This is a genomic window from Maricaulis virginensis (assembly GCF_027922185.1).
Taxonomy (GTDB): Bacteria; Pseudomonadota; Alphaproteobacteria; order Caulobacterales; family Maricaulaceae; genus Maricaulis; species Maricaulis virginensis.
Window position 1 is genome coordinate 1 of record NZ_BSFE01000005.1, and the last position, 57671, is coordinate 57671.

Consider the following 57671-nt stretch of genomic DNA (forward strand, 5'->3'; position numbering starts at 1 on the left):
TGTGAACGTTCATCCGGGCTCTCCTCGATGGCTGATCGTTTCGCAACAACCAGCTTCAGGGCTTCAGCCCGGATGAACAACCTCATGAGAAATCACAGCTAGCGGTTGGGGCCGGTGTGATTGGGGACGCCGAAACCGGACGGTGTCTCGGGGCGCACCGGGCTGCGGTCGGCGGCACCGATATGATCGACGCCATCTTGAGTGCGGCGAGCCTGGTCATCCCATTCGGCGTCGCTCGTGCAGACGCGTTCGAAGCGGCGCGTCCCGGTTACCTGAATGCGGCGGCAGGTATATTCGGTGCCTTCTTCAGTAACGCCCTGATCGGCCAGAGCGACATTGTCGTCGGAGGTCGTCGCGCAGGCGCTGAGAAGAATCAGTCCGGCCAAGCTAACGGTACCGGTCATCCATGCACGTTTCATTGTCAGTATCCCTTCCATCTCGGGAGAACCGGGTTTGAAACCTGCTCTGATCCCCCAATACCATCGTCAGCCGAACAAATCTGGCCTTGAAAACTGTAACCTGACAACCGTCTAGATTGCAAACGCGCCGGAGCGCGCTGCAGGGAATACGTCTGCGCGGTGTGCGAGGCCGGGCGTGCCCGATTGCCGATCAGAAAGTATCCGTTTCGCTAGGCCGGCCGCTGTCGCAGCGACACTGGCATTTGCCAGTGTTCTCCTCTTGATTTTATCCCACCACTCAGTCAAAACCCCCGCTCCCCGTGCGGAGAGGTGCCGGAGTGGTCGAACGGGGCGGTCTCGAAAACCGTTGTGCCTTTACGGGTACCGAGGGTTCGAATCCCTCCCTCTCCGCCAGCTTTCCCTGTTCTCACGTATGTTGAACGCCCTGGCGCCGGCCGCGGCCCGGTCTTGGCGCATCGGCCTCAGCGGCACTTGTGGCTGCTGACCCGTCCGCGTCTTGCGGGTTTCAGGGCATGAAGCGTGAACGTCGCTCGCGCGCGGCCTCGTCTCTTTAAACGACCAGCATCAGCCTTTGCTCGTATGTCGTTTCCAGTTGTCGTATGAAATTTGAACGGCGTGTATCTTTTTTTGTTGACACTGTTCAGCACGATTGCTCTCGTCGTCTGTATAAAGAACGGGAGGCAAGGAATGTCGTTCAGGGGAATCTTAAGGTCGGGAATCGCGCTGGGTGCGCTGGCAATCGGCGGCACTGCGCTCGCTCAGGACGCTGCGCCGTCCCAGCAGGATGAGGATGTGATCGTTGTCACCGGTACCAACATCCAGGGTGCCCGGATCAACGAAGCTCTGCCGGTGACGATCATCGGCGAGGCGGACATTGCCGCGATCGGCGGCGTGGATGGTGAGGATCTGATCCGCGCCCTTCCGGCCCAGGGCAGCGTGCAGTTCCGTACGGACAACAACACCACCAACAACAATGCGCGCGGGGACGTCGCGTCGATCAATCTGCGCTCGATCGGCTCGAGCGGTACGCTGGTGCTGCTGAACGGCCGCCGCGTGGTCAATCACCCGTCGACCCAGGCCGAACTGTCGACCCCGGTCACGACGACCAATGTGAACGCCCTGCCGGTTGCCGGCATTTCGCGCGTCGAAGTGCTGAATGACGGCGCTTCGGCCATCTACGGCACCGACGCTGTGGCCGGTGTGTTCAACACCATTCTCGATGACGATTATGAGGGGCTCTATGTCCGGGCGCGCCATCTGTTCGCGACCGGCAACGGCCTCGACGAGCAGACGCTGACCGTCAAGGCCGGCGACAATTTCAACGAAGGCCGGACCAATGTCTCCATCTCGGCGGAGTACTCGCGCCGTGATGGCCTGTTCGCGTCGGAAGTTCCGCTGGCAGCCAGCGAAGACCTGCGGCCCTTCCTGGTGGGGACGAGCTTCGAGGGCGATGTGTCCTTCGACAACCGGGCGACCCAGTCGCCCTGGGGTCAGTGGACGCTCAACACGACATCGAGCACCCGCGTCCGCCAGAACGGAACGACCCTGACATCGACGGCCGGTGTCTTCCACTTCCAGCCAACCAGTTTCGCGGGGTGCCGCGCCGACACGGCCGGTGCCCTCTCGGTCGCCAATCTCTGTATCGATGATGGCAGTCTCGATCGCAACCTGCGCTTTGACGGCGCCTATGATCGTTCGATCATTTCCGACCGGGATCGTTTCAACGGCTTCGCTTTCGTCAATCACGATCTGGACAATGGCGTGCGTCTGTATGCCGAGTTCGGCTATTATTATGCCGAAACCCGGTCGACCAACGAACCGCGCAACGGGATTGCGGCGACCAATATCTCGGTGCCGGCGAACTATTACTACAACCCGTTCGGCCCGATCACCTTCTCGGATGGTTCAATCAACCCGAACCGCCTGCCGGGCCTGACAAATGTGCCCGCCGAAGGCTTGCCGGTCTTCACCGATGGCGGCCGCTATCGCTTTGTCGATGTCGGTTTCCGGGACATCGAGGTCATCAACACCCAGTGGCGTGCCCTGGGCGGTGCCCGCGGCGAATTTGCCAATGGCTGGGACTGGGACAGCGCGCTGCTCTATAACCGGGGCTATGCGGAAGACACCGTGAACAACTCGATTTCGCGGACTCTCTTCCAGCAGGCACTCTTCAACGAAACGCCGAATGTCTACAACATTTTCAATGGCGGCGATCCGGACAATCCGTCGATCGGCGATGCGACGGCCAATTCCCGTGACCTGATCGATCCCTTCCTGGTCGATGTGGTCCGCGAAAGCACGACAGAACTCGCCCTGATCGACTTCAAGGTCTCCAATGGCGACGTGTTCTCTCTGCCGGGCGGTGCGATCGGCATCGCGGCCGGAGTCGAAGCGCGTTACGAGGCCTATGACGAGAACCGCGATGACCGGGTCGACGGGACGATCACCTTCACGGACATGGTGACGGGCGAGGTCAGCCAGACCGACATCTACGGCACCAGCCCGACCCCGGACTCCAGCGGATCGCGCGACGTGCTCGGCGCCTTCATGGAAGCGTCCATTCCGCTGGTCAGCCCGGACATGAACATCCCGCTGGTGGATACGTTCGATGTGCAGATTGCGGCGCGTATCGAGGATTATTCCGACTTCGGCAGCAGCGGTCTGAAGCCGCGTGTGGCGGCTGCATGGCGGCCGTTCGAGGGGCTGATGTTCCGCGGCGCCTATTCCGAGGGCTTCCGGGCACCCAACCTGATCGTCATCAATGAAGGTGTCGACCGGTCGAACGCCCGTGAAGACAGCTATTTCTGCGAAGCCGGCGTGCGCAACGGCACCTTTGCCACCTTCGCCGATTGTACCGGCTTCTCGGTCGGCCGGACGGAGCGTCGCTCTGTGGCCGACGATATCGGTCCGGAAGACGACACCAACATTACCTTCGGTGTGGTGCTGGAACCGCGCGGGTTCAGCGGGCCGATGAGCTTCCTGAATGCGCTGACAGTCACGGTCGACCGCTGGGAAATCGAGCGCGAAGGCGTGGTTGGCGTGTTCGGTGCCGAGAACCACATCAGCCTCGACTACCTGCTCCGTTTGCAGGGGTCGTCCAATCCCAACGTCGTGCGGGACACGCCCGACCAGGATGATATCGACTACTTCACTGCGGCGGGGCTCGATCCGGCGGGTGACATCCTCTACATCCTGGACACCTACGACAACAATGAAGAGATCGAGGTCGCGGGTATCGACTACGCGCTCTACTACGATCTCGAGGACACGCGTTACGGCGACTTCAATCTGAAGATCAACGCGTCCTATCTCGATACCTACTTCATTGCCCTGTCCCCGGGGGCCCAGCAGATCCGGGACGCCGTGGACAGCGGTCTGATTGCCGACGAGATCACCGTCTCCCAGGAAGGCGACATCATCATGCAGGACGGCCAGCCGGAATGGCGGGTCGGTGCCAGCCTGAGCTGGTCGCATCCGAACGGTCTGGGTGCCGGTATCCGTGCCGACTACACCAGCGAGTTCATCGACACCGGGGCCGGTCTGAACCCGGACGGCGACCCGTTCATAGTGGAATCCTGGACCCAGACCAACGCCTATGTGGAGTACGAGTTCGACCGCCAGGGTCCGCTCGACAATCTTCGCATCCGCGTCGGTGCCAACAATATCTTCGATGAAGACCCGCCGCTCGCCGACGAGACCAATGGCTATGATGCCGCCTATCATAGCATCCGTGGCCGCCAGGTCTATTTCGACATCCGCAAGGTCTTCTAGGCAGACAGAGGCGAAGAGAGTGCCGTCCATGACGGCACTCTCTTCGTGCTCCCCTTAGGCTGGAAATGCCGGCGGGATGTGGATGTTCAGCGACCGGCATCCCTTTGCCGGGACACCTTAGCGGCTACGCGTCCACAGCATCCTGCCGTAGCGGATCGCGAACAGGGCGAAGGCGCCGCTCCACAGGGCGGCGGCTATGCCCAGGGCCGGGTACTGGAGCGTGCCGAGCAGGATCGGTGCGAACGTGCGCACGAGCGCACCGGCGATAACCAGAAGATAGATCAGGCTGGTCCATCCGTCTGCGGTCCGTGCGCGGCCGGTATGGCCGAGACTGGCGCGGGTCATCACGGCGAGGGTCATCGTGCCCATGGCGCCGGCTGTCAGTGCGTGCAGCGCGGCGGATGCCGGCACGATCGCCGGCAGCAGGGCGCCCAGGCCCATCAGCACGAGCGCGACCGGTACCCAGGCATAGCCGGCATGGAGGACGAGGACGAGCGGCTCGGCCCCCGTCCGCCAGCCCTTCCAGCGCGCCAGCCGGAGCGTGTGCAGTGCGCCGGCAGCCAGCAGCAGGGCGCCGGAGAACCAGTCCTGCGGGGCCAGGATCCAGGCTGCAAGGCCGAGACCCGCAAAGACCAGGGTGGCCCCGTCGAACCGGTCCATCGGTGCGGGCAGGCTGTCACCGCGGCCGGTCTGCACCAGCCAGTTGCGGGTAAAGCTCGGCACGATCCGGCCGCCGATCAGGGCGATCAGAAGGGTGATGACGGCAATCGCGATACCCTGTGCCGGGCGCCAGCCGGAACCGGTCGCCAGGGCCAGGTGGAAGCCGGCATTCGCGAGAGCGAACAGCGTCGCCAGCACGCAGACCGGCAGGTTGCGCGTATTGCCCCCGGTGACGACTTCGCGGGCGAGGACTGCGGCGAGCACGATCAGGAAAGTACTGTCGATCACGGCTGCAATCGGGCCCAGCGCATCATAGGCCAGCATGGCGGCACGGCCGGCTGCCCACAGGCCAAACAGCGTGATCAGGGGCAAGCCCCTTACGGGCAGCCGCCCGGTCCAGTTGGGTACGGCGGTCAGCAGGAAGCCGGCGACGATGGCGCCGATGAAACCGAACAGCATTTCATGGACATGCCAGGCCAGCGCCGGAGCGGCGCCGATCATGGCGTTGCCGGACAGATAGCTCCAGATCCACAGGGGGGCTGCCAGGGCGCCCCATATCGCGCCGAACAGGAAGAAGGGTCGAAAGCCGAAACTGAACAGGGCGGGGCCGGCATAGTCGCGGCGGGCACTGATCGGATCCTGCGGCATGGCGCGTCGGAGGGCGGATTTGTCAATGCTGGGCACGGCGAACCTCGAAGTCCTGGAATTTTGCGCCCAGCTCGGCCATCAGGGCCGTATCGTCGAGCGCGGTCTTTCCCGGCCAGGCCACGCGGTCCGGGGTTCTGCACTCTTGGAGCACAAAGCGCGACACGCCGATTTGATCCAGCGCAAATGCGATCGATCTGAGGGCGGCGGCATCAAGCCTTTCCGGCCAGACCGTGGTGCGGACTTCGTAGGGCACGCCCGAGGCGGCAAGGATTTCCAGCGACCGCAATGCCTTGGCTCCGGCCGGCGCGACGCCGGTGACGCTGGCATAATCGGCGAACGGGGCCTTCACGTCGAAGCCGACCCAGTCCAGCCGGGGCAGGAGGGCCTGCAGCAGGCCAGGCGCGGTGCCGGCCGTGTGCAGCGCCACGGCCAGCCCCATTGCACGCACTCGGTCGACCGCATCCGTCAGCGCCGCCTGTGCCAGGGGTTCGCCCCCGGAGAAGACAACGCCGTCGATGAAGCCGCGTCGCGCCGCGATCGCCGACAGCACCGCCTCGAAATCCAGCATGCGCTCGGCCGTGGCCGGGATGAGATCCGGATTATGGCAATAGCCGCAGGCCAGCGGGCAGCCCTGGCAGAAGACCACGGCGGCGAGGTGACCGGGGAAGTCGACCGTGGAGAACGGTTCGACTCCCCCGACGCGGAGCGGTCGGTTCGTCATGTCAGGCGGCGGTCAGGCGGGCCCGCCGCTCCTCGAAATGCGTGCGCTCCTCGTGTTCGCCGCGCTTGCCCGGATTGAAGGCGGCGACCGGCCGGTGATAGCCCATCACCCGGGTCCAGACCTCGCAGGGCTGCCGGTCTTCCTCGGCGAGCATGCTTCCCTCCGGCAGGGCGGCCTGCTTCTCGGCATCGCATTTGGGGCAGTGATGATGCTCGCCGGCCAGATAGCCGTGGGTCGGGCAGATCGAGAAGGTCGGCGTGATGGTGATGTAGGGCAGGCGGAAATTCGACAGCGAGCGCTGCACCAGGCGGCGGCAGGCCTCGGCCGAGGATATCCGCTCGCTCATATAGAGATGGAGCACTGTGCCGCCGGTATATTTGGTCTGCATCTCGTCCTGGCGGGAAAGCGCCTCGAACGGATCGTCGGTGAAACCGACCGGCAGCTGCGAGGAATTGGTGTAGTAGGGATTGGCGTCGGTGCCCGCCTGCAGGATGCCGGGGAAGCGTTTGCGGTCTTCCTTGGCGAAGCGGTAGGTCGTGCCTTCCGCCGGCGTGGCTTCCAGATTGTACATGTGACCGGTGGCGTCCTGGAATTCCAGCATGCGCGCGCGGACATGATCGAGCAGATCCAGCACCATGGATGCGCCGTTTTCGGTCGTGATGTCGTCCGTGTCGCCGGTGAAATTGCGCACCATCTCGTTCAGCCCGTTCACGCCCAGTGTCGAGAAGTGATTGCGCAGCGTGCCCAGATAGCGCCTGGTGTAGGGGAAGAGCCCCTTGTCCATCAGCGCCTGCACGTATTCACGCTTGATCTCCAGGCTGTCGCGTCCCAGCTCCAGCAAGCGGTCGAGTTCGGCAATGAGCCCGTCCCAGTCGCCCTGGAAACGATGGCCCAGCCGGGCGCAATTGACCGTCACCACGCCGATCGATCCGGTCTGCTCGGCCGAGCCGAACAGGCCGTTGCCGCGCTTGAGGAGCTCGCGCAGGTCAAGCTGGAGACGGCAGCACATCGAGCGGACCTGGCCCGGCTTCATGTCGGAATTGATGAAGTTCTGGAAGTAGGGCAGGCCGTACTTCGCCGTCATCGCGAACAGGGCCTGGGCATTCTCGCTCTCCCAGGGGAAGTCCTCGGTGATGTTGTAGGTCGGGATGGGAAAGGTGAAGACGCGGCCCTTGGCGTCGCCGGCCGTCATCACGTCGATGAAGGCGCGGTTGATCAGATCCATCTCGGCCTGCAGATCGCCATAGGTGAAGTCGGCTTCCTCACCGCCGATCAGCGGTGTCTGCTCGCGCAGGTCTTCCGGGCAGACCCAGTCGAAGGTGAGATTGGTGAAGGGAGTCTGCGTGCCCCACCGCGAGGGCACGTTCAGCGAGTGGACGAATTCCTGCAGGCCCTGGCGCACGGCGTCATAGTCCAGGCCGTCGACGCGCACGAAGGGCGCCATGTAGGTGTCGAAAGAGGAGAAGGCCTGGGCGCCGGCCCATTCGTTCTGCAGGGCGCCGAGAAAGTTCACGGCCTGGCCGAGGGCAACGCTGAAATGTCTCGGCGGCCCCGCTTCGGCTTTCTCCGAGACGCCGTTGAGACCTTCATTGAGCAGCGTGCGCAGCGACCAGCCCGCACAATAGCCCGACAGCATGTCGAGATCGTGGACGTGGATGTCGGCCTCGCGGTGCGCCCGGCCGATGGCGGCGGGATAGACCTGGTCGAGCCAGTAATTGGCGATCACCTTGCCGGAGACGTTGAGGATGAGGCCGCCCAGGGAATAGCCCTGATTGGCATTGGCCTTGATGCGCCAGTCGGCGCCGCCAAGATATTCCTCGACGGCGTGTGCCACATCGATCTGGGTGCCGCGGACAGCCGGTTCGCCGTCCTGGGTCGGGGTTGTGTCGAGCATCGGAAACTTCCTTCGCGAATCAATATTTGGTGTTTGCGAGAGAATTGAGCTCTATATGTAGTGTTTCGTCGAACTGACAGATGGTCGCAGGGACGCCCTGTCGCACCCGGAGGTGCTGCCCAAAAAAACGCCCCCCGGCCAGAGGGAGGCCGGGGGGCGGATGGAACTGCCGGGGCTTCTGGGGAGGCCCCGGCAGCCGGTTGGTCGATTATTCCGCCGGTGTCGCCACCGGTGCGTTATCCTCGCGCTGGCCGCGGAAGCCGGCCCAGACCAGGCGGGCCGCAAAGGCCGCCAGGACGAAGGCGCCGGCGCTGAAGACGATGTCTCCGGGCACCCGCATCCAGACCAGGAAGTGGATGATCTCCTGCTGCAGGAATTCGGCCGAGCGGGCGTACCAGAGCCCTTCGGTGATCGAGGCATGGGCCTGCAGCACGCCGACCGGGAAGAGGCTCATGAAGACCATCATCGCCAGCCCGCCATTGAGCAGCCAGAACGACCAGGCGAGCATCTTGTCCGACCAGGCCGACTTCGCGAACAGGCCGCGGAAGCAGAACAGCATCAGGCCGATGCCCAGGAGGCCGTAGACGCCGAACAGGGCGGCGTGGCCGTGCGTGGCGGTCAGGTTGAGACCCTGCACATAATAGAGCGAGATCGGCGGATTGATCAGGAAGCCCAGCAGGCCTGCGCCTACGAGGTTCCAGAAGCACACGCCGACGAAGAAGTAGAGGGGCCATTTATAGTTCTGGACCCACCTGGCCGCCTTCGTCATGCGGTAATTCTCCAGCGCCTCGTGACCGATCAGGGCCAGCGGCACCACTTCCAGCGCCGAGAAGACGGCACCCACGGCGATGACCGAGGTGGTCGCACCGGTGAAGTAGAGGTGGTGAAGCGTGCCCAGCACGCCGCCGGTCAGGAAGATGATCGTTGCGAACAGCACGCCGTGATTGGCGGTGCGGGCGCGCACGAGGCCCAGCTTGACCAGGAGGAGGGCAATCGCCGCCGTGGCGAAGACCTCGAAGAAGCCTTCCACCCACAGGTGGACGACCCACCAGCGCCAGTACTCGATCATCGACAGGTGGGTGTGCTTGCCCCAGGTCAGGCCGGCGCCATAGAACAGGCCGATGGCGATGGTGGACAGGAAGAGGATCACCGTCAGCGGACGGCCCTCGCCCGGCTGTTTCAGGGCCGGCCAGAGGGCACGGCCGACCAGGCCGAGCCAGATCATCAGGCCCGCGAACAGCAGCAGCTGCCAGAAACGGCCCAGATCGACATATTCCCAGCCCTGGTGTCCGAACCAGAAATTCATGTCCAGATCGAAGACCTGCTGCACGCCGAGCCATTCGCCGGCCATCGAGCCGACCACGACGATCAGCAGCGCGACGTAGAGCACATTGACGCCCAGTGCCTGGAATTTCGGCTCCTTGCCGCCCAGTACGGGCGCCAGATAGAGGCCGGTGGCGAGCCAGGCGGTCGCGATCCAGAAGATCGCCAGCTGGGTGTGCCAGGTGCGGGTGACGGCGTAGGGGATGATGTCGGAGATCGGGATGCCGTAGAAGTCATGGCCTTCCACCGCATAGTGCGCGGTGACGGCACCCAGGAAGATCTGCGCCAGGAAGAGGGCGATGACGGTCCAGAAATACTTCCGGGTTGCCTTCATCGAGGCCGTCGGCTTCAGACCCGTGAAGGGATCTTCCTTCGGCGGGACCGGTGCTTCTTCTTCCTTGCGGCCGGCATGCCACCAGACCAGCGCGGCGATGCCCGCGATCAGCAGGATCACCGAGGCGATGGACCACATGATGTTCGGGCCGGACGGCGCATTGCCGACCAGCGGTTCATGCGGCCAGTTGTTCGTGTAGGTGACCTCTTCATCCGGGCGCTGTGTCGTGGTCGCCCAGGCCGACCAGAAGAAGAAGGCCGTCATGGCTTCCCGGCGCGCAGGATCCGGGATCGCATTGTTCGCGATCGCGTAGTCTTCCCGCAGGCCTTCCAGCGCGTGCGCGTCGCCGAACAGGTCGACATAGTGACGCGACACCACGGCGATGGCCGCGGCGCGGTCGTCGCTGATGACGATATGGCCGGTGGTCGGATCGTAGGTGTTCTCGCGTTGCGCGGCTTGCAGGCGCGTCTGCAGGCGTGCCTGGTCTTCCGCTGCCAGCGCGCCATAGGCCCGGCCGTACTCGGCCTCGGCCCAGCCATCCAGGATCACGAGGGATTCCCGGTGCAGCCAGTCGGCCGACCAGTCCGGTGCGAGATAGCCGCCATGGCCCCAGATCGAGCCGACCTGCTGGCCGCCCATGGACTGGTAGACCTGACGGCCGGTCTGGATGTCGTCGCGGGTAAATACGGTTTCACCCGACCGCGTCACGACGGCGGACGGGACGGGCGGGGCCTGGCGGTGGATCTCGTTGCCCAGCAGGCCAAGCCAGCTGAACGACACGATCAGTATCAACGCCAGGACCGCCCACATCTTTCTCATGGAGCGCTCCTGCATGGTTTTCTCCCTCGGCTTGAGCGTAAGGCCGCGCTCCCGCATTCCGGGAGCGATGATGCGACCTCGATAGCCGAAAGGGTCCGGGCGCGATTTGCGCTTGCGCAAGTGGCCGCGCACTCGGGTGTCAGACCGCCACCGCGTGGCGCGCGGTCGATGTCGGCAGATAGGCATCGAAAGCCGCCGCGACGCTGCGCAGCAGCGGCCGGTATCCGGGATTCATCGCCAGCCGGTTGCCCTCGCGCGAGATGATGCCGGCGTGTTCGAACGCCGACAGGTCGGGCATGTCGAACGCGGTACCGGCTGCCGCCGCGATCGCATCGACATCCACATCGAGGTGACACATCAGGCGTTCGATGATGGCCCGGCGCAGCCGGTCGTCCGGTGTCAGGCAATAGCCGCGGGCGACCGGCAGATCGCCGGCCTCGACGCGTCTTTCCCACTCATGATTGTTCGTTGTGTTCTGGATATAGCCCTGCGGCATCCAGCTGATCGCCGAGGCGCCCATGCCGATGATCGCCGTTGCAGCATCGGTGGTGTAGCCCTGGAAATTGCGGTGCAGGTTTCCGGTCGCCAGCGCGATCGCCATCGGGTCGGTGCGATAGGCGAAGTGATCCAGCCCGATCTGCACATGCCCGCCCCGTGCCAGGGCTTCGGCGATGGCATCGGCCTGGGCAAGGCGCTCCGCCGCGCCCGGCAGCGTCTCGTCGCGGATCATTTTCTGGTGCGGCTTCATGTGCGGCACGTGCGCGTAACCGAAGACCGAGAATCGGTCCGGCGCAAACTCCAGCGCCGTTTCGGCGCTGGCCACACAGTTTTCGACCGTCTGAAGGGGCAGGCCGTAGAGCAGGTCGAAATTGATTCCCGTGACGCCGCTCGCCCGCAGCAGGTTCACACAAGCCTCGATGCAGTCCCGGTCCTGCACCCGGTTGACCGCCCGTTGCACCTCTTCGTCAAAGGTCTGCACACCGAGGCTGGCCCGGTTGACGCCGGTCTCGCCGAAGGCCGCGGCCATCTCCGGTGAGAAGATGCGGGGATCGACCTCGACCGCCACTTCCGCATCGTCCAGCACATCGAAACGGTGACGCAGCCGGTCCATCAGCGCGGTAAAATACGGCGCGGGCAGATAGGTCGGGCTGCCGCCGCCCCAGTGGATATGGCTGACTTTCAGCCGCCCCGGCGTGCGGTTGGCGATCGTGTCGATCTCCTTGAGCAGAACCTCGGCATAGGCCTCGACCGGTGCCAGCCGGCGGGTCGCCTTGGTGTGACAACCGCAATACCAGCACATGGTCCGGCAGAAAGGGATGTGCAGGTAGAGCGAAACCGGCTCGGCCGGATCCAGCTCGCCCAGCCAGCGGGCAAAGCTGACGGCACCGATATCGGGCGTGAAGTGGGGCGCAGTCGGATAGCTGGTATAGCGCGGTATCCGCTCGCCGGCATATTTCAGGATCGTGTCGGTTCTCATGCGCGCCGGATAGCAGTTTGGCGGCGGCCGCGATTTGAGGTAACGCAAACTCTCAGCACGGGATGGGGCCGCTTCATGGACAAGACTGCCAGGATCGCCATTGTCGAACGCGCCAAACTGTTTGCCGGCCTGCCGCCGGAAACACTGGCGGAGGCGGCCGAGACCGCCCAGGTGCGTGTGGTCGACAAGGGCGATGTCGTCTTCCGGCAGGGAGACGAGGCCGGTCACCATTTCATTGTTGCCTGGGGCCGGCTGCGGCTGGACCAGACCACGCCCGACGGCAAGAATATCGTATTACGCTTCATGGGGCCCGGCGATCTCGTCGGCTCGGTCGCGGTCTGGCGCAAAGTGCCCTATCCGGCCACGCCGCTCGCGGTCGAGGAGACGCGGCTGCTGGTCTGGAGCGACGCGCGCATGATGGAGCTCATGCAGGCGCATCCGCCGCTCGCGATGAAGGCCATGAACATGATGGGCGGGCGGATCGAGGAATTGCAGGAACGCCTGCAACAGGTCGCCACCCAGCAGGTCGAGCGGCGGATCGCCGCGACCATTCTCAAGATCGCCGGCCAGTCGGGCCGCAAGACCGAGGCCGGTGTGGAAATCCCGTTCGCGCTATCCCGCCAGGATCTCGCCGAGATGACGGGCACTACATTGCATACGGTCAGCCGGACCCTGTCCGGATGGATCGATGAGGGCATTCTGGAAGGCCGCCGGTCCAGCCATCTGGTGATCTGCCGGCCGCACCGCCTGGTGGAGATTTCCGAGCAGGCCTGAGACAGATCGCCCGTGATTTGCGGCGTGACAAATCGCCTCCCGGCATGGCGGCCATACTGCGGCCGTGCCTGGAAGGAGATTGCCATGACAGATCGGATCGAAACCATGGTCGTCGGCGAGCTGATGACCCAGTGGCCGGACACGGTTCCGGTCTTCATCCGTCACCGCATGGCCTGTCCGGGATGTGTCATGGCGCCCTTCATGACCGTCCGCGAGGCGGCCCACGAATACGGACTCGATCCCGCGGCCCTTGCCGGAGAGCTGGCGCAGGCGATCGGTGCCGGTGAGATGCCGGGTGCGGCCAGCTAATATGGTATTATTTACCTGAATTTACGAGAGAATACGGCGATTGACTTGCAAGAGCGGACGCGTTGGCGCAGTCTGGCGTGCCGGACACGCTCGGCAGGATTTCTCGCGCCATGGCAGAAAAGACCTTTGCGGAAGGCCAGCTTGAAGCGCTGATCCACACCGCGGTCGACGGGATTCTCTGTATCGACCGTGCGGGTCATGTCAGCCTCTACAATCCTGCGTGCGAGCGCATTTTCGGCTGGACGGCGGACGAGGTGCTTGGCCGGAATGTCTCGATGCTGATGCCGCCGCGTTATGCCGAGCGGCATGACGGCTTCATCACCAATTATCTCACCACCGGAACGCCGCGGATTATCGGCATCGGCCGCGAGGTCGAAGGCTTGCGCAAGGATGGCAGCGAGTTCCCGATGGACCTCTCCGTCGGGGAGTTCGAGACTGGCGGGGAAAGCTGCTTTGTCGGCATTGTCCGTGATCTCTCCCAGCGTGTTGCAGCCGAACGGCGTCTGCGCGACCTGCAGGGCCAGCTGACGCATATGGGCCGGGTCGGAGCTGTGGCGGAGATGGGCTCGGCCCTCGCCCATGAGCTCAACCAGCCGCTGACGGCTATCTCGCTTTTCCTGACGGCATCGGAACGTTCGCTCGAGGCTGATCCCGCGAAGGCGCGGGAATTGTTCGCCCGGGCCCAGGACGAGGCCTTGCGCGCCGGCGAGATCGTGCGCCGCATCCGCCAGATGGTCGAGCCCGGCGATGACGAGCGCCGTGAGGTGCGGCTTGCCGACATCGTCGTCGATGCCGCGGAACTCTGCAGCGTCGTCGACGATGGCGGGCGGGCGCGGGTCGATCTGTCCGGTGTCGACGAGACACTGGAAGTCTTCGCCGATCCGACCCAGATCCGCCAGGTTCTGGTCAATCTGGTCAAGAATGCGATCGATGCAACGAGCGAGCAGGACGCACGTATCATCCGTGTCCGCGTGTCGGCGGGCGATGACGGCATGGCTGCAATCGAGGTCGAGGATAATGGTCCCGGCATCGCCCACGACCTCGCCCCCAACCTGTTTTCACCATTCGTGACAAGCAAGAAGGACGGGCTGGGGATCGGCCTGTCCATCTGCCGGACGATTGCTGAATCGCATGGCGGCAGCCTCGAACTTGTCGATCCGGCGCGCCGGGACCGTCTGCCCGGCGCCTGCTTCCGTCTCAATCTACCCATGGAGTAGCCGTATGCCTGCAGGCGAAATCTCGATCGCCATCACCGATGACGACGATGCCGTCCGCGAAGGGCTGGCAGCGGTACTCGATGGTCCCGGCCGCCGGCTGTCGCTGCACGCGCACGGTCTGTCCTTTATCGAGCAGGTCACTGATGCACCGCCCGACATCGCCTTCCTCGATCTGAAAATGCCCCAGCTCTCCGGTCTCGACGTTCTGCGGCGCCTGGCGCCGGTATCCTTTCCGGTGATCATGATCAGTGCGCATGGCGATATCGCAACGGCGGTCGAGGCGATCCGGCTCGGGGCGTACGACTTTGTCGAGAAGCCCTTCAGGCCCGCCGCGATCGAGGCGGCAATGGCGCATGCGCTGGATGCGGGACGTCAGCCGTCGGCGGATGCGGACGCTCTGCTGTCGGCCCTGACGGATCGCGAGCGTGACATTGCAGATGCCCTCAATCGGGGTCTGACCAACAAGGAAGTCGCGCGCGAGCTGGATATCAGTCCGCGCACGGTCGAGATCCATCGCGCGCGTGTCTTCGCCAAGCTGAGTGTGCGCAATGTGGCGGAGCTTGTGCGCCTGATGTCGCGCTGACAGCGAGCGATTGATTTCGCGCAAAGCACGCGAGGTGCATCCGCGCTAGAGCCTGCCGGGTCATGACCCCGCTGGCCATCATACTCGTCGAAGCCGACCCGTCAGTGCGCGAGGCCTTCCAGGCGCTCGCACAGGCGCTGGGCTTTGCGCTCACGGTTTTCGAGACCGTTGAGACGGCCATTGCCGGCGCGAGACCGCCGGCAACCGACATTCTTGTTGCCGACCTGGCCACTGAAGCGGATATCCGCCGTCTGCTGGCCTGGTCGGGCACGCTGAGCGCGCGTCCGGCAATCATCCTTCTGACACAGCAATCCCCGGCATTGCTTCAGCGCCGGCTCGCTGAAGCGCGGGACATCAAGGTTCTGCGCAAGCCGGTCGCGGCGGCTGAACTCCTGGATGCCCTTAACGCCGTCACGGACCCCCGGCGCGGCGCATAAGGGAAATCCCGTACGCGGTGATGCGAATTTTTTCGCGGCGGCCGGTCTGACAAACAAGGGCTCACGAACGCACCCCGCCGGAGCCCGAACCATGATCCAGGAAACCCGCCGCACACTGGCCAGCCACACCCCGGTCTATTTCGCCGGTGACCGCGCGACCGATCTCGTAAGGGTCGAGCGCGGTGTCGTGATGGTGTTCAACCTGTTCGAGGATGGCCGCCGCCAGATCGTCGACTTCGTCACGGCGGGTGAACTCCTCCATTTCCAGTTCGACGGCGAGCTCGATCACTATGCCGAGGCGATCACCGAGGTCGAACTGGTTTCGGCGCCGAGCGATGCCGCCCTGTCGGATCCGGTCTGGGCCGAATACATCTTCCAGCAGATGCGCGGACGGCTCGACCGTGATCGCCGCCATGTCACCCTGCTGGCCCAGAAGTCGGCGGCGGAACGCCTTGCCGAATTCCTGATCATCGTCTCGGACCGCCTGTCGACGCCGATCGGCGATATCGAACTGCCGATGACCCGGCAGGAAATCGCCGACTATACCGGCCTGACCATCGAGACCGTTTCGCGCCTGTTTTCCCGCTGGATGCGCGAACGCCGCCTCGTCGTGACCGGCAAGCGAACCTACCGCATCGAAGGCGCACTGGCCGCCTGACCTTTCTCCCCAGTCCGGGTGCGGAAATCCCGTTTCTTTTGTTCAAGCGCAAGTCGCGAACCGTCCGGACCTTCTAAACCCCAATCATCACAACGCTGCTCAAACGGAGTGCAAGACATGAAAACCCGCAGCCTGAAAAACGTCCTCATCGCTGGCACCGCGACCGCACTGGTGGCCGCTGCGGCGGCTTTCATCTACCAGCCGCTGGCCTATGGCCAGGACGATGCGGCTCCGGTCGCCAATATCGTCCGCGACCCGCACGAAGTGCCGGCGCCGATCACGGCCCGCGAGCCGCAGCGCCACCTGGTGGAACTGGAAACGGTGGAGCTGGAAGGCCAGCTGGCCGACGGCTCGACCTACACCTACTGGACCTTCAACCATCAGGTCCCCGGACCGATGATCCGCGTCCGCGTCGGTGACACGGTGGAAGTCCGACTGACCAATCACGAAGACAGCCTGATGCCGCACAATGTGGACTTCCACGCGGTAACGGGCCCCGGTGGCGGTGCCCCGGCCACGCTGGCCGGCCCCGGCGAGACCCGCTCCTTCGTCTTCCAGGCGCTCAACCCCGGTGTCTACGTCTATCACTGCGCCACGCCGATGGTCGCCAGCCACATCGCCAACGGCATGTACGGCCTGATCGTCGTCGAGCCTGAAGACGGCCTGCCGGAAGTCGATCGCGAATTCTACGTCATGCAGGGCGAGATCTACACGGAAGAGGAGTTCGGTACGCCGGGCCACCTGACCGAGAGCATCGACAAGCTGCTCGACGAAGAGCCGGAATACTACGTCTTCAACGGCGCGGCCGGCGCCCTGCGGGACAATCCGCTGCAGGCCCGGGTCGGCGAGACCGTCCGCATCTTCTTCGGCGTCGGCGGTCCGAACAAGACATCGTCCTTCCACGTGATCGGCGAGATCTTTGACGAGATCTACCCCTTCGGTTCCTTCACCTCGGAGACCATCAGCGACGTCCAGACCGTGACGGTCGCACCGGGTGGTGCCGTCGCCGTCGACTTCGCACTGGAAGTGCCGGGCAATTACATCCTGGTCGACCACGCCCTGTCGCGCGTCGAACGCGGCCTGGCCGGCATCCTCCACGTCGAAGGACCGGAAAACCCGGAAATCTTCGAGCCGCTCAGCGGCGTCTCGGAAGACTCGGGCCACTAGGCCCGATCTCGAGGAAGCGGGGCGGGCCTCCCTCCCCATGCCGCCCCGCTTCATCACCTTAGTCCCCAACCAAGAAGGCCTGACCCCAATGAAACGCGCTTTCCTCCCCCTCGCTGCCGCCATCTTCGCCGCCGCCCTGCCGGCCGGTACCGCACTGGCAGAAGACCATGAAATCCTGATGCTCAACCGCGGTGCCGACGGCCAGTCGATGGTTTTCGAACCGGCCTATCTGGAAGTCGCCCCGGGCGACACGGTGACCTTCGTCGCCACGGACCGGGCCCACAATGCCGAGACCATTCCCGGCATGGTGCCCGAAGGCGGTGAAACCTTCCGCGGCCGCATGAACGAAGACGTCTCCGTCACCTTCACGGCCGAAGGCGTCTATGGCGTGAAATGCCTGCCGCACTACGGTCTGGGCATGGTAGCCCTGATCAAGGTCGGCGACGGCGATGCCCCGAACCTGGACGCGGCTGCCGGTGTGCGCCAGCCGGGCCGTGCCCGCCAGCGCATGGAAGCCCTCTTCCAGCAGATCGACGACTGATCTTCCGCGGGCGGCGGCGCGTCCTCCTTCCCTCTCTTGCGCTGCCGTCCGCACTCTCCTTCCTGACCCCCTTCGCCGCGTGGAGTCCCGCCATGTCACGCAAATCGCTTTATCTCGCCAGCGCGTCACTCGCTGCGGCGATCGCCCTGGGAAGTGCAGCCAGCGCTTCCGAACACGTCAATCAACGCCCTGAAGAACCGGCGGCGCCCGCTGTCCAGGACGTCATCGTGGTCACCGGTTTCCGGATCACCACCAACGTGACCATCGAAGAGCACGTCTCCCCGGAACAGGCACCATTGCTGGGTCCTGATGCGGCCAGCCTTGTGGCACGCCTGCCCGGTGCGGCACTCGTCGACAATGGTTCGATCTCCGGCCAGGTCCAGTATCGCGGCCTGTTCGGCCCGCGCGCGCCGGTCGCGATCGACGGTGCGGTCGTCACTTCCGGCGGTCCGAACCTGATGGATCCCCCGCTTCACTATGCGCCCATGCCGCTGGTCGAGCGCATCGAGGTCGATCGCGGTGTGGCCGCGGTCAGCCGCGGGCCCGGCATGGGCGGCGGCATGAATGTCGTCCTCAAGGGCGTCGACTTCGCGTCCGGTCACGAGATCGAGTACGAAGCCGAGACCATGGCCTCCGTGCGCAGTGTAGACGGATCCTACGCCGTGGGCGGCGTGGCGGGTGGCGCCAGCGAAGGCCGGCGCTTCCAGCTTCTGTTCTCGCGCGAAGAGGGCGGCGATATCGCCTTCTCCGGTGGTGACATTCCCAACAGCCATCACGAGCGCACGGTCTACGGCCTCGGCGGCGGGCTGGCGGGCGGCGATCATGCCGTGTCGCTCGACTATCGCCGTCTCGATACGGGGCCGACCGGCAATGCGGCCCTGGCGATGGATATCGAGCATGTCGAAACCGATATTGCGCGTCTGGCCTATGAAGGCATGGCCGGCGACATCGCCATCGACGCTGCCCTTGGCTGGACCGATGTCAGCCATGGCATGGACAATTTCTCCCAGCGCCCCAATCCCGATCCGATGCGGCACCGCTATACGGTGGCAACGGCCAACACGGTCTCTGCCGAGCTGACCGTCGGATTTGAGGCCCTGGGCGGCGATCTGGAACTGGGGATCGACCGGGAAGAGGCCGAACACGATGTCCTGATCTCCAATCCGGACAATGCCGCCTTCTTCCTCGGCTCGCTGCCGGACATCTCCATCGAACGCACCGGCGCCTATGCCCAGTGGGAAGGCGTGATCCTGTCGCTGGAAAGCGAGCTGGGCATCCGCGCCGACTGGCATTCCGACGATGCCGGCCTTGCCCGTACGGGCGCTGCGGTTCCGGTGGGGGCGCAAATGCTGGCCGGCATGTTCAACATGGCCGATCGCGCCCATGACGACACGACGGTCGATGCGGTGGCGCGCTTCTGGCGGCACACGGACGGCCCGCTGACCTGGCGTCTCACCCTGGCCCACAAGACGCGCATGCCGTCCTATGTCGAGCGCTATGCCTGGCTGCCCACGGGCGCCAGCGGCGGCCTGGCCGACGGCAATACCTATGTCGGTGACCTGCATCTCGAGCCCGAGACGGCTGACAGTATCGAGGCCGGTTTCGACTGGCGCGGCGACAGCGGCTATTTCCGCCCGACCGTCTTCTACCGCCGGGTCGACGATTTCATCCAGGGCGTTGCCTGGGACGCCACGCCGGGCGTGATCGATACCCCCGTGGAAATGGTCTCGATGATGAATGGCGATGCCACGCCGCTGCGCTTTGCCAATGTCGACGCGGAGTTCTTCGGCGTGGATGCCGATTTCGGCTGGCAGCTGTCCCGCGCCTGGCGCATCGACGGCGTTGCATCCCTGGTCAGGGGCGACCGCCGCGATATCGACGAGCCGCTCTACCGGATGGCGCCGGCGCGTCTGCTGCTCGACCTGACCTATGAACAGGCGGACTGGAGCGTGTCGCTGGAGAGCCGGTTCGTGGCCGAGCAGGATCGCGTTTCGGCGACCAATTCGGAGCAGACGACAGACGGTTATGCAGTCTTCGGCGCCAATCTCGACTGGTATGCCCGGGACAATGTCCTCGTCACGCTGGGCGTCGAGAACCTGTTCGACGAGACCTATGAGAGACACCTGTCCGGCTATAATCGCGTCGCCGGTGGCGACGTGGCCGTGGGTGACCGCCTGCCAGGTCAGGGGCGCGGCGCCTACGCCCGGATCAGCGCGGCCTTCTGACCGCACAGTCCGGGAAACTGGAAGGGCCGCGATGCGGGACATCGCGGCCCTTTTTCTTTTGCGGCGGATCTCAATCGAGCGTCGACAGCGCCTGCCGGATCGTGGCGGCGAATTGCGGCACCATCGCGTCGCGTATGGCCTCGCTGGCCCAGTAGGGGTTCATGAAGACACAGCGGATCAGCACCAGCCGGGCCTCGTCCGCCTCTCCGTCGAACCTCGCGATGTGACGGGCGATCTGGCTGCGGTGATTGACGCTGCCCAGCGTGGTGGTCGTGACGACGAAATCGCCGGCTTCGCACAAGGCGTCGTAGAGGGCCCGGGTCCGGCGATTGGCCGCGCTCAGGGCTTCGCCGGGTGCGCCGAGCGAGAAGCAGACGATATTGGCGTCGACCGGTTCGAGCACATGCACGCCGTCGAGACCGCCCAGCACCTCGTTGCGGAAAACATCGCCCGACCGGATCATCCCGGCCAGCAGGGCGCCGAACCGGTCGGGCGCAAAGCCGATCGTGCGGCCGGTCAGCCAGACGGCCGTCGCTCCGGCTGCCGAGCGCGACCCCTCCAGTGTCGATGTCCAGGGATCGTCGGAGATCTGCGGCCGCTCCAGATAGGGCGCGTCGAAGACCGAGACCGTGTAGTGGTCGGCGTCGCGGGCGAGAAACGCACCGCAGGCATAGGGCACGAAGCCCAGCTTGTGAGGGTCGATCGTCACCGAGTGCGCCCGTGAGACCGCTTTCAGCGCGGCGATCGTCGCGGGCTGCAGAACCGTTTCGTGCGGGCCGTCCGGAATGGTGCACAGGAAACCGCCATAGGCGGCGTCGACATGGTGCCATATCCGCCAGCCGCGTTCGGCCCGCCACTGATCGAGCCGGTCGGCGATGCGGTCGACGGGATCGATCTCGCCGGTCTCCGTCGTACCGGCAACCGAAACGACAGCCAGCACCGGCCGCGCCGCGGCTTCCGCCTCGGTCACCCGGCGCTCGAGATCCGCAATATCGAAACGTCCCTCGTCATCCAGGCCGATTTCCCAGAAGGCCTCTTCGCCCAGTCCGAACACATTGGCAGCCTTGCGCCAGGAGAAATGCTTGCTGGCCGGTACCAGCACCACGGGGCCGAGATAATCATGCCCGGCAGCCTTGGAGAGGCGGCGGAATACGTCGGCCGGATTGCCCGCCACCGCGCTGCAATTGCGCAGCGCACCGGGGTCCGGGGCGTGCTGTTTCACGAGCGCGGCATAGCGCGTCCAGCCCATATGTGCGGCTTCAAACACATTGAGGGGCTCGCCGGAGCTTTCGGCGATCCACAGGGCCAGAGACAGCCAGTGATCGAGCCGGTAGCGGGCCCGCCAGACCCCTTCGAAATTGGCGACCGTGCCGCCGGAGGTGAAATGCCCCCGGGCCGTGGCCGGGTCATAGCCGATCATCTCCGCCAGCATGCCGATGGCTTCGGCTTCGATGACGGTGCCGACGCGCGAGACTTCCTTGGATGTGTTGTTCGGATTGTGCAGCAGGGCGGTCAGCTGGCCGAACAGGGCCGGCAGGGTCAGCTCCGACACCATGTGACCGGCATAGCGCGGCGAGTAGGTCGCCGTTTCCCGCCGCATCAGTGTCTTGAGCGTATCGAGCTCCTGGCTCAACCGCTCGCGTTCGGCAAGAAAATCGGCGGACAGGCGGTCGTCCCGGCTGATCGCGGCAGGATCGCCGGTGCGGTCGCTTTTGCGCCAGTCGAACCAGTCATCGAGAATGGCCTGGAATTCGGCCCGGACCCAGGCCTCATTCTCCGACTTGGGGCCCGGGAAGTAGGCCTTTGCGCCCACGGCGTTGTCGCGTGAAGTCATGGATCGTCCTTTTTCCGGCGGTGCAGGCTGCGCTTTTTCGCACGGCCGGGCATCCGGCCTTTTGACGCAGGTCAAACCAGGGCTTTGCGCCGCTCGCTTGCGCTGGCGCAAGTGGGCCGGCTGGCAACGGGACTATCGAGTACGGGTCACAATCCCGGGAGTTCCCATCATGAAAGCCCTGCTTCTTGCCACGGCCGCGCTCGCCGTTCCGGCGATGGCGCCGGCATCCGCCCTCGCAGACGACGGACTGGCCGACAACCTCATTCTCAACATGCGCCTGCGCTATGAAAACGTCGACCAGGATGGTCTGGCCGAGACCGCTTCTGCATTGACCCTGCGTACCCGTTTCGGTTTCGAGACGCCGCGCCGGAACGGGTTTTCCGTCCTGCTGGAAGGTGAAAACACAACGCATCTGATCGACGACTTCGCCGACACGATTACGCCGAATCCCGGTTATCCGGTCGTCGCCGATCCGGAAGTCACCGAGCTGAACCGGGTGCAGATTTCCTGGACTGGCGAAACCGGTGCCGGCGTCACGCTGGGGCGGCAATGGTTCGTGCTGGGCGATCAGCGTTTTGCGGGGCCGGTCGGCTTCCGGCAGAACAGCCAGTCGGTCGATGCGATAAGGATCGGCAGTGGCGATGCCTGGCCGGTAACGCTGGACTACACCTATATCGATCGCGTGCATCGCATCTTCGGCGACGATCACCCGCTGGGCGAGCTGGACAGTGCATCCCATGCCGGCGAGGCACGCGTGGATACACCGCTGGGCGAGGTCGCTGCCTTCGCGCTTCTGCTCGACTTCGACAATGCACCGGCCCTGTCCTCGCAGACGCTGGGGCTGCGCCTGACCGGCACGCACGAGGCGATCGCCTACCGGTTCGAGCTGGCCAATCAGTCCGACTATGGTGCCAGTACCGGCGATTTCGACCTGACCTATCTGCGGGCCGAGGCGGATTACCGGTCCGGAAATCTCTCCGTCGGTGGCGGGATCGAGGTGCTCGGCGGCGACGGGGTGCAGGGCTTCCAGACGCCGCTCGCCACGCTGCACAAATTCCAGGGCGCGGCGGATGTCTTCCTGTCGACCCCGGCTGAAGGGCTGCGCGACCTTTATGTGCGCGGCAGCTGGCGCTTTCCGGACGCCGCGCCGGGACCGGTCAGCCTGGGCCTTGCCTGGCATGACTTCGCGTCCGATGACGGCGATATCGATTATGGCTCCGAAATCGACTTCGTGGCCGGCCTGGCGCTGACCGGGCGTTTGTCGGCGGAAGCGAAGGCCGCCGTCTTCGACGGTGGTGCGGGCGGGCCGGCAGACCGGACGAAGATCTGGTTGAGCCTGGTCTTTGACTACTGATTGCGTCGACAGAGCCGCTGCTGCGGCTCGATCCTGGTCAGGGGGCGGGCCTGTCTGTCGATGCGGGCAGAGCCTCGATCCCCTGACCGAAGACCTCGCACATCCGCTCCAGGATTGTTGCGGCATCGGCGGAGTTGCACAGTCCGCCGGAGAGGTGGTCGATACGGCCGGTCTGGGCCAGCGACAGCGTGATGGCGCCGGACATCATGTGGTAGAACCAGTAGAGGTCGGCCAGCGCGCAGTCTGGCCGGACTTCCCGCAACAACTCCACGAAACGCTGGGTCACGGCGTCGAAGGGGGAGGCATCATGGCCGATCTCGGCAGGGATCGGGGCGCTGTTGAGGCGGGCGATAACCGCGCCGTAGTGGCGATGGCCGGGTGTGCCGTCGAGAATGAAGCTGAAAGTCGGTTCCAGATAGGCGCGCACCAGGCCGGGGCCGGTCATCTGTCCCGCCTGCTCGCGGGCATAGGCGTCCAGCGATGCGGTCCGGCGGGCATTCACCATGTCGGCGCGGCGTTCGAGAACGGCGTCGATCACACCGGCCTTGGTGCCGAAATAATAGTGGATCAGAGCCGTATCGACGCCCGACTCGGTCGCGATCTGGCGCATTGACACAGCTTCGAAGCCGGCTCCGGCGAAGAGCGCTTCTGCGGCATCCAGAATCCGTTCGCGCGATTCCTCGCGCCGGTCGGCCTGGCGCCGTCGCCGTCGGGACGGACCCGCGGTGCCTGTGTCCGGTTTTGCGATCATGCTCTTGCTCATGGCCTTCTGTCTTGCACCGTTTTCCCTGCTCCGCCAAGGCGCAAGCCTGCGCATCGATAAATTTATTGACCAATAAATAAATATATTGATTATGTCTTCCGATCCGGCGCCAACGTGCCGGCAAGCGCAAAAAAGCGCCGAGGGAGGAGAGCATGAACAAGGGGACCGGCTCGTGTTTGCGGGCCTATTTGATGTCGTGTGCGGCGCTGGCAGGATTGCTGGCGACCGCAGCAGCAACCGCCCAGGAAGGCGCGCCGGCCGGCGAAGGTGAGCGCGCCGTCGATACAATCACCGTCACGGCCCGCCGCCGCGAGGAAAGCCTGATCGATGTCCCGGTCGCGATGACAGTGCAGAGCGCCGAGGCGCTCGACCTGTCCGGCGCGACGGACATCACGGCGCTCCAGCGCAACACGCCCAATCTGACGCTTCAGGTGGCACGGGCGACGAATTCCACGCTGACAGCCTTCATCCGCGGTATCGGCCAGCAGGATCCGCTGTGGGGGTTCGAGCCGGGGATCGGTCTCTACATCGACGATGTCTATGTCGCCCGGCCGCAGGGCGCGATCCTCGACATTCTCGATATCGAGCGGGTCGAGGTTCTGCGCGGCCCGCAGGGCACGCTCTACGGCCGCAACACGATCGGCGGGGCGATCAAGTTCGTCACGGCGCGGCTGGACGACCAGCCGACCTTCTCCGTGCGGACCAATCTGGGCGAATACAATCAGCGCGACCTGATCGTCTCGGGCTCGGCACCGCTGTCTGACGGGCTGCGCGTGGGCGGCGCGCTGGGGGTTTACCGGCGCGACGGCTATGGCACCAATCTGTGGAACGGTGCCGATATCGGGAACCGGGAAAGCTTTTCCGCGCGCCTGACCGTCGAGTTCGAACCGGCACCGGACTGGTTCTTCCGCCTCACGGCCGACCGGCTGGACGATGACAGCAACGCCAATCCCGGCCATCGCGAACTGCCCGTTCCGGCCGCTTTCGGTGCGCCGCCCATCACGACGCCCTTCGGGATCAACGTGCCGGCCGGCGCCTTCCCGGTAACCGACGATGTCTATGACAGCTGGGCGGGCGTCGACGAGACCAATGAAGTCATCAACCAGGGCGTCTCGCTGACCGGTGAGTGGACCGTCAACGATCATCTCACCTTCAAGACCGTGACGGCCTGGCGCGATGGCGAGACTCATGGCGAGGGCATCGACTTCGACGGCACACCGGCGCCGATCCTCGACGTGCTGGCACCCGAGACCGTCTATGACGACGACCAGTTCTCGCAGGAATTCCAGCTCCTGTTCGACAATGACCGCTGGCGCGGCGTGGCGGGCGTCTACTATCTCGATGCCTATGCCAGCGGCGGCTATGACACGGTGCTGGGTATCGGGGCTGCCGCCATTCCCGGCTCGCCGACGCCCAATTTCACCCAGGGCACGAGCGGGCATGTCGACACCACATCGCTTGCGGCGTTCGGCGAGTTCGACTTCGATCTCGCAGACCGCTGGACGCTGACGCTCGGCGGGCGCTGGACGCGCGACGAGAAGACCGGCCGCGTGTTCAAGGCGAATTATCTGGGGCTGGGGTCGCCGGTCTCCGGTACGCCGAACACGCCGATCCAGATCCTCACCGACTACACGGCCGAGCGCGCCTTCGAGGAGTTCACGCCGCGTATCGGGCTGAGCTATCGCATCAGCGATACGCTGAACGCCTATGTCAGCTATGGCCGGGGCTTCAAGTCCGGCGGGTTCGACATGCGCGGCGATGCTGCGGCGACGCCGGCGACGATGGATGGCTACGACCCGGAAACCGTCGACTCGCTGGAGTTTGGCCTGAAAGGCTATCTGTTCGACGACCGGGTGCGGTTCTCGGCCGCGATCTTCAACGCCTCCTATGACGGCCAGCAGGTCACCAGCCAGCAGGTCAACACGGTGGGCACCGGCCTGGTGAGCTTCATCGACAATGTCGGTTCCTCGACCATTCGCGGTGCCGAACTGGAAGCGCAGGCCCGGCTGGGCGGCGGGTTCAGCCTCGATCTGGCGCTGGGCTATGTCGACGCCGCGTTCGACGAGTATCTGGCCTATGTGCCCAACGGATCGCCGCCGCCGGCCTACGTGCTCGCCGACGTCTCCGACGCACGCCAGTTCCAGAACACGCCGGACTGGAACGGATCGCTGGCGCTCAATCACCATTCCGACGACGTGATCGGCGGCATGCTCGATCTGCGCGCGGCGGTGTCCTGGCGGGGTGACAGCTCGATGTTCGAGACGCCCGCACCGGAGATCGACCAGGAGGCCTACTCGCTCGTCGATGCCAGTGCGGTCTGGACGTCCGGCTCAGGCCGCTGGCGGGCCGGGCTGCATGCCCGCAACCTCACCGACGAGCGCTATCGCACGGGCGGCTACTACTTCCCCGGCCTGGCCTATGGCGACAGCATCATCGGCTTTTACGGACCGCCGCGCACGGTCTTTGCCTCGCTGGAATACCGCTACTGACCCCGCAAGGACCGGCCGCCGAAAGCCAACCCGGCGGCCGGTCCCGCAACAGGACTGATCATGACTTCAAAAACAGAACCGGCCGGGATCCGCTGGACCTCGCAGGACGGGCTCGACCTGTTCGCGCGCGATTACGGTCCCGCCGCTGCGGCCGGTATTCCGGTGATCTGCATTCCCGGCCTCACCCGCAACAGCCTCGACTATGAAGACGTCGCGCCCTGGCTGGCGGCGCGGGGCCGGCGGACGCTGGCGGTCGATCTGCGCGGGCGGGGCCGGTCGGCGTCCGGCGATCCGGCGCGCTACCGGCTGCCGGTCTATGCCGCCGATATCGTCGCGCTGGCCGACCATGTGGGCATCGACCGGTTTCACATTCTGGGCACGTCGCTGGGCGGTATGGTGGCGATGCAGATGGCGCGGACGCATCTGCACCGGCTGGCAGGCGCGGTGCTCAACGATATCGGTCCGACGATCGAGAAGGCCGGAATCGCCCGGATTTCCGGATATGCATCGAGCGCCCCGGCCGTGACCGACTGGGACGGCGCCGTCGCCTATGCGCGGCACATCGCGGGCGATGTCTTTCCGCACTACACGGATAGCGACTGGCAGCGCTTTGCCGCCCGCATGTTTGTCGAGACGCCCGAGGGGAGGTTGCAGCCGACCTATGATCCTGCCGTGGCCGCACAGGCCCCGTCCTGGCTGATGCCGCTGGCGCGCTTCGTCATGTGGCGCAATTTCCGCCGCCTGGCGCGAAATCGCCCGGCGCTGGTTCTGCGCGGCGAGCATTCCGACATCCTGTCGCGCCGGACACTAACCCGCATGGCGGCGTGCTCGTCCTCGGTCAGTGCGCGCGAAATTCCGGGCGCGGGACATACGCCGGATCTGTCCGAACCGGACAGCCGGACCGCGCTGGCGGGCTTCTTCGACGCCGTCGAATAGATCTATTTCATCGCAATCGAGGTCGATGAAATTGCTCCGGCTTTCCGAGTGGCCGCATTTTCGAACCGCAAGACCGGTCCCCACTCTTGCTGAAAATGCCGGCTCGATCTGCATGCGGCGGACTTGTCCGGCCCGGAAAAGCCCGGTCCTATTGGACCCAGCCAATCTCCGGGACCGTCATCGTGCTACGCCTGCGCCACATCGAGATATTCCATGCCGTCTACCGCTGCGGATCGATCAGTGCCGCCGCGCGCGAGCTGAATGTGTCCCAGCCCTCGGTCAGCAAGGTGCTGCGCCATGCCGAAGACCAGCTGGGCTATCCCCTGTTCGAGCGCGGCCGTTCCGGCCTGATCCCGACCGCGGCGGCGCACGAGCTCTTCGACAAGGCCAAGGATGTCTATGGCGATGTCCGGGCGCTCAACCAGCTGGCCAAGAATATCCGCGAGCGCCGGGGCGGGCATATCCGCCTGGGCGTGCTGCCCTCGCTGGGGCTGAGCATCGTGCCCGAGGCCATCGCGGCCTATCGCAGGGTCCAGCCGGAGGTCAGCTTCGAGATCAATACGCTGCATTCCAGCGAGATCGCCGAAGCCCTGTTCCAGCAAGGGTGCGACATTGCCATCGGATACGGGGCGCCGATGAATGCGCGGCTGGTCACGCAGGAGCTCGGCCGCAGCGAGTTGCTGCTCGTGGCCCGGCACGATCAGTTCACCGGGCGCGACAGCATTTCGCTGACCGATCTGGACGGGGTTGAATTCATCGGCCTGCGCGACAGCGGTCCGTGCGGCGACCTGTTCAGCGACCAGCTGTCCCGCGCCGGCGTGACGCTGCGCGAAGTGGTGACGGCGCGCACCTACTATGTCGCGATGTCGCTCGTGCGGCACGGCGTCGGCGTGGCCGTGGTCGACAGTTTCACCGCGGCCTTCAACGAGGATCCCGAGATCCGTCTGCTGCGCTTCCGGGACCCGATCCGCTACTCGGTGAACGCCGTCACGGCGGACTCCGTCGACACGGGTACGGGCGAACGCACAAACCAGGCGGAACTGGTTGATGGCTTCCTTGATGTGCTGCGCGCGGTGATTTCGCGAACTCACTCAGTGCACTGAGCGCCCGGGCGCATGCATTGCGGGCATAACCTTCGTCTATGGCCGCACAAAAACTGACTACGGCTGCGCGCCTTCACGGGCGCGACATAATCTGAAAACCTTTGCGATCAGGGCGCTGCCTCGTCACAGGGACGAGCGGGTCGGCGCCGTCATGCAGGGGAGATTGCTATGACCGTCGGGCGGGTTTCCAAACTCATATTGCTCAGTTCAACCGTTCTGTTTTCGCAGGTGGCGAATGCCCAGGAAGCCGAGGCTCCGCCGCAGGACGATGACGAAACCGAAGTGATTGTCGTCACCGGTTCCAACATTGCCGGCACACCGATCACCGGCGCGCTGCCGGTCACCGTCATCGGATCGGACGATCTCGACGCGATCGGCGCCTCGTCGATGGACGAGCTTTTCCGCTCCATCCCGCAAGCCGGCGATGTCGCCTTCCAGGAAGGCCGCACGGCGGGCGGCGTCAATGACGCCCGTGGCGATGTCGCCTCGGTCGATCTGCGCTCGCTCGGTTCGGGCAATACGCTGGTCCTGCTGAACGGGCGCCGCCTGGTTCTGCACCCGGGTTATCAGACCGAGAACCTGGTACCGGTGACGACGGTGAACGTGAATTCCATCCCCAATAACGGCGTCCGCCGGGTCGAAGTGCTGCGCGACGGCGCCGCCGCGATCTACGGCACGGATGCTGTGGGCGGCGTGGTGAACACGATCCTGCGCAACAATTTCGACGGTCTGACCGCCGAGGTCGAATATGGCGGGTCCGAGGGCACCTCGCTGCGCGAGCTCGAAGGCAGCATCGCCTTCGGCCGTGACTTCAACAATGGCCAGTCGAACCTGTCGATCTTCGTCGACTATATGGATCGCGCCGGCATGCCGGCCACGGATCGCGACTATGCGGCCAGCTATGATGCGCGCGACCAGGTGATCGGCACGCCCTTCGAGGGGGACACCGATTTCGACAACCGCTCGACCAATTCGCCCTTCGGCGAGTTCCAGACCTGGGATTACACGGCAACCATCCGGCAGAACGGTACGGCGCTGACCTCGTCGGGCGACTACTGGCACATCCAGCCGGACAGCGTGACCGGCTGCCTGGCCGATCTGGGTGCCGGGCTTTGCATCGACAACAGCACGCAGAATTCCACCTCGGACCGCGTCTATCGCTACAATTCCAACTTCGACCGCTGGATTTATGGCGACAATGAGCGGTTCAACGCCTTTTCCTTCTTCAACCATGATTTCGGCAACGGGCTGGAATTCTTCGCCGAGGCCGGGCTCTACCTGTCCGACTACATGACCCATCGCGAGCAGGCTTCGCCGCTCAGCGCCGCCGACATCATCGTCCCGGCCAGCAATTACTGGAATCCCTTCGGTCCGGTGACCTTTTCGGACGGCAGCGCCAATCCGAACCGTCTGCCCGGCCTGAACATTCCGGATGCCGGCGTGGCCAACATCATCAATGACTACCGCTTCGTCGATGCCGGCCCGCGAGTGATCAATGTCGACAATACCAGCTACCGCCTGCTGGCGGGCCTGCGCGGCTCGTTCGGCGCCTGGGACTGGGAATCGGCGATGCTGTGGTCGGAGGCCAGCACGGAAGACCGCACCAACCGCATCTCCAACACGCTGCTCCAGGAGTCGCTCGCACTGGAAACGCCGGATGCCTACAATCCGTTCAACGGCGGCAATCTGGTCGACTTCTCCAACGGCGACTCGACGCCCAACCCGCAATCCACGATCGACAGCTTCATGGTCGATGTGACGCGGGAAAACTCCACCGAGCTGGGCCTGTGGGATTTCAAGACCTCGCGTCCGGACCTGTTCCAGCTGCCGGCCGGCGGTGTCGGTGTCGCGCTGGGGGTCGAGCTGCGGCACGAGGCCTTCGAGGACGATCGCGACGATCGCCTGGACGGCACGATCACCTTCACCAACCCGATCAGCGGCGACTTCTTCGGATCCGACGTGCTCGGTTCCAGCCCGACGCCGGACTCCTCCGGCGACCGTTCGGTGTTCTCCTCCTACGCCGAACTCTCGGTGCCGCTGGTCAGCCGCGACATGAATATCCCGCTGATGCAGGCCATCGATGTCCAGCTGGCTGCGCGCTACGAGAACTATTCCGACGTCGGCGACGTGCTGAAGCCGAAGGCGGCGATCGGCTGGGAAGTGACCGACTGGCTGATGCTGCGCGGTTCCTATTCGGAGGGTTTCCGCGCACCGAACCTGCCGCAGATCCACGAGCGCGGCGTGGAACGGTCCAACACCCGCCTCGACTACGTCTTCTGCGAGGCCGATCTGCGCGCCGGCCGCATTGCCAATGTCGACGAATGCCTGCGGGCTCAGTCGACGGTCAGCGTGCGGGAAGGGTCCAGCACTCTGGAGCCGGAGACCAATACGACCTACAGCTATGGCTTCGTCTTCCAGCCGCAGCTCTGGGACCGCCGCTTCGGCGATCTGACGGTCACGGTCGACTACTGGAATATCCAGCAGGAAAACGTCATCGGTATCTTCGGCGACGACAATCACCTCGCCTATGACTACCTGCTGCGCACCCAGGGTTCCTTCAACCCGGCGGTGATCCGCGAGGCGCCGAGCGCCGACGATATCGCCGATTTTGCCGGTACCGGTCTCGATGCGGTCGGCGAGGTGATCGAGGTGCAGGACACCTATCAGAACCTCCTGCCGCGGCAGATCGAAGGTGTCGACGTCACGGTCCTCTACGATATCGACGACACGCCGCTCGGCGACTTCCGGGTCTCCGTCACGGCGGCCCATCTGATCACCTTCGACCAGGAGCCCTCACCGGAAGCCCAGGCCATCATCGATGCCCAGGATGCCGGCGAGATCTTCAGCGGCTTCGTGGTCGACGGGGCGGCGGGATTGTTGCGGCAGAACGGCAATCCGGAATGGCGTGCGACGACCTCGATCACCTGGCGCAACGGAAATTGGGGCGCCGGTCTGTTCGGCCGCTACACCAGTTCCGTGCTGGACACCGGGGCGACGCTCGGTGACGGTACCCAGTTCGAGGTCGACGAGTGGTATTACGGCAATGTCTATGTCCAGTACACGTTCGATCGCGAAGACGTGCTGGACAACACCCGGGTCCGGGTCGGGGCGCGCAACTTCACCAATGAGGATCCGCCCGTGGCCGACAGCACGTTCAACTATCTGGGAACGCTGCATTCGGCACGGGGACGTTTCCTCTACGCCTCGGTCCGCAAGTCCTTCTAGGGCAGGAACCATGCTTGCAAAGACGCTTCAGGCGGCCGGTGCTTTTGCACTGGCCGTCCTTGTCCCGGCTGCTCCGGCCGCGGCAATGCAGACGCTTGCCTTCACGGGCGGGACGGTCGTCGACGGAACCGGCGCGCCCGGCCGGGTGGCGGATGTTGTCACAGAAGACGGCCGGATCGTGTTTGTCGGCGCGCTGGATGAAAGCGGGCTGACGCCCGACCGGGTCATCGCGGCGGACGGGCTGGTCGTCGCGCCGGGCTTCATCGATCCGCACACGCACGCGCTGGCGGATCTCGCGGCTGACGATGCCGAACGCCGCCGCAGCGACAATATTCTCTTCCAGGGCGTGACCACGGTCCTCGTCGGCAATGATGGTGGGGGCGAGCCCGGCATTGCCGGTCTGGCTGAGGATCTGCAGGCACGGGGCATCGGTCCCAATGCCGGCTTCCTGGTCGGTCTGGGACCGATCCGGACTGCCGTGATCGGCGAAGAGAACCGCACGGCAACAGCTGATGAACTCGCCCGCATGGAAGCCATGCTGGCGGGCGGAATGTGCGAGGGCGCCATCGGCTTTTCCACCGGGCTTCACTACACCCCGCAGAATTTCGCGCCACTGGATGAAGTGGTGGCGCTGGCCACCGTGGCCGCCGAACGCGGCGGTCTCTATGACAGCCACATTCGCGACGAGAGCAGCTATTCCCAGGGGTTGCTGGCCTCGATCGACGAGGCGATCACGGTCGGCGAACGCTCCGGCGCGCCGGTCCATATCGCCCACATCAAGGCGCTCGGCCCCGATGTCTGGGGGCAAAGCGAAGCCGTGATCGCAAGGGTCGCGGCGGCGCGCGCAAACGGTCTTCGTGTCACCGCCGACCAGTATCCCTGGCGTGCCTCGGGCACGCGCCTGACCAATGCGCTGGTGCCGCGCTGGGCGCTGGATGGCGGCCATGACGGTTTGATAGCCCGGCTGGATGATCCGGCGGTGCGGCCGCGCCTGGTGGCCGAGATGCATGACAATCTGCGCCGACGCGCGGGCGCCGACGCCCTGCTGCTCACGCGGCCGTTGCGCGGGGCCGATCCGGCACTGGCCGGTCACACGCTGGCCGATATTGCCGGACAGCGGGACGAGGATCCGGTCGAAACTGCCATCGCCATTATCCGCTCCGGCGGCTACCGCGTTGCATCCTTCGTCATGGACGGGGCCGATATCGAAGCCTTCGCCGGTCAGGACTGGGTGATGACGGCGTCCGACGGATCGACCGGGCACCCGCGCCGCTTTGCGACTTTCCCCAAGGCCTATCGCGATCTCGTCGTGGACGGCGGGATGATGCCGCTGGAGCGCTTTGTCCGGCGCAGCACCGGCCTCACCGCCGATACGTTCGGCCTCGCCGGGCGCGGTTATCTGCGTGAAGGTCTTGTCGCCGACATCGTGGTCTTCGACCCGCACACATTCGCGCCGCGCGCGAGCTATGCCGCGCCGGAGGAATTGTCCGAAGGCGTGCGCTATCTGCTCGTCAACGGCGTGCTGGCCATCGAGAATGGTGCGACCACCGGCGCGCTGGCCGGCCAGCCGGTCCTGCGCGACACCAGCCATATCGATCTGTGCGAGGAATAGCTCTTGTCCTTCTGGTTCAACATCGTCCTCTGGAAACGCATTCTCCTGGCCCTCGCGCTCGGCGCCGTGGCCGGCTATTTCGCGGGTGACGCCGTCGAACACCTGCGCTGGATCGGCGATCTCTTCATCCGGCTGATCCGGATGCTGATCATCCCGCTCGTCTTCGTCACCCTGGTCTCGGGCGTGACGGCGATGAGCGATCCCAAACGGCTCGGCTCGATCGGCGGCAAGGCGATCGCGCTCTATCTCGCCACCACCCTGTTCGCGATCCTGCTGGGTCTGGCGCTGGCGGCCGGGCTGCGGCCGGGCGACGGGATCGACCTGTCCGGGGCGACGCCGCAGGAACTGTCCGAGCCGATGGGACTGACCGAACGCCTGCTGGCGATCGTGCCGGAAAATCCGTTTGCCGCCTTCGCCCAGGGTGACCTGCTGGCTGTGATCTTCTTCGCGCTGATGACCGGGACCGGCATCCTGATCGGCGGGGAAAAGACGAAAGCGCTCAAATCCGCCTTCGACGCAGGCGCCGAGACCATGCTGAACGTCACCGGCATCGTCATGGAATTCGCGCCCTTCGGGGTCTTTGCCCTGGTCGCCTGGGTGATGGGCACGAGCGGGCTCAGCGCCTTTGCCAATCTCTTCGTTCTGGCCGTGACCGTGGTGGCAGGCTGTTTCCTGCACATTGTCATCACGCACGCCCTGTTCGTGAAATTCCTCGCCCGCCTGCCGGTCATTCCCTTCCTGGGCGGGGTGCGCGAGGCCCAGCTGGTCGCCTTCTCCACCTCGTCGAGCTCGGCGACCCTGCCCTCCACCCTGTCGGCGGCCGAGCACAATCTGGGCATCAAGCCCGCCGTCGCCTCGTCCATCCTGCCGCTGGGCGCGACCGTGAACATGGACGGTACGGCGCTCTATGTGGCCATCGTGGCTGTCTTCGCAGCCCAGGCCTTCGGCATTCCGCTGGAGCTGCAGGACTATCTGCTGATCGCGCTGACCACCACGCTGGTGTCGATCGGTACAGCCTCGGTGCCGTCCGCCTCGCTCTTCCTGATCGCCGCCGTGCTGCAGACGATCGGCATGACACCGGAGCAGATCGCCCTTGTGGTCGGCTTCATCCTGCCCTTCGACCGCATTCTCGACATGACCCGCACCGTCACCAACGTCACCGGCGACCTCTGCGTCGCCACCGTCGTCGGGCGCTGGGAGGGCGAGATCGACGAAGAGGTCTACCGGGCCAAGCCGGTCGAATAACCGCGTACCCAATCCGACAATCCAGGGGACAACCGCCATGATGCCGTTTCTTCGTACGCTCTGCACCGCCACCCTGTGTGCCGCGACGCTCCTTCCGGCCGCGACCGGTCCGGCGGCTGCCCAGTCCTCGCTGCTCGACTATGACAGCATCGTCCATCCGGTCGTCGACGAGGACGGGATGGTGGTCAGCCAGAACGAGATTGCCAGCCGTGTCGGTGCAGAAATCCTCGCGGCCGGCGGTAACGCCGTCGACGCGGCCATCGCCACCGGCTTCGCACTCGCCGTCACCCTGCCGCGCGCCGGCAATCTGGGCGGCAGCGGCTACATGCTGGTCTATATCGCCGAGGAAGACCGGGTCCTGGCACTCGACTACCGTTCGGCCGCACCGGCCGCCGCGACTGTCGAGATGTTTCTCGACCGTCGCGGGCGGATCAATGACGCGGCCAATTACGGCCATCGCGCCGCCGCCGTCCCGGGAACCGTCGCCGGCTTCGCCGCGGTGCACGAACGGTACGGGGTGTTACCCTGGGCGGACCTTATTGCACCCGCTATGTCACTCGCACAGGACGGTATTGTCGTCTCAAGGGATCTCTCCGAAGCCCTGCAATGGGGCGAGCGGCGCCTGTCGAGTTCCGACGCCGCCCGGTCCGCCTTCTTCCATGCCGACGGCAGCCCCTATCAGTTCGGCGAGCGGCTGGTTCAGCCCGACCTCGCCTGGACGCTGCAGCGGCTGATGACGGCCGGCCCACGCGATTTCTACGAGGGCGAGATAGCCCAACGGATTGTCGCGGACATGGAGCGCAATGGCGGGCTGATCTCGATGGAGGATCTTGCGGCGTATGAAGCGCAATGGCGTGAACCGATCCGCACGACCTATCGCGGTCATGAGGTCGTGACCATGCCACCGTCGAGCTCGGGCGGGATCGCCCTGCTCCAGATGCTCAACATGCTGGAACATTTCAATCTCTCGGCGATGGGTGCGAACAGTGCCGCGACGCTGCACACCCTGTCGGAAGTGATGCAGCTTGCCTATGCCGACCGCACGCAATATCTGGGGGATCCGGACTATGTGCAGGTGCCGGTCGAGACGCTGATCTCCAAGGCCTATGCAGAGGAACGGGTCAGCCACGTTTCCCGCACGTCGGCATCGCCGGCCAGCGCCGTCTCGCCGGGCGATCCGCTCGCCTTCGAAAGTCCGGATACCACGCATTTCTCGGTTGCCGATTCCGCCGGCAATGTCGTCTCCAACACCTATACGCTGGGCTCGTCCTTCGGGTCGGGCGCCCTTGTCGAGGGGGCCGGTTTCCTGCTGGACAACCAGATGAAGAATTTCGCCCTGCGCTCGCATCTCAATGATGTGCGCGGGATGCAGTCGAATGTCGCGAACCGGCTGGAGCCGGGCAAGCGCATGACGTCCAGCATGACGCCCACCATCGTGTTCCGCGATGGCGAGCCCTATCTCGTTGTCGGCACGCCGGGCGGTTCCACCATCATCAATACGGTGCTGCAGGTGATCCTGAACGTGATCGACCACGACATGAATATTGCCGAGGCCGTGCAGGCGCCGCGCATTCACCAGAACTGGTATCCCGATGAGCTGGAAGTGGAGCCCGGCCTGTCGATCGACACGCTGCGCCTGCTGGGCAGCCTGGGCCACGAGATCGAGTTCTCCGACACGATCGGCAGCGCCCAGTGCATCCGCATTGCGGACGGAGTGTTCGAGGGCGCGGCGGATCCGCGGCGTCCCGACGCCCGGGCGGCCGGGGTCAGAAATGTCGGCACCCTGCCAGGCTATCGCTGGTAGGGCGCCGACAGGCGGGAGGGTCGGGGATCAGCCCTTGTGGGCGATGGCTTCGATCTCGATCAGCGCGTCGCCGGCCAGCAGGCCGGAAACAACCGTCGAACGGGTCGGGAAGGGTTCGGCGAAACGCGCGCGATAAACGGCGTTGAACTCACCCGCCAGCGCGGCATCGGTCAGCCAGACCGTGGTCTTGACGACATCGTCGAGCGTCATGTCGTGCCGGGCGAGAACCGCGGCCAGATTGTCGATGGCCCGGCTTGCCTGTTCGGTGATCCCGCCGGCGACCATTTTCCCGTCATCGCCGCGCGGCAGCTGGCCGGATATGAACAGCAGGCCCGCTGCTTCCCGTGTGGGGCTAAGGGGTGGCGGCAAGGGTTTTGAGGTCATGAGGGGCGTGTCCTTCTGATACCGGGTCGAAATCGGGTGCAATCTGGCGGGCAAGCCGCTCGCCGGACCCCATCGCCAGGGTCCAGCCCAGCATGCCGTGCCCGACATTGTAGGCGAGCGCCGGGCCGGCCTGTCCGATGCAGGGCAGGGAGTTCGGCGTCATCGGCCGCAGTCCGGCCCAGAAGCTCGAAGCGTCATCAAAGGCGGCAGCCTGTGGCAGAGAGGCCCTTGCGTGCTGTAGCAGCGTGTTGAGCCGGGCCGGGTCCGGATCGGCCGAGCGCCAGCCGAGATCGGCCAGTCCCGCGACGCGGATGCGGCCGTCGAGCCGGGTAAAGACAAGCCGCCGTGTCGTATCCGTCAGGCTGACCGTCGGCGCGGCTTCACCGGGCGGGGCGGTCAGCGAGTAGCCCTTCATCGGCATGACCGGGATCGAGACGCCGAAGGGGCGCAGCAGGCGGCGCGCATCGGCACCGGCGCACACGACGGCCATGTCGGCCTTCACAGCCTGGCCGTCGGTACACAGGAGCGCCTCGCCCGATGCCGTGCTGACCTCGCTGACGGTCGCGTCGAAGATTACCCGCACGCCGTAGCGCGCCTGCAGCAGCTCCAGCATGTTGCTGGAAAAGCGGAACGAGTCGCCGACGGCTTCATCAGGCGTGTAGATGATGCCGACCGCCCTGTCCGGCGCCGCATCGAGCGCCGGTTCGATCGCGCGGGCTTCGTCAAAGCTCAGGGCCTGCTGGGCCGCCGGCCCGACATTCTTCATCCCCATCACGCGGCGCGCCGCAGCGAAGGCGGCTTCGGTGTGATAGAGGTGCATCTTGCCGCGCACCGCATAGCCGAAATCAAGATCGTGAGTGGCCAGCAGGCTGGCCATCTGCAGCCGGGACTCCAGTCCCAGTTCGAGGGCTGCAAGCGTGTTGCGCTTGAACCGCCCGGCTGTGCAGTTGCGCAGAAAGGCCAGCAGCCAGCGCAGATAGTCCGGGTCGAGGCTCAACCGCATGCGGAAGGCTTCGCTGCGGCCGAGAAGCAGGCCGGGCATGTCACGGAACAGGCGCGGATTGGCGAGGGCGTCCGTGTAGAGATAGCTCAGCTGAGCCCCGTTCGCGTAGGACGCGCCGCGGCCGGCGGACTCGCGGCCGTCGATCACCGTAACATCCAGCCCGCGCCGCGCCAGGGCATAGGCGGTCGCCACACCGACGACGCCGGCACCGATAATGGCAACGGATTTCAGCGTGCGCGTCATGCCGCGTTTGGTCCCGCTTGTCTTGTGCGGGCAGGGGCCGGTCCGGGTGGCCGGCTGTCAGGACATGAGCACGCGTGCATGGTTCTTTCCGGCACGGGGTTGAAGCATATCCAGACCATAGAAAGTGCGCCGTGTCTTCGGCCACTTCATATTCGGACAGGGGCCATAACGCCGGTGCATACCCCCGCCTGAAACGCCTGCTCAGGCCTGTCCGGACGCTAGTGCCGGTGTGCGGGGCGGCCGGCTGAGGTCAGCCAGGCGGCGCCGTGCGACAGGGCCAGGCTGCTGGCGCCGGTGACGGTGACGACGCGTTCGGTCAGTTCGGAAATCCCGGCCAGCGCGCCGAAGAAGAGCAGGGCCAGGCCCGTCACGGCCAGCCCCCGCAGGGCGATGCCGCGCATGCCGCCCGGCCAGCGCCGCATGGCGTTGAGACTGACCAGAAGCGCCAGACCTGCCAGGGCGAGGTGGATACGCTCATCCTCCATCCAGACCAGCGCCGGCCCCAGCGAAATGAGGAAGGGCAGCGCCAGGCAATGCACAAGGCAGAGGCCCGAAAGGGCGATCCCGGCGGCATCCTGAGTGCGGCGCATGCGTTTTCTCCCGGGTAACGAAAATGACATGAGCGGCCCTCTTGAACGCTCTTTGTGTTATATAATAACGTATCGAAATGTGATCAACGGCAGGTCTGCCGAATTCGCAGGGAGATATGCAGTGGGACCGGATATTCTGATGCTTGCCGGCGCCGTATTGGCCTCGTCAGGGCTACATACGGGCGACACAGGTGCCACACAGACCCCACATAGCGATCACGATGCGCACCCTGATCACGCGGATCATGACGGGCATGAGGGACACGCGGCCCATGTCCACGGGGTCGGCCATCTGGGCGTCGCTATCGATGCCGATGGGCGGGTCGAGGCCGAGTTCGAGACGCCGGGCTATAATCTCTTCGGTTTCGAGCGCGAGCCGCGCGATGCGGACGAGGCGCGCCTCGTCAGCGAGGCCCGGTCCAGCCTCTTGGCCGAAGGCGTGGTTCTGCGGCTCGATCGCGATGCCGGCTGCGCCTATCTGGGCGGCGAGATCGCCGATACCGGCTATCACGATATCCGGGTGACCTACCGGTTCGACTGCGCGCAACCGCAACGTCTGCGCCGGATCGGTACGGGTGTCTTCGAGGTGTTCGAACGGTTCGAGACGATCGAGGCGGTGCTGGTGTCACCGGACCGGCAGATCGGCCTCGATCTGACGCCGTCAGCCCCGGACCATCGTCTGGCACCATGACGGTACCGGCTGTCCGTATCCGCGACCTGGTTTTCGCCTGGCCCGGCGGGCCGGCGGTGCTGGAGATCGACCGGTTCGAGATGGCCGCCGGAGAGGCGGTCTTCCTCGCCGGGGCGTCGGGCAGCGGCAAGAGCACGCTGCTCGGCCTGATCGCCGGGATCACGCCCTGCCGCGAGGGCGAGGTTTGCGTCCTGGGCACGCGCATGGATCCGGCCCGTCCCGCCCGGCGCGATGCCCTGCGCGCGGCGCAACTGGGGATCGTCTTCCAGCTGTTCAATCTCGTGCCCTATCTCAGCCCGCTGGAGAATGTCCTTCTGCCGCTGCGCTTTTCGGCGGCGCGGGCTGAGCGCTTGAAGCAGGACGGGACGGACGCGCACACCGAGGCGCGCCGCCTGCTCGACGCGCTGGGGCTGGATGCCGGCAGCCTGACCCGCCGGGTCACGGCGTTGAGTGTGGGACAGCAACAGCGTGTGGCGGCAGCCCGGGCGCTGATCGGCCGGCCGGGCCTGGTCATCGCGGACGAGCCGACCTCGGCGCTCGACCAGGATGCCCGCGACGCCTTCCTCTCCCTGCTGACCGCGGAGTGCCGCAAGTCCGGCGCCGCGCTGCTGTTCGTCAGCCATGACCGCACCCTGGCGGAGCGGTTCGACCGGCAGATCGAACTCGCTGCCATCAATCCCGCGAGGCAGGCGGCATGAGTGCGTCGCTTCTCACCCTGGCCTGGAAGAGCCTGGCCAATCGCGGTGTCTCGGTGGCGTTGACGATCCTGTCCATCGTGCTCGCCGTAATGCTGTTTCTGGGCGTGGAGAAGATCCGCACCGGTGTGCGGGCCAGCTTCGATTCCACTATTTCGGATACTGATCTTATCGTCGGCGCGCGCGGCGGGGCGATCAATCTCCTGCTCTATTCGGTCTTCCGCCTGGGCGATCCGACCGCGAATATCGGCTGGGACACGTATCAGCTGATCGCCTCGGCGCCGGATGTCGACTGGACCGTTCCCATTTCCCTGGGCGACAGTCATCGCGGCTACCGGGTCGTGGGCACGACACAGGCCTATTTCGAGCACTACCGCTATGGCCGCAGCCAGCCGCTGACGCTGGCCGACGGCCGGGTCTTCGACGGAACCCATGAGGTGGTGCTGGGCGCGGAAGTGGCCCGCCAGCTCGACTATGGCCTGGGCGGCTTCATCCGGCTGTCGCACGGGATCGGCGATGTCAGCTTTGCCGAACATTCAGGCCATGATTTCGAGATTGTCGGCATTCTCGCGCCCACCGGCACGCCCGTGGACCGGTCTGTCCATGTCTCGCTGGAGAGTATCGAGGCGATTCACGCCGGCTGGGAGAGTGGCGCGCCACCGTCCGGGCAGGCGGTGCGCGAGACCTCCGATCCCGGCACGCTCGAGCCCGACAGCATCACGGCGATCCTGGTCGGGGTGAGCTCGCCGATCCGGGTTCTGGGGCTGCAAAGGCAGATCAACACCTATCGGGGCGAGGCGCTGAGCGCGATCATGCCGGGCGTGGCACTGTCACAGCTCTGGCAGGTGATCGGGGCCGGCGAGACGGCCTTCAAGGCGATCTCGCTGCTGGTCGTCGTGGTCGGCATGACCGGCATCCTCACCGCCCTGTCGGCCGGGCTCAACGAGCGCCGCCGCGAGATGGCGGTGTTGCGGGCGACGGGTGCGCGGCCGCGCGATATCTTTGCCCTGCTGATCCTGGAAGCCGCTTCGCTGGCGGCCGCCGGCGCCGTGATCGGCATTCTCCTGGCGCAGGTCGGCTTTGCCGTCATCGCCCGCAGCGTGGCCGCGCGCTACGGCCTCGACCTGGCCGGCGGGCCGGGCCTGACCGAAATCCTTGTCCTCGGGGCCGTCACCCTGGCCGGCGCGCTGCTGGGCGCCTGGCCGGCCTGGCGGGCACAGCGCAATGCGCTGGCCGACGGCCTGTCCATCCGCTTGTGAGGTCCATCATGTCTTCCATCCGCATCTACCTGCTTCCCGTTCTTCTGCTCGCCGCCTGTGGCGCCAGTCCCAGCGGTGCCGACGCCTCGCCCGGCACCGAAGCCGCGGCGGCGGGCAGTTCCCGGACAGCAGAGGCCGTGCAGCCGGAACCGCAGGACGTAGAGGCCGAGGAGCCTGCCGAGCCCGAAGAGCAGGCGGCCGCCACTGCGGACGACGAAGCGCCGCTGCGGGCAACACCGCCGCCGCCCGGTCCGGACTTTCCGCCGCCGGACGAGAATGGCGTCATCACCATCAACTGGGACGATCTCCTGCCGGAAGGCGAGCTGGAGCGGATCGAACAGCTTTACAATTCGGCCTATGCGACGATGGAGATCAATCATTTCGGCGGCCAGATGCAGCAGATCGGCACGTTCAATGTCGAGCCGGCGCTGATCGGCCAGACGGTGCGCATGCCCGGCTTCATCCTGCCGCTGGATTATCAGCCCGGCGGCGCGATCGACGAATTCCTGCTGGTGCCCTATTTCGGCGCCTGCATTCACACCCCGCCGCCGCCGCCCAACCAGATCGTCTATGTCACGCTGGACGAACCGCTGCGGGTCGAGCGCTTGTGGGATCCGGTCTGGGTGACAGGCGAGCTGTCCTCGGACCGGCATATGAACGGGCTGGGCGATGCCGCCTACACAATGCGCCTGATCAGCCACGAGCCCTATCGGGACTAATCCAAGGCGCCTCAGTCCCGGCCAGAGAACACGCCGCGGCGCGCGAATTCGGCCTCCAGCCAGGCTTCGTCCTCGAAGGGCGGGATCATCTCGCGTGCGGGTCTCAGACCGGCGGCGTAGGCGAGGGCGGCGACGCGGCCCTGGCCGTTGAACAGCGTGTCGGGCAGCATGTCGGCGATCGGGTCGGCATAGGCGGTTTCCGCCAGCAAGATAAAGATGCGGCGCAGCAAAATGGCTGACGGGAACGCCCGGATGGTGGAGGTGATTGTGCAGGCCGACAATGCCCGGCATTGCCGTCCGGCCGTCTAGCGCTACCACCTCGAACCCTTCGGGGCCGTCACGTCGACGCTGTCACCCACGGCCCGGATGCGGCCCTCCTCGATCAGGATGGTCTGGTCCCGCCACGCCGGTGTGCCCGATCCGTCGATCAGCTGCAGACCGGTCAGCGCCAGACGCGGACTGTCGGTCCGCACATGCTGCGTCACCGGCTCCGACAGGCTCTCGGGGGGCTGGGCTGCCGAGGCAGTGCAGGGTGCAAGGCTGGCCAGACCCGCGGCAAGCATTGTCGCAACGGCATGCCGGAACATGGTTGAACTCCGGTGCTCCCGATATAGTCGCCATGTTACATGTGTCGCGAAAAGGGCAACCCGCCGCTGCAGGCGGCGGGCCCCTCCTGACCGTGACAGGCGCCTACTCGCCCGGCAGCGTGCCCTCCGCGGCGCGCTGGCGGACATTGTCGAGCAGCGCATCCAGGCCGGCCCGGTCATGCAGCCGGCCATCGGCGATCACGGCCGCGATGGCGCGGGTGCCGGCGATGTCGTCCAGCGGATTCGCGTCCAGCAGGAGAAGGTCGGCCTCGGCTCCGGCCTGGACAGTACCCAGCGTGCCGTCGCGGCCAAGGTACCGGGCCGGCGTCGCGGTCGCGGCGCGCAGTGCGTCCATCGGGCCCAGTCCGGCCTCGACCAGGCGGGCCAGTTCCTCATGGGCGCTGATGCCGGGAATGATCATCGTGTCATTGGCGTCGGTGCCCACCATCACCGCGACGCCTTCTTCATGGGCCAACGCTGTGACCTGCAGTCCCAGGGCGTAGAAGCGGGCATAGTGATCGCGGACTTCGGCAGGTTCCGCGGCCGTGCGATCGAGATCGGCATTCCAGTGCTGGCGCTGGAAGCCGGGGATGTAGGCCAGTGCCGGATGGTCGCGATAGGCCGGGTCGCCGGCGCGCGCATCCATCTCGCGCGTGCCGTGGGTGGGGACGTAGTAAGTGCCGTTGGCCGCCAGTTCGCGCATCAGGGCGCGGCAGGTGTCCGCGTCGAAGCTGGCCACGGTGCGCGAAAGCCGTTCCGCATCGTCCGGCCATTGCGCCGTCTCGTCGCCGCCGATCACGGCGCGGATGCGGGCGTGGTATTCGGCGCCAAACCCGCTGCAATCGGTGACAATATCCTTGGCGTGCTCCAGCGTGCGCTGGCCGGCCGCCGAGGCTTCCGCAGCGGACAGCACGAGCGGGATATGACCGGACACTTCCAGGCCGAGCTCGCCGGCCCGGTCCATCAGCCCCTCATAGGCGGCCGGGAGGATGGCGTGATACATCTTCACCAGATCGGCCCCGCGCGCATCGAGATAATCGGCAAGGGCCCGGCCCTGCTCTTCCGTTTGCGGCGTGAACATCGGATCGGCATCCGGCGGCAAATGGCCGGTGCGGTCGCTCTGCACGAAGGCGCTCGACAGGCGTACCAGATCCGGCCCGGCCAGCGCTCCGGCATCGATGCGGGCATTGTAGGTCACCAGATCGTCCCGGCACAGGAAGGGCGGGGTCTGCGGCTCCCAGCAATCGCCGGCCATGTCGCGCACCGAGGTGATGCCATGGGCGAGGAAGAGGGCGAGGCTGGTCTCGGTGACCGGCGCGACATTCGTGTGCACATGCATGTCCATCAGGCCGGGGATGAGGAAGCGGCCCCGGCCGTCGATGGCGCGGACGCCCTCGGGCGCTGCCGCCAGGGCAGCAGGCTCCACCGCGGCAATCAGGCCGCCGGACAGGGTGACCGTCATGTCCGGCCGGACCGTGCGGCTGGCGGGATCGATCACGGTGACATGGATGATCTGCAGCGTGTCCTGGGCGTGTGCCGCGGTGGACAGGCAAAGCGCGAGGGTCGCGGCGGCGAGGCGGGACGGCGTCATGGGCAAGGGCTCCTTGGCGTTTTCAGGCTGCGGAAATCGCAGCGGGTCTGAGCCCTTGGATGCGGGCATCGCCCGATCCGGATGACGCTGAAAAAAGATCGCCTGCCCGTCATCCGTGGCAGCATGTGCCTGCATCAAAGCGCAAACAGGCAGGCTGGAGGTCGCCGTGGAAGACGATATCGTCGCCAAACTCATCCCGATCCTGGTGGTGGCATTCCTCGCGGCCATTCCGATCAGCGCGCAATTCTTCGCCTACCGCAAACGCAAGGCGGATCTCGCCACGATCCGGCTGCTGGTCGAGCGCTGCGAGACGGTCGACCAGGCCGCGCTGGCGCAGATCGCCGGCGGGACGCGGCGGCGCTTCCGCGACCTGCGGCGCGGGCTGATCCTGCTGGCGCTGGTCCTGCCCGGCCTCGCCCTGGCATTCCTGATGGAGAGCCTGCGGGCCCAGCTCTTCGTGCTGGCGATTGCCGGCCTGCCCTTCACGCTGGGACTGGTGCATCTTCTCTTCCATTTCCTGCTGACCGGCCGGGACGAGCGCTAGCGGCCGATGACCCGCCGGCCGCTCCGTCAGCTCAGCGACAGCAAGCTGATCCCGCTGTGCCAGGCAGCGGGGGATGCGGATGCGTTCGAGGAGCTGGTGCGCCGGCACCAGGCGGCCCTGACCGATTTTCTCAACGCCTCGATCCGCCACCGGCAGGATGCCGAGGATCTCGCCCAGTCGGCGCTGATCAAGGCCTTCATGCATATCCGCCGCTATGACGGACGATCGGCCTTTCGCACCTGGCTGTTCGCCATCGGCTATCGCGAGCTGTTGATGCTGACCCGGCGGCAGCGCTCGCACCGGCGCATTCTCGACCGGTTGCGCGGCGAGGTGCGGCCGCTCGTGACCGGCGATCCGGACTGGCCGATCGATATTCGCGCCGCGCTGGATGCGCTCGCTCCGGAAGAACGCGATGTCGCCATCCTGTGCGAGATCGGCGGGCTGACGCATGTCGAGGCGTCGCGGGCACTCAAGGTGCCGCTGGGGACGCTGAAGTCACGGGTCAAACGCGCAAAGGAGCGGCTGGCGGCGCGGCTCGCCCCGCAAGAGGAGGACGCAGATGAGCCGTCTGACTGACCGGGCCCGGCGGCGGGCCGCGATATTGTCGATCCGGCTGCGGCTGGTGCGTCACGGCCGGGCGATCGTGTCGACGCTGATCCTGCTGGCCTGGCTGGCCGGCCTCGGCTTCGCCCTGCCTGTCGTTGCCGATTTTGCCGAACAGGACACGCCGGGCTTCGGCCTGGTCGTGCTGTACATCGCCCTCTCCGCCCTGGCGCTGGCCTGGTGCGAGAGCGAGGGGTGATGGCGCCGGGCCCGGACGTCCTGCGCTACGGGGCGGCCCATTCGCGCCCCGGCTTGCCGGCAAGATAGCCGCTGACCAGGTCGAAACCCGGCATCTCGCCGCGGATCGCGGCGAGCAGGGCGTCCAGATCGCTCCGGCCATCCAGAAAGCCGCGCCAGGCCTTTGCGATGGCGACCATGTCGCCCGTGTGCGGCGACAGGCGCAACGCGCTCACCCCGCTCTGCCGCAAGGCGGCGGAGGCAAAGGGCGACACATGCAGGGCGTGGGACAGGGTCTGCACGCCGTTATAGGCGAGGAAGGGGATGCCATCGAGCGTCTCGACCCCGGCGCCGTCGGGGTCTTTCTCGCAGACATACTGGCAGCTGTCCTTGGTCAGCCCGTTCTGGCGGGCGTGATAGCAGCGGCCGGAATGGGCGAGCGGCAGGCGGCCGAAGGCAAAGAGCTCGACCTCCACGGCCGGATTGCCGGCGGCGATGGCCGAGATCGCGTCGAGCGACAGTTCGACCCGCGGACACCAGCGCTCGCAGCCCATCGACGCCAGGAGGGCGAGGGCGGCTTCATTGTAGATGTTGAGAAAGGGGCCTGCGACGAAGGGCCGGTCCTGGCGGTCTTTCAGGGCGCCGAAATCATTGATCTCGACGATGCTGTCGCCCTGCATCAGATCCCGCGTCATCCGGCGCTCGCGCTTGTTGACCGGTGAGATGAGGCCGGACCAGACGACGGTCTTGCCGCCGCGCTCCAGGCGCTCGGCCGCCGCCACGATCGCGTCAATGGCCAGCGGCGAGCGCTTGCCGCAGACGATCTCGCCGAGATGGACACGCTCGACCGGTGCCTCGTCGGCGATGCGGGCATAGAAGTCGGCCAGGCGGCCGGCGGGCCAGTTGAAATAGAGCGGGCCCAGGGTGAGGCCGATGGATTTGGATGTCAGCGCCATGTCTTGCGGTATGCCCCCGTCGTGCTGCGATGCCCCTCGGTGAGAGCGGCCAGTGTGTCTGCGGTGCCGGTGCGCTGACCGGCAAGCACGGCATCGATGGCCGTGCGGAATTCGCGGGTGACCTGCTGGACATAGGCCTTGCCGCGCTGGCGCCCCTCGATCTTCAGGGCGCTGACGCCGGCGCGGATAAGGTCGGGCAGGACGTCGATCGTGTTGAGGCTGACCGGGTCCTCGAAGATGTGGCTGGCCTCGCCCCTGTCGACGAAACGGCCCTTGCAGATCGTCGGGTAACCGACCGGCTGGCCGGCAGCGCTGCGGTCGATGGTGAGTCCGGACAGCTTCGCCGAGCGCTGGCCGTCCTCGCTGGAATAGCTGACACATTCGGACGGCGAGCAGACGCCGGACAGGTTGGGCGAACGGCCGGTGACGTAGGAAGAGAGGTCGCACCGGCCCTCGGTCATCACGCACAGTCCTCCGAAGGCGAAGGCCTCGATCTCGACGGGGATTTCCTTTGCCAGGGCGGCGATCTCGGGAATGGACAGGATGCGCGGCAGGACGACCCGTTTCACACCGAAGCGTTCGGCGTAGAAAGCGATGGCTTCCGGCGTTCCGGCGGCGGCCTGGACGGAGAGGTGCAGGCGCAGTTGCGGATGCCGGTTTGCCGCGTGATCGAGCACGGCGAGGTCGGCGACGACGATCGCGTCCGCGCCGCAGGCGGCCGCCGTATCGACGGCCTCGGTCCAGGGCGCCGTGTCGCCGGCCGTGGCGAACGTGTTCACGGCGAGCAGGACTTTTGCGCCGCGGGCATGGGCGAACTCGACCGATGCCGCCAGCTCGTCGGGCGAGAAGTTCAGCCCGGGAAAATTGCGGGCATTGGTGGCGTCGCGCAGGCCGCAATAGACGGCGTTAGCCCCGCTCTCCACCGCCGCGTGCAGGCTGGCCGGCGTACCGGCCGGGCAGACGAGTTCGAGCATCAGGCCAGCCTCCGGATCAGAGCATCCATGCCGGGCGGAAGCGGCAGGGGCAGAAGGTCGCGCCAGTCCAGGCCGGCCGCCTCGATTGCATTGCGCAGGGCAACCAGGGGCGCCATCTCGCCCTCGATCACCAGTTCTGACGAGAAGAAGGCCGCATCCCCGTCATCCTCGCCCTGGAAGATGGTGAGAAGACACTCCAGCGGTGCTTCCACCCGCACATTGACCGGCCCGGGTGCGGATTTCGGCAGGGCCGTGACGGTGCCGCCGGCACCGGTCAGCGCGATCTCGAAGGCGACGGGGTATTCCACGGGTGCAATCCGGATCACCGTATTGCGGGCGGCGTCCAGCCGGTCGTGAAGACCAGGATGACGGCGCAGCACCCGGCGCAGGCTCAGGGTCAGCATCGCGCTGAGCGGTGCCAGGGCAATCCTCGCGGCCTGCGGCGACTGCCAGGGCGGCGCGGCGGGCAGCGCAAAGGGCGCGCGTTCGAACAGGCGGGCGGGACGGCGCCAGGATGCCGGCGGTGATGTCGTTGTGGAATGCATGGAGCCCCCTCGGTCCGGTCGTTGTCCGGTCTTCAGGGGTAATCGAAGTCACAGGGCTCGCCCCCGCGGCATACGGGCGCACGGCCGGAATGTCGCAGGGTCACGCCTGGGTGGCAGTGGTGGCCGGATCGCGCCAGGCCATCTCGACAAAAGCGCCGGCACCTGGCGAGTGCGGCGCGGGCTCACCGGCAATCACGAAGCCGAGGCGCTGGTAGAAAGCCCGTGCGCGGTTGAGGGGATGGACCTGCAGCGTCACCGGCTTGTGTTCGGTCGCGGCCTGGGCGCACAGGCTGCGCACGATGATCTCGCCGATCCGCCGGCCGCGATAGGCGGGCAGGATATTGAGGTCGAGAATACGGATCTCGTGGTCGCGGAAATCGGCATACAGCCGGCCGATGGGCTGGCCGCACCACTCGATCACGGCATATTTGGCCAGGGTGAAGGCGTTGAAATAGACGTCGTGCTGGGCGGCGTATTGCTGCTTGTAGATCTTCGCCAGCAAGTCATCCTTGCCGGCCGCCCTGAGCGGCTCGAACTCCCAGGCCCGACCGGAATCGTGGACGGCGCGCAGGAAGGCCTCGTCCTTTGCCTGGGCCGGACGCAGATTGAGGTCGAGCGGATTGACCGCGGCACTGGATGTCTGGGACGGCTGATACATGGTTTTACCGGATGCTTTGGGCGTGCGGTTGCGGCGGCAGACGGTGCGGCCGTCCCGGGTTCTGGCCCGGGACGGCCGGGACCGGTCAGCCCAGGACGATCTCGTAAGTCGGTTCGTCCGGATCGGTGACCCGGTGGACGAGCAGGGCGTGCTCGCCGATGTCCGGATGAGAGAGTGTGTGGGTTCCGGCGATCACGCCGGTATCTTCCGGTCCGGCGAAAACCAGGCTCATCGGCGCCCGGAACTTCTTGCCCGGCGCTTCGCGTGTCTCGACCTTCTTCAGCGTGACAGTGTGACCGTCCAGCTCGAACGCCTTGCCGACCAGCGTTTCGAAGTCTTCCGGTTTGAGATCTTCAAGCAATTTCACGATGGGGCTCCTCCCCTGATCAGCTACGTGACGGGTAGATGCCGTACAGGCACATCTGGAAATTCACGGCCTCGTAGGGCGACTGGGTGTGAACCGGCAAACTGCCGCCGGACATGTTCGTCATCCCGTTCACCGTTACCTGTTGCGCCGGAATGGTGATCGGGCCCATCTCACCCGGCGGGTTGGACAGGGTCGAGCCATAGATGCGGTTGGTGCTGCTGGTTGCAGCCATGAAGTTGCCGTCCGGCGTGGAGGCGTCCCCGCCGCCCGTTGTCACGGGCAAGCTGGCCGTACCGGCCTGGGTCTGGCCGGTGATCGACATGTCGTGATGGTGCATCGGCAGATCGAGGATCGTCAGTGTGGTGGTTTCACGGCCGCCGGTCTGGCCGAGGACCTTGTTGCTCAGGCCCGGGCCTTGCCCGTAGCTGATTGGGGTCCGGCTGCGCAGGTCCGGCAGGGCGAATGTCGTGCGGCCGTCGCCGCCGTAGAAGTTCTGGACCAGCGAATACAGGGCGGTGTTCTGGCTGATCGCCATAAGACCGCCGGAGCAGGCGCCCCAGTTCTGGATTACGAAATTGCAGCCGAAGGCTGAAATCATGCTCATATAGGCTTCCATGCCCATCTCCCTCGAGCAGTGCGGCGGGCGCCCGAAGGGTGCGCCGCCGCGACAATCCGGATGATCAGCCGATGATGAGTTCGTAGGTCGGCTTGTCGCCGCCATTCACGCGGTGAATGTGCAGCAGGTGATCCCCCAGTTCCGGGTGGGAGAGCAGGTGGGTGCCGTGATCCACATCGATCTCCTCGTCGGCGACGAAGGTGATGCTGGCCGGGGCACGGTGTTCCGGCGTAGGCGCTTCGCGGATATCGACACTGTCGAGCGAGACCGGCTTGTGGGCGAGCTGGAATGTGGCGCCGACCAGGGCCTGGAAGTCCTGTGCGGTCAGTTGATCTGTTTTCTTCATGACAAGGCTCCTGGCTCGGTTAGGCGCGCGACGGGTAGATGCCGTACATGCAGATCTGGTAGTTCACGGCCTGGTAGGGCGACTCCGTGTAGACGGGCTGGCTGCCCCCGGAATTCATCGTGCTGCCTTGTACACTGACCTGCTGCGAGGGCAGCGGGATCGGGCCCATTTCGCCGGGCGGGCTGGACAGGGTGGAGCCGTAGATGCGGTTGGTGCTGCTGGTTGCGGCCATGTAGTTGCCGTCCGGCGTCGACGCGTCGCCGCCGCCCGTCGTTACCGGCAGGCTCGTTGCGCCAGGTTGTGTCGCCGTCGTGATGAAGAGCGAGTGGTTGTGCATCGGCATCTGGGACTGTGTGAGGGTCACCTGTTCGGTGCCGCCCTTCGCGCCGATATTGTGGAAGCTCAGGCCGGGACCCTGGCCCCAGCTGATGGCGGCCCGGCCGCGCAGATCCGGCAGGCCGAATGTCGTGCGGCCGTCGCCGCCGAAATTGGTTCCGAGCAGCGAGAAAAGGGCATCGTTCTGGCTGATCGCGATGAGGCCGCCGGCGCACTGCCCCCAGCTTCGAATTACGAAATTACAACCATATGGCGTAATCATGCTCATGTAGGCTTCCATATGTCTCTCCCCTGCAAGCCGGCGGTGAGCCTGACAGAAAACGCATAACTTACAAGTGTGTCCTGGAAAAATAATCGTTCAGGATGGGAAAATTTCCTGAAAAATGGGGTCATTCGATACAAAAAAGCTCTTCATAGTTGTTATCGAGAAAATTCCCGCGAAAAGAGCATTCTCGGGTTTGGTGGCAATTCAGAGATTTTCGTTGAGCGGCCCCCGGCGCATCTGTATGACTACGCGCTGTGTCATATTTTGATGTGACCATAAATTGTGCGCGAATTCGTGGGGGCGACGCGCCCCGGGGGGAAAGATGTTCAAGTCGTTGTTCCGTTCGATCGAGGGTGCGCGCAACTGCGTCGCCGGCGTCGCCATCCTGGCCACGGCCTGCCTGGCACCGGTCCAGGCACAGGACGAAGTGGTATTCGTCGATCCCGGGGTTACGGACGCGGAAGTGTTCGAGCGTGCTGCCGGTGACACGGAGTTCGTCCGGCTGGACGCCCTGCGTGCGCCGCTTGAACAGATCGCCGACTATATGGACGGGCGGCACGGCATCCGCAGTGTTCACCTGATTTCCCACGGTGCACCGGGCGCGCTGCAATTCTCCGGCGGTCGCATCGACCGCGCCGTGCTGGACTCCGAAATCGACTATCTGGCCCGTATCCGCGCCGCGCTGGCCGATGGCGCCGATGTGCGTCTTTATGCCTGTGATGTCGCGTCTGGCCCCGACGGCGCGACTTTTGCCAGCGCCTTCGCGGATGCGCTCGATGCCGACCTGGCAGCCTCGACCAACCGGACCGGCGCTTCGGCCCTCGGCGGCGACTGGACCCTGGAATGGTCGCAGGGCGAGCTGGCCCGCAACACGGTCCAGGCTCGTATTGCTGCGTCAGGCTATGCCGATGTGCTGCAGGCCATCACGGTCCGCGAAGAGGCCAACTTCAATGGTATAGGCGGTACGATCTTCTATCCCGGACTGACGATCACCGACGGCAATTACAGCTTCGAATACGACACGCCCAACACGCCGGCCGAATGGATCGGTTTCGCCAATGGCGGTGACGGGAATACCGGTGTCGTTGTGGCGCGGCACAATGATGCGTCGCCGAGCGCCGGTTCCATCCGGATCACGCACACCACGCCGGGAACGCGGTTCGATTTCGTGTCCTTCTGGCATGACATCATTCCGGGCCGCCAGATCGTGACCGTGGAAGGTTTCCTGGGCGGCGTATCCCAGGGTACCTACAGTGGTGGGGCTCTGACCGGCACCGGCACGGCGACAATGGGCGCGGCCTTCGACAATGTCGACGAGGTGGTTCTGACTTCCGACGCTGCCGGCATCGAGATGCAGATCGACAGCTTCGTGTTCGATCCGCCGCCTGCCGACTCAACCGCTCCGGCCGTTCAAAGCATCACGATCTCCGGCACCCCGGGCGCGAATGCGGCCAGTATCGATTTCGTCGTCGACTTTGACGAGAACGCCAACAATGTCTCGACCGATGACTTCTCCCTGACGACCACCGGGTCCGCCGGTGGCACGATCGCCAGTGTTTCTGCAGCCAGCGGCGACCCGATCACGGTGACGGTAAACAGTATCACGGGTACCGGTACGATCCGGCTCGATCTGAACGGCGGCACCAATATCGCCGATGACAGCGCCAATTCCGGTCCGGCGGCCTATTCCTCGGGCTCCGTCCATACAGTCGATCGCGATGCGCCATCCGGCTATACGATCAGTATCGACCAGGGCGCGCTGAACGCGGCCAATGACAACGCTGCCTCATTCACCTTTGCGTCGGCCGAGGTGGGCGCGGACTACGATTATACGGTTACTTCCTCAGGCGGGGGCGGGTCCGTCACCGGATCGGGCACGATCGCAACGGCGACCGACCAGATTACCGGGCTTGATGTGTCCGGCCTGCCGGATGGCACGCTGACTTTCTCGGTCACCCTGACCGACGCTGCCGGCAATACAGGCGGGGCTGCGACCGACACAATCGCCAAGGACGCTACGGCGCCGGCGGGCTATACAGTGACGCTGGATCAGGACCCGGTCACGACGGGCAATCAGGGCGCCGTGTCCTTCACCTTTGCCGGTGCGGAAGTGGGCGCGGGCTACAACTATACGATCACGTCCTCGGGTGGTGGCGGGTCGGTCACCAACTCCGGGACGATTGCGACGGCGACGGACCAGATCGCCGGCATCGATGTCTCGGGCCTGCCGGACGGGACGCTGACCCTCTCGGCGACGCTGACAGACACAGCCGGCAATGCGGGCGGAGCCGCGACCGATACCGCGACCAAGGATACGACCGCACCGGCTGGCTATACCGTGACGCTGGATCAGGATCCGGTTAATAGCGGCAATGCGGGGGCTGTGTCCTTCACCTTTGCCGGTGCAGAAGTGGGTGCAGATTACGACTACACAATCACGTCCTCGGGTGGTGGCGGGTCGGTCACCAACTCCGGGACGATTGCGACGGCGACGGACCAGATCTCCGGTATCGATGTCTCGGGCCTGCCGGATGGCACACTGACCCTGTCGGTGACCCTTACGGACGGTGGCGGCAATACGGGCGGAGCGGCGATTGACACGACGGCCAAGGAAACCGTGGCGCCTGCCGGCTATTCCGTCACGCTCGATCAGGACCCGGTGACGGCCGCCAATGACAATGCTGTCTCCTTCACCTTCGCCGCGGCAGAGGTTGGCGCTGGCTACGACTACACGATCACGTCCTCGGGCGGGGCGGGTTCGGTGACGGGTTCCGGCACGATCGCCACGGCGACCGACCAGATCAGCGGGATCGATGTGACCGGCCTGCCGGACGGCACGCTGACCCTGTCGGTGACCCTTACGGACACGAATGGCAACACGGGCGCCGCCGCAACCGATACCGCATCCAAGGACGCGCTCGCGCCGGCGGGTTACAGTGTCTCATTCGACCAGGCTGCGCTGAATGCCGGCAATGACAATGCTGCGTCCTTCTCCTTTGCGGCGGCTGAGGTCGGAGCGGATTACGACTATACGATCACGTCCTCGGGCGGGGCGGGTTCGGTGACGGGTTCCGGCACGATCGCCACGGCGACCGATCAGATATCCGGGATCGATGTGACCGGCCTGCCGGACGGCACGCTGACGCTGTCGGTGACGCTTACGGATGCTGGTGGCAATAGCGGTTCCGCTGCGACGGACACCGTCTCCAAGGACGTGGTGGGACCTGCGGGCTATACTGTCGCGCTGGACCAGGACCCGGTGACGGCGGCCAATGTCAACGCCGTCTCCTTCACCTTTGCTGGCGCCGAGGTCGGGGCCGATTACGACTATACGATCACCTCTTCGGGCGGGGGCGGATCGGTAACGGGATCCGGCACGATTGCGACCGCGACCGACCAGATTTCCGGGATCGATGTGTCCGGCCTGCCGGACGGGACGCTGACACTGTCCGTCACCCTGACCGACCCGGCGGGCAATACCGGCTCGGCTTCCACCGATACGGCCGCCAAGGACGCGGCCGCGCCTTCGGGTTATTCGGTGTCCTTCGATCAGGATCCGATCGGTGATGTGGACGATGCCGCCATATCCTTCACCTTCGCCTCCGCGGAGGTGGGTGCGGACTATGATTATACGATCACCTCCTCGGGCGGGGGCGGATCGGTGACGGGTTCCGGCACGATCGCAACGGCAACCGACCAGATCGGCAGCATCGACGTGTCGGGCCTGCCGGATGGCACGCTGAGCCTGTCGGTGACGCTGACGGATAGCGGCGGGAATACCGGCTCGGCAGCGACGGACACGGCGACCAAGGATGTGGTGGCGCCTTTGGGCTATACTGTCGCGCTGGACCAGGACCCGGTGACGGCCGCCAATGCCAATGCCGTCTCCTTCACCTTCGCCGGTGCGGAAGTCGGGGCTGACTATGCCTATACGATCTCCTCGAGCGGCGGCGGGACAGATGTTACGGGTTCCGGCACGATTGCAACGGCGACCGACCAGATCACCGGGATCAATGTGTCCGGCCTGGGCGACGGGACGCTGACGCTGTCTGTGACGCTGACCGACCCGGCGGGCAATGCCGGCGGTGCAGCCACCGATACGGTGACCAAGGACACCGGCCTGCCGGGCTTCTCCAAGGCTTTTGCGCCGGCCTCGATCCTGGTTGCCGATGTATCGACGCTGACCTTCACGATCGACAACAGCGCACTGGCGGCCGGCGCGACCGCGCTGGACTTCACTGACAATTTCCCGGCTGGTATGGAAGTGGCGGCCACGCCCAACGCATCCACGACCTGCACCGGCGGGACCCTCACGGCCGTCGCAGGGGCGGGCGTTGTCAGCTATACCGGCGGCTCCATCGGTGCTGGCGCGAGCTGTACGGTCGATGTCGACGTAACGGCTACGGCGGCCGGCTCGCTGGTCAACACGACGGGCAATCTGACCTCCTCGCTCGGCAATAGCGGCACGGCGAGCGCCACGCTCACAGTGACCCAGCCGAGCCTGAGCGTTGATGATCCCTCGGTCACCGAGGGCGATAGCGGGACGTCCAGCCTGGTCTTCACGGTGACACTGGCTCCGGCTTCGGCCCAGACCGTGACGGTGGATTATGCGACCTCCGACGGGACGGCCACGGCCGGTTCGGACTACACGGCAACCAGCGGCACCCTGAACTTCACACCTGGCCAGACCAGCCGCACTGTCACCGTCACTGTGCTCAACGAGACCTTGGTCGAGCCGGACGAGACCGTGATCCTGACCCTCTCCAACCCGTCGAACGCCACGATCGGCGATGCGGCCGGGACCGGCACGATCCGGACCGACGATACCGATGCAACAGCGCCGGGGGTGGCGTCTATTGCGCGGCAGACGCCGGCGAACGCTGCGACCAATGCGGACAGCCTGACCTGGACGGTGACGTTCAGTGAGGATGTGACCGGTGTGGATGCGGCTGACTTTGCCGTTGCCGGCAGTTCGGCCGGCATTACCGGCGTGAGCGGTTCGGGCGACAGCTATGCCGTGACAGTCTCCGGCGGCGATCTGGCGGGGCTGACCGGCGTCGTGGGACTGGATCTGGCCGCCGGCGTGTCGATCGACGATCTGGCCGGCAATGCGCTGACCGATCTGGAGCCGACGGGGGCCGACGAGACCTATACGCTCGACAACACCCTGCCGACGGTCAGCGCCATCGAACGCGAGGCGCCACCAGGGGCCTCAACCAATGCGGACAGTCTGACCTGGGCCGTGACGTTCAGCGAGGCTGTGACGGGTGTGGATGCGGCTGACTTTGCGGTCGACGGCAGCACGGCGTCTGTGACGGGTGTGAACGGTTCCGGTGCGAGCTATTCCGTGACGGTCTCCGGCGGCGATCTGGCGGGGCTGTCCGGCGAGGTCGGCCTGGATCTCGATGCCGCGGCCTCAATCGAGGACGCCGTCGGCAATGCCCTGGTCGATCCCGATCCGACGGGGGCCGACGAGACCTATCTGCTTGACGGTGACGGGCCCGGCGTGACGCTCGATGCGGGAACGGCCGGCCCGGTGACGGCGCCCTTCACCCTGACGGTGACGTTCAGCGAGCCGGTCAGCGGTTTCGCCCTCTCCGGACTGGATGTGAGCAATGCTACGGCCGGCAATTTCCAGACCGTTTCGGCGTCCGTCTACACGATCGACATTGCCCCGCCGGACAGTGGATCGCTGAGCCTGTCAGTGCCTGCGGGGGCCGCGACTGACAGTGCCGGCAATGACAATACGGCATCCGCTGTCCTGACCCTGGAAGCTGATGGTGTGGGGCCGGAAGTGGTCTCCATCGAAGCGCTGAATGCTCTGGTGACAAACACCGACACGCCGGTCTGGCGCGTCACCTTCAGCGAGGCGGTGGTTGGCGTCGATGAGTCCGACTTCACGCTCACGGGGGCGGGGAATGCGTCTCTGGCGGTCTCGCCCGATGGCGACACTGTTTTCGAGGTTGCGGCGTCCGGCGGCACGCTCGCCGACCTGGACGGCGAGGTCGTGTTCGGCTTTGCCGCCAGCCAGGACATCGCCGACAGCGCCGGCAATGCGTTGGCCGACACGGCGCCGACCGGCACGGACCAGTCCTCTGTCACGTTGGACAATACCGCGCCGGCCGTCACGCTGACAGCCGGTGAGGACGAGGTGACCGGGCCGTTCGCGGTGACGATCAGTTTCACCGAAGCGGTCACCGGCTTTGCGCTCGACGATCTCGTCCTCGACAATGCGACGGCTGAGACGCTGACGCAGGTCTCCGCATCGGAATACACGGTGGAGATCACGCCGGAGACCTTCGGTGAGACCGGTGTCTCCGTCGGCGCCGATGCGGCCGCCGACGCCGCCGGCAACGGCTCGCTGGCCGCCAGCCTGACTGTTGAAGCGGTGACGCCTGAGGTCGATGTCGCGATCGATATCGATGTCGACGACAATGACCCGGTGGGTGTTGCCGGTACGGCGACGGTGAGCAATCCGGGCGAACTGCCCGTCGATTTCCGCGCCGAGGCGAATGTGGACTGGCTGTCGGTCACGCCGCAAACCGGCACGATCGAGGGCCTGTCGGAAATCGTTTTCACGGTGAGTATCACCGAAGAGGCGCGCAATCTCGCGCCGGGCGACTATACCGGCCAGGTCACGATCTTCCGGACCACAACATCGTCGACGGCCGGCGGCAGCCGTGCCGCGCCGTCCGCACCGGGCGAGGCCGTGCTGGTGGAAATTCCGGTCTCGCTGAGCCTTCAAAGCACGATGGGTACGCTGCAGCTGGTGTCGACGACACCGGGCGGTCCCTCGGGCGATGCGAGCTTTGCGTTTGCGTCCGACCTGCCGGCGATCGACGGGCAGGTGCTGGCCACCTCCGGCGGCCGCGCCCAGACGAGTGTGATGGAACTGACCGGTGGCACGTTCGACATCCAGCAAAGCGTGCCGCAGGGTTGGCGCATCGATGCCATCTCCTGCACAGGCGATGCCGATCAGGGCTCGCAGATCGACACCACAAACGGCCGTATCCGCGTCGATCTGGATGTCAGCGAGGCGATTGTCTGCACCTTCGAGAATGTCCGCGACGAGGATGCCGTGCGCCTGGCCACCCAGCGTGCGATCCGCAACTTCATGCTGCGCCGCGCCGACCGCATCATCGAGGCCGCACCGGATCTGTCACGCCGCCTCGGCGCGCGC

48 protein-coding genes and 1 tRNA gene (1 of these 49 running past the window's edge) are annotated in these 57671 nt (G+C 65.6%); 27 read left to right on the forward strand and 22 right to left on the reverse strand.

Going from position 1 to position 57671, the window contains the following annotated elements; genetic code table 11:
* Window positions 1-98 precede the first annotated feature (98 nt).
* Complete coding sequence (locus PKE71_RS09915) at window positions 99-419, reverse strand: hypothetical protein (protein WP_271186811.1); 321 nt, start codon at window positions 417-419, stop codon at window positions 99-101.
* A 303-nt stretch (window positions 420-722) separates the two neighbouring features.
* Here PKE71_RS09915 and PKE71_RS09920 point away from each other — a divergent pair.
* Window positions 723-812, forward strand: a tRNA-Ser gene (locus tag PKE71_RS09920).
* Window positions 813-1106: 294 nt separating this feature from the next.
* Window positions 1107-4190: a TonB-dependent receptor domain-containing protein gene (locus PKE71_RS09925; protein WP_271186812.1), complete on the forward strand. Its 3084-nt coding sequence runs from the start codon at window positions 1107-1109 to the stop codon at window positions 4188-4190.
* A gap of 117 nt (window positions 4191-4307) precedes the next feature.
* Here the strand turns inward: PKE71_RS09925 and PKE71_RS09930 are convergent, their stop codons facing one another.
* From PKE71_RS09930 to hemN, 5 genes are all read right to left on the reverse strand, one after another.
* Complete coding sequence (locus PKE71_RS09930; protein WP_271186813.1) at window positions 4308-5498, reverse strand: NnrS family protein; 1191 nt, start codon at window positions 5496-5498, stop codon at window positions 4308-4310.
* A gap of 22 nt (window positions 5499-5520) precedes the next feature.
* Window positions 5521-6219 (reverse strand): anaerobic ribonucleoside-triphosphate reductase activating protein, encoded by a 699-nt coding sequence (locus PKE71_RS09935; RefSeq protein WP_271186814.1) that lies wholly within the window; start codon window positions 6217-6219, stop codon window positions 5521-5523.
* A 1-nt stretch (window position 6220) separates the two neighbouring features.
* Window positions 6221-8113, reverse strand: coding sequence for a ribonucleoside triphosphate reductase (locus tag PKE71_RS09940; protein ID WP_271186815.1), 1893 nt, complete (start codon window positions 8111-8113; stop codon window positions 6221-6223).
* A gap of 208 nt (window positions 8114-8321) precedes the next feature.
* The gene (locus PKE71_RS09945; protein ID WP_271186816.1) at window positions 8322-10589 is read right to left on the reverse strand and encodes a nitric-oxide reductase large subunit; all 2268 of its coding nucleotides are present in this window, start codon (window positions 10587-10589) and stop codon (window positions 8322-8324) included.
* A gap of 139 nt (window positions 10590-10728) precedes the next feature.
* A complete protein-coding gene (gene hemN / locus PKE71_RS09950; protein ID WP_271186817.1) occupies window positions 10729-12066 on the reverse strand; it encodes an oxygen-independent coproporphyrinogen III oxidase in 1338 nt (445 codons plus the stop codon).
* A 75-nt stretch (window positions 12067-12141) separates the two neighbouring features.
* Here hemN and PKE71_RS09955 point away from each other — a divergent pair, with 75 nt between their 5' ends.
* The 9 genes from PKE71_RS09955 to PKE71_RS09995 all read left to right on the forward strand — a co-directional run bounded on the left by PKE71_RS09955 (window position 12142) and on the right by PKE71_RS09995 (window position 19977).
* Window positions 12142-12840, forward strand: a complete 699-nt coding sequence (locus PKE71_RS09955) for a Crp/Fnr family transcriptional regulator (RefSeq protein WP_271186818.1) — start codon at window positions 12142-12144, stop codon at window positions 12838-12840.
* Between the two features lie 84 nt (window positions 12841-12924).
* Entirely contained in the window at window positions 12925-13149 is a 225-nt protein-coding gene (locus PKE71_RS09960; RefSeq protein WP_271186819.1) for a DUF1858 domain-containing protein, read from the forward strand.
* Between the two features lie 110 nt (window positions 13150-13259).
* The gene (locus PKE71_RS09965; protein ID WP_271186820.1) at window positions 13260-14366 is read left to right on the forward strand and encodes a two-component system sensor histidine kinase NtrB; all 1107 of its coding nucleotides are present in this window, start codon (window positions 13260-13262) and stop codon (window positions 14364-14366) included.
* A gap of 4 nt (window positions 14367-14370) precedes the next feature.
* Window positions 14371-14949 carry a response regulator transcription factor gene (locus PKE71_RS09970; RefSeq protein WP_271186821.1) on the forward strand — a complete coding sequence of 193 codons (579 nt, stop codon included), beginning with the start codon at window positions 14371-14373 and terminating at the stop codon, window positions 14947-14949.
* A gap of 62 nt (window positions 14950-15011) precedes the next feature.
* The gene (locus tag PKE71_RS09975; protein WP_271186822.1) at window positions 15012-15386 is read left to right on the forward strand and encodes a DNA-binding transcriptional response regulator; all 375 of its coding nucleotides are present in this window, start codon (window positions 15012-15014) and stop codon (window positions 15384-15386) included.
* 91 nt (window positions 15387-15477) lie between these two features.
* Window positions 15478-16044: a Crp/Fnr family transcriptional regulator gene (locus tag PKE71_RS09980; RefSeq protein WP_271186823.1), complete on the forward strand. Its 567-nt coding sequence runs from the start codon at window positions 15478-15480 to the stop codon at window positions 16042-16044.
* A 117-nt stretch (window positions 16045-16161) separates the two neighbouring features.
* The gene (gene nirK / locus PKE71_RS09985) at window positions 16162-17211 is read left to right on the forward strand and encodes a copper-containing nitrite reductase (RefSeq protein WP_271186824.1); all 1050 of its coding nucleotides are present in this window, start codon (window positions 16162-16164) and stop codon (window positions 17209-17211) included.
* Between the two features lie 88 nt (window positions 17212-17299).
* Window positions 17300-17752, forward strand: coding sequence for a pseudoazurin (locus PKE71_RS09990; RefSeq protein ID WP_271186825.1), 453 nt, complete (start codon window positions 17300-17302; stop codon window positions 17750-17752).
* A 92-nt stretch (window positions 17753-17844) separates the two neighbouring features.
* Window positions 17845-19977, forward strand: coding sequence for a TonB-dependent receptor (locus tag PKE71_RS09995; RefSeq protein WP_271186826.1), 2133 nt, complete (start codon window positions 17845-17847; stop codon window positions 19975-19977).
* 70 nt (window positions 19978-20047) lie between these two features.
* On the opposite strand, the gene PKE71_RS10000 is transcribed toward PKE71_RS09995, so the two are convergent.
* Window positions 20048-21811, reverse strand: coding sequence for a pyridoxal phosphate-dependent decarboxylase family protein (locus PKE71_RS10000; RefSeq protein WP_271186827.1), 1764 nt, complete (start codon window positions 21809-21811; stop codon window positions 20048-20050).
* A gap of 169 nt (window positions 21812-21980) precedes the next feature.
* Here PKE71_RS10000 and PKE71_RS10005 point away from each other — a divergent pair, with 169 nt between their 5' ends.
* Window positions 21981-23165 carry a hypothetical protein gene (locus PKE71_RS10005; RefSeq protein ID WP_271186828.1) on the forward strand — a complete coding sequence of 395 codons (1185 nt, stop codon included), beginning with the start codon at window positions 21981-21983 and terminating at the stop codon, window positions 23163-23165.
* A gap of 37 nt (window positions 23166-23202) precedes the next feature.
* Here PKE71_RS10005 and PKE71_RS10010 read toward each other — a convergent pair whose 3' ends face one another.
* Complete coding sequence (locus PKE71_RS10010; protein WP_271186829.1) at window positions 23203-23928, reverse strand: TetR/AcrR family transcriptional regulator; 726 nt, start codon at window positions 23926-23928, stop codon at window positions 23203-23205.
* A 152-nt stretch (window positions 23929-24080) separates the two neighbouring features.
* On the opposite strand from PKE71_RS10010, the gene PKE71_RS10015 reads away from it, so the two are divergent.
* The 7 genes from PKE71_RS10015 to ggt all read left to right on the forward strand — a co-directional run bounded on the left by PKE71_RS10015 (window position 24081) and on the right by ggt (window position 36342).
* Complete coding sequence (locus PKE71_RS10015) at window positions 24081-26417, forward strand: TonB-dependent receptor (RefSeq protein WP_271186830.1); 2337 nt, start codon at window positions 24081-24083, stop codon at window positions 26415-26417.
* 60 nt (window positions 26418-26477) lie between these two features.
* On the forward strand, window positions 26478-27353 hold the full coding sequence (locus PKE71_RS10020) for an alpha/beta fold hydrolase (protein ID WP_271186831.1): 876 nt from the start codon (window positions 26478-26480) through the stop codon (window positions 27351-27353).
* A gap of 182 nt (window positions 27354-27535) precedes the next feature.
* The gene (locus PKE71_RS10025) at window positions 27536-28456 is read left to right on the forward strand and encodes a LysR family transcriptional regulator (protein ID WP_271186832.1); all 921 of its coding nucleotides are present in this window, start codon (window positions 27536-27538) and stop codon (window positions 28454-28456) included.
* A gap of 168 nt (window positions 28457-28624) precedes the next feature.
* The gene (locus tag PKE71_RS10030) at window positions 28625-31681 is read left to right on the forward strand and encodes a TonB-dependent receptor domain-containing protein (protein WP_271186833.1); all 3057 of its coding nucleotides are present in this window, start codon (window positions 28625-28627) and stop codon (window positions 31679-31681) included.
* A gap of 10 nt (window positions 31682-31691) precedes the next feature.
* Complete coding sequence (locus PKE71_RS10035; protein WP_271186834.1) at window positions 31692-33293, forward strand: N-acyl-D-amino-acid deacylase family protein; 1602 nt, start codon at window positions 31692-31694, stop codon at window positions 33291-33293.
* Between the two features lie 3 nt (window positions 33294-33296).
* Window positions 33297-34538, forward strand: coding sequence for a dicarboxylate/amino acid:cation symporter (locus PKE71_RS10040; RefSeq protein WP_271186835.1), 1242 nt, complete (start codon window positions 33297-33299; stop codon window positions 34536-34538).
* Between the two features lie 37 nt (window positions 34539-34575).
* Window positions 34576-36342, forward strand: a complete 1767-nt coding sequence (gene ggt / locus PKE71_RS10045; protein WP_271186836.1) for a gamma-glutamyltransferase — start codon at window positions 34576-34578, stop codon at window positions 36340-36342.
* A gap of 27 nt (window positions 36343-36369) precedes the next feature.
* Here the strand turns inward: ggt and PKE71_RS10050 are convergent, their stop codons facing one another.
* The 3 genes from PKE71_RS10050 to PKE71_RS10060 all read right to left on the reverse strand — a co-directional run bounded on the left by PKE71_RS10050 (window position 36370) and on the right by PKE71_RS10060 (window position 38562).
* The gene (locus PKE71_RS10050; RefSeq protein WP_271186837.1) at window positions 36370-36726 is read right to left on the reverse strand and encodes a RidA family protein; all 357 of its coding nucleotides are present in this window, start codon (window positions 36724-36726) and stop codon (window positions 36370-36372) included.
* Complete coding sequence (locus tag PKE71_RS10055) at window positions 36695-37972, reverse strand: FAD-dependent oxidoreductase (protein ID WP_271186838.1); 1278 nt, start codon at window positions 37970-37972, stop codon at window positions 36695-36697. Before PKE71_RS10055 ends, PKE71_RS10050 begins: the two co-directional genes overlap by 32 nt.
* Before the next feature lie 218 nt (window positions 37973-38190).
* Window positions 38191-38562, reverse strand: coding sequence for a MerC domain-containing protein (locus tag PKE71_RS10060; protein WP_271186839.1), 372 nt, complete (start codon window positions 38560-38562; stop codon window positions 38191-38193).
* A 121-nt stretch (window positions 38563-38683) separates the two neighbouring features.
* Between PKE71_RS10060 and PKE71_RS10065 the strand changes: the two genes are divergently transcribed.
* Genes PKE71_RS10065 through PKE71_RS10080 form a run of 4 tightly spaced genes read left to right on the forward strand, consistent with a single transcriptional unit; the run spans window position 38684 to window position 41926 of the window.
* Window positions 38684-39253 (forward strand): ZrgA family zinc uptake protein, encoded by a 570-nt coding sequence (locus PKE71_RS10065; RefSeq protein ID WP_271186840.1) that lies wholly within the window; start codon window positions 38684-38686, stop codon window positions 39251-39253.
* Window positions 39250-39951, forward strand: coding sequence for an ATP-binding cassette domain-containing protein (locus PKE71_RS10070; RefSeq protein WP_271186841.1), 702 nt, complete (start codon window positions 39250-39252; stop codon window positions 39949-39951). The genes PKE71_RS10065 and PKE71_RS10070 overlap by 4 nt, the downstream gene beginning before the upstream one ends.
* Complete coding sequence (locus PKE71_RS10075; protein ID WP_271186842.1) at window positions 39948-41207, forward strand: ABC transporter permease; 1260 nt, start codon at window positions 39948-39950, stop codon at window positions 41205-41207. The genes PKE71_RS10070 and PKE71_RS10075 overlap by 4 nt, the downstream gene beginning before the upstream one ends.
* Window positions 41208-41215: 8 nt before the next feature.
* Window positions 41216-41926, forward strand: coding sequence for a DUF3299 domain-containing protein (locus tag PKE71_RS10080; RefSeq protein WP_271186843.1), 711 nt, complete (start codon window positions 41216-41218; stop codon window positions 41924-41926).
* 11 nt (window positions 41927-41937) lie between these two features.
* On the opposite strand, the gene PKE71_RS10085 is transcribed toward PKE71_RS10080, so the two are convergent.
* The 3 genes from PKE71_RS10085 to PKE71_RS10095 form a co-directional block, all read right to left on the reverse strand.
* On the reverse strand, window positions 41938-42135 hold the full coding sequence (locus PKE71_RS10085) for a hypothetical protein (protein WP_271186844.1): 198 nt from the start codon (window positions 42133-42135) through the stop codon (window positions 41938-41940).
* 102 nt (window positions 42136-42237) lie between these two features.
* Window positions 42238-42513 carry a hypothetical protein gene (locus PKE71_RS10090; protein WP_271186845.1) on the reverse strand — a complete coding sequence of 92 codons (276 nt, stop codon included), beginning with the start codon at window positions 42511-42513 and terminating at the stop codon, window positions 42238-42240.
* A 103-nt stretch (window positions 42514-42616) separates the two neighbouring features.
* On the reverse strand, window positions 42617-44104 hold the full coding sequence (locus PKE71_RS10095; protein ID WP_271186846.1) for an amidohydrolase family protein: 1488 nt from the start codon (window positions 44102-44104) through the stop codon (window positions 42617-42619).
* Between the two features lie 166 nt (window positions 44105-44270).
* Between PKE71_RS10095 and PKE71_RS10100 the strand changes: the two genes are divergently transcribed.
* The 3 genes from PKE71_RS10100 to PKE71_RS10110 are packed head-to-tail and all read left to right on the forward strand — an operon-like array spanning window position 44271 to window position 45450.
* On the forward strand, window positions 44271-44648 hold the full coding sequence (locus PKE71_RS10100; RefSeq protein ID WP_271186847.1) for a hypothetical protein: 378 nt from the start codon (window positions 44271-44273) through the stop codon (window positions 44646-44648).
* Window positions 44649-44654: 6 nt separating this feature from the next.
* Entirely contained in the window at window positions 44655-45224 is a 570-nt protein-coding gene (locus tag PKE71_RS10105) for an RNA polymerase sigma factor (protein ID WP_271186848.1), read from the forward strand.
* A complete protein-coding gene (locus PKE71_RS10110) occupies window positions 45208-45450 on the forward strand; it encodes a hypothetical protein (RefSeq protein WP_271186849.1) in 243 nt (80 codons plus the stop codon). Before PKE71_RS10105 ends, PKE71_RS10110 begins: the two co-directional genes overlap by 17 nt.
* Window positions 45451-45475: 25 nt before the next feature.
* Here PKE71_RS10110 and ubiV read toward each other — a convergent pair whose 3' ends face one another.
* The 8 genes from ubiV to PKE71_RS10150 form a co-directional block, all read right to left on the reverse strand.
* A complete protein-coding gene (ubiV, locus tag PKE71_RS10115) occupies window positions 45476-46384 on the reverse strand; it encodes a ubiquinone anaerobic biosynthesis protein UbiV (RefSeq protein WP_271186850.1) in 909 nt (302 codons plus the stop codon).
* The gene (gene ubiU / locus PKE71_RS10120; protein WP_271186851.1) at window positions 46375-47358 is read right to left on the reverse strand and encodes a ubiquinone anaerobic biosynthesis protein UbiU; all 984 of its coding nucleotides are present in this window, start codon (window positions 47356-47358) and stop codon (window positions 46375-46377) included. Before ubiU ends, ubiV begins: the two co-directional genes overlap by 10 nt.
* Window positions 47358-47903, reverse strand: a complete 546-nt coding sequence (locus PKE71_RS10125) for an SCP2 sterol-binding domain-containing protein (RefSeq protein WP_271186852.1) — start codon at window positions 47901-47903, stop codon at window positions 47358-47360. Before PKE71_RS10125 ends, ubiU begins: the two co-directional genes overlap by 1 nt.
* 100 nt (window positions 47904-48003) lie before the next feature.
* Window positions 48004-48561 (reverse strand): GNAT family N-acetyltransferase, encoded by a 558-nt coding sequence (locus PKE71_RS10130; RefSeq protein ID WP_271186853.1) that lies wholly within the window; start codon window positions 48559-48561, stop codon window positions 48004-48006.
* A gap of 85 nt (window positions 48562-48646) precedes the next feature.
* Entirely contained in the window at window positions 48647-48928 is a 282-nt protein-coding gene (locus tag PKE71_RS10135; protein ID WP_271186854.1) for a DUF6916 family protein, read from the reverse strand.
* 19 nt (window positions 48929-48947) lie between these two features.
* Window positions 48948-49544, reverse strand: a complete 597-nt coding sequence (locus PKE71_RS10140) for a phage tail protein (RefSeq protein WP_271186855.1) — start codon at window positions 49542-49544, stop codon at window positions 48948-48950.
* A 64-nt stretch (window positions 49545-49608) separates the two neighbouring features.
* Window positions 49609-49890: a DUF6916 family protein gene (locus PKE71_RS10145; RefSeq protein ID WP_271186856.1), complete on the reverse strand. Its 282-nt coding sequence runs from the start codon at window positions 49888-49890 to the stop codon at window positions 49609-49611.
* A gap of 19 nt (window positions 49891-49909) precedes the next feature.
* Window positions 49910-50494 carry a phage tail protein gene (locus tag PKE71_RS10150; protein ID WP_271186857.1) on the reverse strand — a complete coding sequence of 195 codons (585 nt, stop codon included), beginning with the start codon at window positions 50492-50494 and terminating at the stop codon, window positions 49910-49912.
* 319 nt (window positions 50495-50813) lie between these two features.
* Between PKE71_RS10150 and PKE71_RS10155 the strand changes: the two genes are divergently transcribed.
* A protein-coding gene (locus tag PKE71_RS10155; protein ID WP_271186858.1) for a DUF4347 domain-containing protein crosses the window boundary here: on the forward strand, window positions 50814-57671 show its 5' portion. 966 nt of this gene lie beyond the right edge of the window; only the first 6858 of its 7824 coding nucleotides appear in the window; its start codon is at window positions 50814-50816; the stop codon falls past the right edge of the window.

Excerpts from the sequence above, each read along its gene's own strand:
- PKE71_RS09915 (WP_271186811.1), bottom strand. The coding sequence starts at position 419 with ATGAAACGTGCATGGATGACCGGTACCGTTAGCTTGGCCGGACTGATT.
- PKE71_RS09925 (WP_271186812.1), top strand. The coding sequence starts at position 1,107 with ATGTCGTTCAGGGGAATCTTAAGGTCGGGAATCGCGCTGGGTGCGCTG.
- PKE71_RS09930 (WP_271186813.1), bottom strand. The coding sequence starts at position 5,498 with ATGCCGCAGGATCCGATCAGTGCCCGCCGCGACTATGCCGGCCCCGCC.
- PKE71_RS09935 (WP_271186814.1), bottom strand. The coding sequence starts at position 6,219 with ATGACGAACCGACCGCTCCGCGTCGGGGGAGTCGAACCGTTCTCCACG.
- PKE71_RS09940 (WP_271186815.1), bottom strand. The coding sequence starts at position 8,113 with ATGCTCGACACAACCCCGACCCAGGACGGCGAACCGGCTGTCCGCGGC.
- PKE71_RS09945 (WP_271186816.1), bottom strand. The coding sequence starts at position 10,589 with ATGAGAAAGATGTGGGCGGTCCTGGCGTTGATACTGATCGTGTCGTTC.
- hemN (WP_271186817.1), bottom strand. The coding sequence starts at position 12,066 with ATGAGAACCGACACGATCCTGAAATATGCCGGCGAGCGGATACCGCGC.
- PKE71_RS09955 (WP_271186818.1), top strand. The coding sequence starts at position 12,142 with ATGGACAAGACTGCCAGGATCGCCATTGTCGAACGCGCCAAACTGTTT.
- PKE71_RS09960 (WP_271186819.1), top strand. The coding sequence starts at position 12,925 with ATGACAGATCGGATCGAAACCATGGTCGTCGGCGAGCTGATGACCCAG.
- PKE71_RS09965 (WP_271186820.1), top strand. The coding sequence starts at position 13,260 with ATGGCAGAAAAGACCTTTGCGGAAGGCCAGCTTGAAGCGCTGATCCAC.
- PKE71_RS09970 (WP_271186821.1), top strand. The coding sequence starts at position 14,371 with ATGCCTGCAGGCGAAATCTCGATCGCCATCACCGATGACGACGATGCC.
- PKE71_RS09975 (WP_271186822.1), top strand. The coding sequence starts at position 15,012 with ATGACCCCGCTGGCCATCATACTCGTCGAAGCCGACCCGTCAGTGCGC.
- PKE71_RS09980 (WP_271186823.1), top strand. The coding sequence starts at position 15,478 with ATGATCCAGGAAACCCGCCGCACACTGGCCAGCCACACCCCGGTCTAT.
- nirK (WP_271186824.1), top strand. The coding sequence starts at position 16,162 with ATGAAAACCCGCAGCCTGAAAAACGTCCTCATCGCTGGCACCGCGACC.
- PKE71_RS09990 (WP_271186825.1), top strand. The coding sequence starts at position 17,300 with ATGAAACGCGCTTTCCTCCCCCTCGCTGCCGCCATCTTCGCCGCCGCC.
- PKE71_RS09995 (WP_271186826.1), top strand. The coding sequence starts at position 17,845 with ATGTCACGCAAATCGCTTTATCTCGCCAGCGCGTCACTCGCTGCGGCG.
- PKE71_RS10000 (WP_271186827.1), bottom strand. The coding sequence starts at position 21,811 with ATGACTTCACGCGACAACGCCGTGGGCGCAAAGGCCTACTTCCCGGGC.
- PKE71_RS10005 (WP_271186828.1), top strand. The coding sequence starts at position 21,981 with ATGAAAGCCCTGCTTCTTGCCACGGCCGCGCTCGCCGTTCCGGCGATG.
- PKE71_RS10010 (WP_271186829.1), bottom strand. The coding sequence starts at position 23,928 with ATGAGCAAGAGCATGATCGCAAAACCGGACACAGGCACCGCGGGTCCG.
- PKE71_RS10015 (WP_271186830.1), top strand. The coding sequence starts at position 24,081 with ATGAACAAGGGGACCGGCTCGTGTTTGCGGGCCTATTTGATGTCGTGT.
- PKE71_RS10020 (WP_271186831.1), top strand. The coding sequence starts at position 26,478 with ATGACTTCAAAAACAGAACCGGCCGGGATCCGCTGGACCTCGCAGGAC.
- PKE71_RS10030 (WP_271186833.1), top strand. The coding sequence starts at position 28,625 with ATGACCGTCGGGCGGGTTTCCAAACTCATATTGCTCAGTTCAACCGTT.
- PKE71_RS10035 (WP_271186834.1), top strand. The coding sequence starts at position 31,692 with ATGCTTGCAAAGACGCTTCAGGCGGCCGGTGCTTTTGCACTGGCCGTC.
- ggt (WP_271186836.1), top strand. The coding sequence starts at position 34,576 with ATGATGCCGTTTCTTCGTACGCTCTGCACCGCCACCCTGTGTGCCGCG.
- PKE71_RS10050 (WP_271186837.1), bottom strand. The coding sequence starts at position 36,726 with ATGACCTCAAAACCCTTGCCGCCACCCCTTAGCCCCACACGGGAAGCA.
- PKE71_RS10055 (WP_271186838.1), bottom strand. The coding sequence starts at position 37,972 with ATGACGCGCACGCTGAAATCCGTTGCCATTATCGGTGCCGGCGTCGTC.
- PKE71_RS10060 (WP_271186839.1), bottom strand. The coding sequence starts at position 38,562 with ATGCGCCGCACTCAGGATGCCGCCGGGATCGCCCTTTCGGGCCTCTGC.
- PKE71_RS10070 (WP_271186841.1), top strand. The coding sequence starts at position 39,250 with ATGACGGTACCGGCTGTCCGTATCCGCGACCTGGTTTTCGCCTGGCCC.
- PKE71_RS10075 (WP_271186842.1), top strand. The coding sequence starts at position 39,948 with ATGAGTGCGTCGCTTCTCACCCTGGCCTGGAAGAGCCTGGCCAATCGC.
- PKE71_RS10080 (WP_271186843.1), top strand. The coding sequence starts at position 41,216 with ATGTCTTCCATCCGCATCTACCTGCTTCCCGTTCTTCTGCTCGCCGCC.
- PKE71_RS10090 (WP_271186845.1), bottom strand. The coding sequence starts at position 42,513 with ATGTTCCGGCATGCCGTTGCGACAATGCTTGCCGCGGGTCTGGCCAGC.
- PKE71_RS10095 (WP_271186846.1), bottom strand. The coding sequence starts at position 44,104 with ATGACGCCGTCCCGCCTCGCCGCCGCGACCCTCGCGCTTTGCCTGTCC.
- PKE71_RS10105 (WP_271186848.1), top strand. The coding sequence starts at position 44,655 with ATGACCCGCCGGCCGCTCCGTCAGCTCAGCGACAGCAAGCTGATCCCG.
- PKE71_RS10110 (WP_271186849.1), top strand. The coding sequence starts at position 45,208 with ATGAGCCGTCTGACTGACCGGGCCCGGCGGCGGGCCGCGATATTGTCG.
- ubiV (WP_271186850.1), bottom strand. The coding sequence starts at position 46,384 with ATGGCGCTGACATCCAAATCCATCGGCCTCACCCTGGGCCCGCTCTAT.
- ubiU (WP_271186851.1), bottom strand. The coding sequence starts at position 47,358 with ATGCTCGAACTCGTCTGCCCGGCCGGTACGCCGGCCAGCCTGCACGCG.
- PKE71_RS10125 (WP_271186852.1), bottom strand. The coding sequence starts at position 47,903 with ATGCATTCCACAACGACATCACCGCCGGCATCCTGGCGCCGTCCCGCC.
- PKE71_RS10130 (WP_271186853.1), bottom strand. The coding sequence starts at position 48,561 with ATGTATCAGCCGTCCCAGACATCCAGTGCCGCGGTCAATCCGCTCGAC.
- PKE71_RS10140 (WP_271186855.1), bottom strand. The coding sequence starts at position 49,544 with ATGGAAGCCTATATGAGCATGATTTCAGCCTTCGGCTGCAATTTCGTA.
- PKE71_RS10145 (WP_271186856.1), bottom strand. The coding sequence starts at position 49,890 with ATGAAGAAAACAGATCAACTGACCGCACAGGACTTCCAGGCCCTGGTC.
- PKE71_RS10150 (WP_271186857.1), bottom strand. The coding sequence starts at position 50,494 with ATGAGCATGATTACGCCATATGGTTGTAATTTCGTAATTCGAAGCTGG.